Origin of the sequence: Succinivibrio dextrinosolvens DSM 3072 (genome assembly GCF_900167015.1) — a bacterium.
GTDB lineage: Bacteria > Pseudomonadota > Gammaproteobacteria > Enterobacterales > Succinivibrionaceae > Succinivibrio > Succinivibrio dextrinosolvens.
Window position 1 is genome coordinate 1 of sequence record NZ_FUXX01000010.1, and the last position, 57,671, is coordinate 57,671.

A 57,671-nucleotide genomic window follows, 5' to 3' on the forward strand; every position below is an offset into this window, starting at 1 on the left:
ATGCTCTTCCATAAAGGCATCTGTCCATTCAATAACGCCTTCAACTCCACCACCAATAATCTTACCTACGGTCTTATTCTGACCGGCAATACGTCTTGGCTGTTTAAGCTCCTTATCCCAGGCAATCTTATACGTGGATACATACTTGTACTTGCCCTGACCAACAACCATTAAAGGAGGAAGCTTAGGAATTTCAACAACAGCCATAATGTCACCTATATAAACACATATATTATATGTTTATATTATAATACAAAAATAAAGGAAAAGCTTATGTTTCTGCACTTTTCCTTAAAATTTAATTCCGTTATGTGTTTAAATTAACAAAGTTACGGTTAAGACAAAGAAGCTCAGATTTTATATCTGAGCTTTTTTTTAATTGAGTTTCATGTAGTTGTTCTTCTTGTATTCAATTGATTTATCAAGATACATTCTTGTTGTTTCACGTTTGAATGATTTACCGAAGAAACTAAAAGGATTCATTGTCTTTGAATAAAGTTTTTCAAATCTTTTTGCTATATTTGCTTCTAACAGATCCATGGCACTATTATATTGATCTGTACTGGTGAACATGGAGATCTGTTCTTCAAGAGTGAAAACCGGATGGGCTTTCAGATCATAAATACAGAAGTCCTCATAATACACTTTACCTGTATAGACTCTCAGGAATTCCTTATAACTTAATATCAGCTTGAATACATCTTCGATCTGTAGTCTTGCTGCTCGTTCGTACAAAGCAAGAAATTTTGAAAGAACCTCTGGGTTCTTCTCTGCATAGTCGTAATCAGAAACGAACACCACAGGGACGAATGCTGCAACATGTGCTGAATTGGATACAATCTGATATCCGTTTTTAAGAGCCTCATAGTTTTCTGGTGACCAGAGTACTACGCCATCTGCGTCTTTACTGTTTACCTTGCTAATAATATCTGGAGTTTGGGTATCAATTATATTTACATCATCTTCTGTAAGCCCAAAGATGTTCAACCAGTTAGCAAGTGTATAATCGCTTGATGTTCCCTTTCGCAGATAAAAGTTTTTTCCTCTAATGGAATCCGGATCTCCATAGATGTAAGGAAAATCTTTAGACCATCCTCTGGTTTTAAGTATGTCACTGTTATTTGGAACCAGGATATCAGTTGCATTGGATTCATCGTTTGCAATTCCGATAATCTTGATCGGGACATTCTCAGAACTTATAAAAGCAGGAACAGCGCCGATTGCAGTTATATCCCATGCAGAAGAATCATTGCGTTTTGCTTCCAGAACATCTGTACCGGATGAATTAATAATTGTTAGATCGATATCAAGACCCAGCTCTCGATCCCATCCCTGTAGTTTTGCATACCAAAGAAGAAAACCCTCATGCTCTAAAAGAGTTGTAACTTTTACATGTTCAAATTCTTCTGTGTATTCAGACTCAATAGCTTGGGCCTGAGTGTAAAGAATGCTAGATGTAATCCCTAACAGTAGGGTATAGAGGATCTTTTTAATCATTTTGATTTCCGGTATCTAATGATTTAGCTGGTCTTTGTTATAAGTTACAGCTGTATATATTTGAATTTTAGGATATAAATATATCAAACACTTCCTAATATATAGAATATGTTGATAACTTCAAGTAATTCCTAGAAAAACAAGTGAAATGATCAGAAAAAGGGATGTGTTTAGATAAAAAAAAAGTTCGCATTTGCGAACTATCTGATTGGTTGCGGGGGCAGGATTTGAACCTACGACCTTCGGGTTATGAGCCCGACGAGCTACCGAACTGCTCCACCCCGCGTCAACGATGTATATAATATTCATTTAGCTAATTATTGTCAAGCATTTTGTGACATAAATTAAATTTTTTTTATAGCATTAAATAAAATAACTTTATAAAACAATAAGATATAGTTTATTAAAATTTAAACTAAAACGTATTTTGGAGATTCTTATGATTAGAAGGAAAAAATGAATAGTAAAAAAAATTGTCGAGCTTCCTTCTCTGAGTATCTATTGTCTTATCTCTTAAAATGATCTGATCAACTTATAAGGACAATTAAGATGGATGAAAGATCATTTTGTGTAATGATTAAAAATCAATCTAATTAAATGTATAAAAAGATGAGCCTGATTTTTTTTGTTGATGAAGTTCACAGTTTTCTATATATTAAACAAAAAATCGGTTAAAAGGTGAAAATATTACAAGTTGTATAACAAATTACATGTTTTGCATGCTGATATACATAAATTAGTACACGTAAACCTTTATTGTATGCGCATTCTGAATTTTGAACGGTCAGGTTAATATTGTGTAATCCAAATATAAAAAAACCGACGTAACTAAAAGTACATCGGTTCTTTCTTGATAACAGATTTAATTACTAATCACGAACAGCTGAGAAAACTGAGTTGTCTCCGCCGAAAGGATTTGATACGTACTGTTCAGCATCCCAGTCGTTATCATACTTAACAGAATTGTCATCAAAAGTGTATTTGAATCTGTACTGATATGATGGCTTCTCACCTTCTGGAACAGTAATCATACCCTTGAAAGTGCCGTTCTTCTGTGGCTTCATAGCAACAGCCTGCCAGCCGTTATGCTCGCATAGAAGATCAATTTTAACAGCACCCTGAGCTGCAGCTTTCTTAATAGTGAAAGTAACGTTTACCTTTGCGTCTTTTGTAAATTTCTTAGAAACGCTCATCGATAATTTCCCCTTTAAAAATGTTAAGCACCGATCTTGTTAAGTAGCAAACGTTGATCCGGTACCCCACTAAGTTCGATTTCATTGTAATCCTAATTGGTACAAAAATAGTAATATTTTTAAACAGATAGAATATATACATATCAAATATGTGACGAACTGTGTAATTTTAAATATTGGATAAAATGAAAATTACTTACATTTTGTGGAGTTAACTTATTGATCTTATAGATAAAACTTTTCTTATTAGGACAATGAAAGTATTATATGGTGGTTAATATAACTAACATTTTAGTTTTAAAAATATATTTATAAAACAATATGTTATCTTGCAAGAAAAAATGTGTTTGTTTAAGTTTAGAGTTTTCTTGCACAAATTTGGTGAGTATTTAATGTGACTTTTTAGCATTATGCTCGTTTGTTGTTTTATTTTTGCCCGTCTTAATCGGATTTTTCTGTATCTCTTCAGATGGATGTCAATGTGCAAGAATATTCTGTTGTATTAGTTTCTTTGTATAGGCTCTTCTCATATAAAAACCTCTTGGTCTAGTTCTTATAATCTCTCCATTCGGACCTATACATTCTGTCAGAACTTTTCCATTGGCACCCTTTGGTCTCATCTGAATAATCTGTCCTATACGGGCAGTTATTCTTTCAACATTACCTGTTTTAACCATTTCGTAAAGTTCGTTGAAATCGTTTCTGAGAATATTAAGTTCTTCCATGGATGGAGTGTAGAAGAAATACCCCAGTACTATTCTGTCATTAAAATCCAGATCTCTTGATGCACGAACCAGAACGAAAAGAACCCTGGTTATCTTTGAGTAAAGAGGGGAACTCTCAAAAGTGTAGTGCCGAATGTCATTGAGGGGCGCATAGCATAGAAAAGTTGATTCCAGAGGGGATAGAGAATCATCTACTGGAATTGTTTTAAGCTCTACTCCAAGTTCTGGAAAATCCGGAATTGACTGGTTAGCTGCGCTGGCGCCAAGACATTTCTCAATCAGCTCTCCTGCAAAGCCCTTTCCGTGAAGTGTATCTATCGGCATTGGAACATTTGCTGATTCAGCTAGCTGAGTTAGTGATTTTCCGACGATGAAGTTTAATCTGTTAATCAGTTCCTCAAAATTTTCAGGAGGAAAAATCTGGTTGTTTTGCTGTTTTGACAGTCCCATTTTCTATTCCCAAAAATCGAGTGTTCAGAATAGTAATAAAAAAGAGTTTTTACGTGATCTACAAAGAGCTTTGTAATGCCCCTATCTGTTATAATATCACACAGTATAACTTTGCAGTTTGCAAATAGTTTAAAAGATAAAGATCAGGCGGTTTTTAGTGATTGATAAAGACGGATTTAGGCCAAATGTTGGCATAGTAATCTGCAACCGCTCAGGTCAGGTTTTATGGGCTCGACGTATCAGACAGAATTCCTGGCAGTTTCCTCAGGGAGGCGTGGATTCAGGTGAATCTCCAGAGAGTGCCATGTACAGAGAGCTCTATGAGGAGCTTGGCTTAACCAAAAACGATGTAACTCTATTGGCTAGTACAAAGTTCTGGCTTAAGTACAGACTCCCTAAAAGACTGGTCCGCTGGAATGAGAAACCTTTATGTATCGGACAGAAACAGAAGTGGTATTTGCTTTGTTTGAACAAGGATAAATCTGAACATATTGAATTTAACCGCAAAGGTCATCCTGAGTTTGATGACTGGCGTTGGGTAAGTTACTGGTATCCGGTCCGGCAGGTGGTTGCATTTAAAAGAGATGTGTATCGACAGGTGCTGAGTATATTCTCTCAGATAGCACTCTTCGGTCCGCACTTAGGAAATAATTATAAAAAGAATACCCGAACGAGGAGGGTAAGGTAGCTATGTCTGAAAATCAGAATTCAATATTGCTAGCCCTACGAAAAATAATTCAGGAGGTATCTTCCAAGAAATCCTTTGAGGATGCCATAAACACACTTGTAGATTTGATAAGAGATGCGACAAGCGCTGACTGCTGTTCTCTGTATCTGGTTACCCCAAGAAAGAATTATCTGAAACTTGCGGCAACAGAAGGTCTGCAGAAGGATTCCATTGGAAAAGCTTCACTGCAGATCGGAGAGGGTCTTGTAGGACTTGTTGCGCAGAAGCAGGAGCTTATAAATCTTGCTAACGCGCCAGAACATCCTAACTTCAAATATCTTCCAGATGTTGGAGAGGATGAGTATCAGTCATTTCTTGGTGTGCCTGTAATCAATCAGGGTGAGCTTTTAGGTGTTCTGGTTATTCAGTGCAAGGAAAACCGTGTATTCGGTGAACAGGAAGAGACCTTACTTATTACTCTTTCAGCTCAGATTGCTTCGATTATTTCCATTACAAGAACTCTAAAGGAAAACGAGGATTTCAGAGTATCCCGCTACAAAGGTAAGAGAGGTTCTGGTTCAATTGCCATTGCTCAGGCTGTGGTATGGAAACCACCTGTAACCTTTGACACTATTCAGACTATGTATTCTGATGAAAAGGATATTCAGTCAGAGCTGTTCCATCAGACAATCTTCCAGCTGCAGATGGAAATGGATAGAGCAAATCTCTATCTTCAGGAGAACTCACTCTCACAGGCATCTTCAGGTTATATGTCAGGTTATGGCAGCATGCTTGATGATCCTTCATTTGAGGATGAGGTTGATTCAGAAATTTTTGAAAATGGTTACGTTGCCGCTACTGCAATCAAGGTTGTAACCATGAGAAGAATCAAAGCTGCAGAAGACGATGGGCATAAGGAAAAGATTAGGGATATGCGGGATTTCGCCTCAATCCTGATCACAAGACTGGTACATCTGGCTCCAAAGGAGACAGAGCTGTCATCACCAGTAGTTCTGGTGGTTCAGAGTATGCCTGCTGCGCTGGTTGCCGAGATGACCCGCGACAAGATTGCCGGCTTTATCTGTATTGACAGCGGCACCTCATCTCATACTGCTATTCTGGCAAGGGATTTAGGTATCCCTGCGGTTATTGGCGTTAATATTGATATCAACGATCTTGACGGTAGAACCATTATTGTTGACGGTCAGAATGCTGAGGTTCTGATTGACCCATCATCAAGTGTGATTGATGAGTATATGCAGCTGGTTGCCGCATCAAAGAAGCAGAATGATATGTTTAATGCTGGCAAGTATGAAAAGGCAGTAACTCAGGACAGCAAGGAAATCTGCATTCAGCTTAACGCAGGTTTGAATCATGAGGATGACGACCTTCCTGCTCAGACTGACGGTATCGGTCTGTACAGAACGGAAATCTCCTTTATGCTGTGTGATTCTCTACCTTCAGAGGAACAGCAGGTTGGCTGGTACAGAAATCTTCTGTCAAAGTTCAAAGGTCTTCCTGTATGCATGAGAACTCTGGATGTCGGCGGAGATAAGGCTCTGTCCTATCTGCCAATCGAGGAGAACAATCCTGCCTTAGGATGGAGAGGTGTACGAGTCTGCATTGATCAGCCTAATATTCTGAAGACTCAGCTTCGAGCAATGCTTCTTGCCAACAAGGACTTTGGCAATCTTGAGATCATGATTCCAATGGTTTCAAGACTTGAGGAAGTTGTTATTGTAAAGAGAATTCTGAATGAGGCTTTTTATGAAATCGAGGAAGAAACAGGATCCAAGATCCCAAGACCTCGTTTTGGTGTGATGATTGAGGTTCCATGTGTGGCCTTTATGCTTGATGAGCTGGCCGCAGAGTGTGATTTCTTCTCAATCGGTTCAAACGATCTGATTTCATATCTGTTTGCTGCAGACAGAGCAAATCCAAAAGTATCAAAGCTTTTTGATGCATTTAATCCTGCTGCGGTAAGATACCTGAAGTATCTTATCGACAGAGCAACATCTCTGCAGAGACCTATTTCAGTCTGCGGTGAAATTGCAGGATCCCCAATCGGCTGTATGCTGCTGATGTCATTGGGCTATACCAAGCTTTCAATGAATTATTCACAGATTTCTATGGTTAAGTATATTGTTAAGAATATTAACCTTCAGGATCTGCAGGCTGTTGGCAAACAGGCAATGGCTTTGAATTCGAGTGTCAAAATCAAGCAGCTGTATATTGAGTACGCAAAGTCAAAGGGCCTGTACTCAATCATTGACACATTATCTTTAAGCAAGAATCGTTAATTTTTAGGAGCAACAGGTGCAGGTATATCTTGATTTATTAAAGAAAATCATGGAAGAGGGTACTGACCGTGAGGACAGAACCGGTACTGGTACAAGATCAATCTTTGGTACCCAGATGCGTTTTGACCTTTCAAAGGGCTTTCCTCTGGTAACTACCAAGAAGTGTCACTTAAAATCAATTATTCACGAGCTGTTATGGTTCATCTCAGGTTCAACCAATATCAAGTATCTTCAGGAGAACGGTGTTCGCATCTGGAATGAGTGGGCTGATGAGAACGGTGATTTAGGTCCTGTTTACGGCAAACAGTGGCGTGATTTTGAAACTCCAGACGGACGTCATATCGACCAGCTTTCAAATGCAATTGATATGATTAAACACAATCCAGAGTCCCGCAGAATTATTGTCTGTGCATGGAATCCTTCTGATGTTGACAGAATGGCTCTACCTCCTTGTCACACTCTGTATCAGTTCTATGTAGCAAACGGCAAGCTGAGCTGTCAGCTTTATCAGCGTTCTGCAGACATGTTCCTGGGTGTTCCTTTCAACATTGCCAGCTATTCACTTCTAACCATGATGATCGCCAAGGAATGCAACCTTGAGTACGGTGATTTCGTATGGTCCGGCGGTGATACTCATATCTACAAGAATCATTTTGAGCAGGTTCAGCTTCAGCTTACACGTACTCCAAGACCTCTTCCTCAGATGAACATTCTTCGTAAGGCTCCATCTATTTTTGATTACAAGTATGAAGATTTTGAGCTGGTAGGGTATGATCCACATCCTGCTATTAAGGGAGTTGTATCTGTCTAATGATTGAGGTTTCAGGAAAAGTTAAGTGGCAGTCAAGACGCGGTATGCGCGAGCTTGATCTGATGCTGCTGCCATTTGTAGATCAGGACTTACAGAACTGTGATGAGAAGTTCCTTGCAGATTATGTTGATCTGCTTGAGGCTTCTGATCTTGAACTTGTAAGATGGTTCAACGGTACCGAAATGGCTGATACACAGTCACGCCGAGATGTGATTGATTATATTAAGAAATGCCATGCAACTCGCATGGGTAAAGAGGGCGTTTAATGCAATTTTCCGAATTAGGATTACCAGATTTTCTAGTTGAAAACATTGAAAAATTAGGTTGGGAGACACCAACCCCTGTCCAGACTTTGGTTCTGCCAAAGGCACTGGAAGGCTTTGATATTTTAGGCGGAGCTCCTACCGGTACAGGTAAGTCAGCTGCTTTTTTACTGCCTATCATTGCCAGACTTTCTCTTGAAAAGAAGAGCGGAGTCAGAGCAATTATTCTGGAGCCTACAAGAGAACTTGCAATGCAGGTCGAAAGTGTCTGCTCTGAGCTTATCGGCGGATTTAATGATTTAAGCGCCGGCACCATTATCGGTGGCGGTTCAAGAGAAGTTCAAAGAGAGAACCCAAGCTCAATTATTGCTGCAACACCTGGTCGTCTCATTGAGTACATCGAGAAGGGCTGGATTGATACATCAACAGTTGAAATGTACGTAATTGATGAAGCTGACAGAATGCTGGACATGGGCTTTAGAGATGATGTAGCAAAAATCACCCGCGAGCTTTACAACAGATATCAGACTCTTCTGTTCTCTGCAACCTTGGAAGGTTCAGGTATTGATGAGTTTGCTTCTTCAGTTTTGAATGATCCAATCGAGGTTAGACTTGGTGTAGGTGGAGAGGAAGATGAGGTTCTTCCTGAATTTTTGCAGTCCCGCGCATATTATGCAGCAGGAGATCCTCAAAAAATTAGAATTCTGCACCATCTGTTGACTACTATTAAAGGGAAGTCAATTGTTTTTGTTAAGACCAAGGAACGTCTGCAGAGACTTGATGCCAGCCTTCGTCGTCTTGGATTCAAGTGCGCATCCATTCAGGGTGACCTGTCAATGAATGAAAGAAAGGCGGCCATTAAGAATTTTGCTTCAGGTGATAAGGACATTCTGATTGCAACTGATGTTGCTGCAAGAGGTCTTGATTTGCCTGATGTAACTCATGTCTATAACTTTGATATGCCAGCCAATGCTGCTATCTATGTTCATAGAGCGGGCAGAACTGCCAGAGCAGGTGAAAAGGGTGTAGTTACCACTCTGGTTATGGCAAACGAAATTGCTTTCTTAGAGAAGCTTGAACGCTATACCGGTAAGGATATTGAGAAGCGCGCCATTAAGAACATCTGCGCTCAGTTCCCTACAAGTAAGAGCACCGGTCATCATCAGTCCGAGAAGAAACGCTCAAGAGCATCAATCGGCGGTAATGGTGGCTTCGATAAGAAAAAGAAAGAAGAAGACAAGAAGACACATAAGAAAGTTAGACTGCGTGATAAGAAAAACAAGGGTAAGCCGGACTTTGCTGCAAAACGTGCAAAAAAGGCTGCCAGAGCTCGCAGTGAATAATAAATAACCATTCCTTTCATACAGATATAAGGACGAACTATGGCTGTTACCGTTTTGAGAAATGCTCAGCTGCATATAACCTCTGAAGAGTTTGTTGACGTAGATACCGTTGCGATTATGGATCATAGAATTGTTCCTATGAGTCCTGCTCTTCTTGAAGACGGTACAGCTGAAGAAATTGATGTTAAAGGCTGTCATGTCTGTCCTGGCTTTATTGACCTTCTGGTAAACGGATGTGCTGGTGTTTCATTTTCGCAGAATCCATCCATCGATACTCTTGAATCAATGAGAAGGTGGCAGACTTCTCATGGAACAACAACCTTTGTTCCAACCATGATTTCTGGTCCTCGTGAGAATCTGTCAAAGGCCATTGCTGCAGTTGCCGAATTCAAGGAAAAGCATCCTACAGTATGTCCAGGTCTGCACATGGAAGGTCCTTTCATTTCAAGTAATCATCCTGGATTCCAGCCATCAGGCTACATCAGACCATATACCCAGGCAGATTTTGATTTCTTTGTGGAAAACAGAGATACCCTGGCATATGTAACAATTGCTCCTGAGGTAGTAAGACCAAAGGGAATTGTTGAACTTCTAGCCAACAAAATCAAACTTTCTATCGGCCACAGTTCTGCTACCTACTATGAGGCAATGCAGGCATTCAAGGCTGGTATTACCAATGTAACCCATCTGTATAACGGTATGAAGTCTCCTGTTGGTAGAGAGCCTGGTCTTGTAGGTGCAGCTCTACAGAGTGAGAAGGTCTTTGCTTCAGTAATTGCAGATGGTAGACATGTTCATCCTGCACTGGTAAACCTTGCTCATAAGATTTTAGGCGACAGATTCTATATTGTTTCAGATGCTCAGTCAGTAGCCGGAATGTCTAAAGCTCCATCAAGCTTTGTTCTTGGCGGTACAGAAATCTTTGTGGATCATAAGCGCGGTCTTATTGATGCTAAAGGTTCCTTTGCCGGTACTACAATCTCAATGTTCGACGGTGTTAAATTCCTGGTCCAAAGCTGCGGCTTTTCTCTTGATGACGCTCTGCGTGCTGCAACCTATGCTCCTGCAAGAGCTCTGGGACTTAATGAATACGGTCGTATCGAAGGTGGCTTTATTGCTGATATGGTTGTATTTGACGATGAATTTAAGATTCAGTATGTTGTACAGAATGGCTACGTAAAGAATAGTTTAGAGTTGATTTAATTATATGGCTTCAAATATCTTAGACAGAATTGCAAACGAAACTGAACTGACAAAATCAGAACGTAAATTAGCCTCAATTATTCTGAAGAATCCTGCATCAGTTATTAACGAGAACATTGCTCAGCTGGCTAAAAGAGCCGGTGTTTCAGAGCCATCTGTATTCAGATTCTGCAAGCGCTTCGGTGCAGAGGGATTTCCTGCTTTTAAGCTGGTATTAAGTTCTCTTGTGTCTTCCCAGAACCTCAAAAAGATCGAGAGTGTAAAGCAGGGCGATACAGTAGGGGATATTGCTTCAAAGGTTATCGATGGCGCCAAGGTTAGCGTATCTGCAACCGAGAGAAATGTCGATGAGGCAATGTTGGCCCGCGTTATTGATGTGGTAAGTCAGTCTCATCGCATTGTGGTTATATCTCAGGGCTTATCCTCTTTTATAGCAGTTGATTTTGTAAACAGAATGCTTAATCTTGGTTTTGCATGTGAATCCTACACTGACAGAAACTCAATGCTGCTTGCCTTGTCAACATTGCGTCTTGGAGATGTAGTCATAGCTTTTTCTTCAACAGGCTGCAACAGGGATATCCTGGATATGGCAGATCTCATTAAGGCCAATAGCGCCTGCCTGATTGGCGTATGTCCTGATGATTCAAAACTATCTGAAAAAGCCGATTTGATTCTAAAGTCATCAGACAGTGTTGATATAACTAATGACTCTGTATTCAGCAATCGCCTGTCTCTACTTCTTTTATCACAGATGATCATAGGTGGTGTAATGCTGCGACGTGGTATTGCTATCTCTGATCTTAAAGATAAGGTTGTGTATGCCAGAAAGAAAGCTTATGCCTATGAGATTGCTCCTGATGATGATATTCCTCCTGTACAGGAAGATGAGGATGATGGCTCTATAAAGCCTGGAGCTCCTATTACAACATTGGATTGGCGATACTGATTAATAGTTTTTAATGCCGCTTTTTTTGTTATCTTCAGTTTAAAAAAAGCAAGAGACTCATCTCCAGCATATTGCCACCAATCTGCTGGAGGTATTTGTTAGTCTAAATATCCCATAAGGCATCATCGCGATTTAAAGCATCAATCTGCTTCATTTCTTCATCGTTTAACTGAAAATCCATTATTGAGATGTTTTCTTTTATATGTGCAGGATTCTTTGATCTAGGAATAGTGATGATTCCTCTTTGAAGATCCCATCTTAGAATAACCTGAGCTGAGCTTTTTCCATGAGCTTTAGCTATATCAGCAATTACAGGATCTCTCAAAAGCCCCTGTCTTCCAGCGCCTAAAGGAGACCAGGCCTCAACCTTTACACCTTCTTTCTCATATTCTGCAACTGTAGGATATTTTGAGTTGTAAGGATGTAACTCTACCTGGTTCAATACCGGTTTAATCTTTGCAATCTTAAGAATGCGCCTTAAAGCCTCCGGACTGTAATTGCTAAGACCAATAGATTTGAACTTGCCTTCCTGAACATATTCTTCCATGATTCTCCATGCCATCTCATCATTAGAAAATGGCCAGTGAATAAGAACCAAATCTATCTTTCCTCCAAGATTCTTTAAACTTCTGTCTAAAGAATCTCGTATATTTTTTTCACTGGATCCATTTGAAGGATTAAGTTTTGTAGTGATATAGAACTCTTCTCGTGGAATACCGCTATCTAATACAGCCTGATAGGTTTCACTCTCGTTTCTGTAGTACTGAGCCGTATCAATCAGCCTGTACCCTAATTTAATTGATTCTGTTACAGACTTATAGGCTTCCTGTCCGTTAAGCTCCCAGACTCCGCAGCCTAACTGGGGTATTCTGGAACCATCAGACAGGGTTAGATAAGGCATATCATTTTCAACGGAAGCTGCACTAACACTAGCTCCTAAAGAAATGCCAGCAAGTAAAGGGAAAAAATGTTTTAGTTTCATAGTTTCTCCTGAGACTTATGGGTGAAAAGTTTTGAAAGATATAACGCATTAATAATCCATACAATAGCCATTATTGCTCCGGTTGCAAATGATAGAATCATGCCTCCTAAAGCTTCAGCTCCCTGAGTTAGAAAGGCACTGAATACATCTCCGCCTCTATAGATTACAGTGTCAATGAAGTTCTTGGATTTATATTTCTCATCCAGACTTACAACGCTAAAAAGCATTTCCTTGCCAGGACGTACCAGCGCATATTCTCCTACTCTGCGAACAATCATTGCCAGAACAATGACCGAAAGAACCGGTATAAACATCAGTACCACAAAACAGACAAGAATCAGCACAGGAACAACCGCAATTAGAGGCTTTAGTCCAAATTTATCTGCCAAACGGCCTGTAATAAATAACTGCAGAATAATAGTGGCTGTATTTACTATAAGATCTATAACCGAGAAGACAAAAGTCTGTTCTGACTTATCTGCAAATGAATCTGCAATAATTCTAACCTGAGCAAAATATAGAAAGGTGTTGGCCGTTGATGCCAGAATTACAAAAGTGGCAATCATAAGCAGGTATCTGGATTTAAAGGTGCTTAAAAATCCTTCAAGTATACTTCCGTTGACTCTTCTTTTCAGATAGTCATTTACACTCTGTGCTGACTCATCCGTATCATACTGTTCTGACCTTATGGAAAAAAGAAAATATACAGCCAGCGATGCAAGGGCAAGAAAGGCTAGGGAAATCAGTATTAACGGAAAAATCCCCGTGTATTTAACCGCAGTTGCGGTGATCATAGGACCGATAATTGAACCTGCGCTTGATCCTGATGCTGCAATGGCAAAGAGTCGCCTGCTCTGAGATGGTTTCAGAATGTCATTTAAAACACTCCATCCTAGAGAAATCACAGCAAGATTGTAGACAGAAAGCCAGACATAAAATGTTCTTCCTGTAATTACAGGTGCAATTTCATGAGCCATCAGATAGGCAAATAATAGAAGATTAGCTCCGAAAAAAGAGAATACAACAGGAAGTATTATCTTTCTTGAAATTTTTCCCAGGACGTAAAAATAAGGGATCTGTACGGTAATAGAAACAGCAAAGGTTGCTGTGAATAACCACTGAAGACTATTTACACCGCTGGTAATACCCATGGTGTCTCGTACAGGACGCAGAACAGAGTAGGAACAGAAAATACAGAAAAAAAGCAGAAATGCTAACACAGCATAACTTCCTTCTTTTTTCTTAAGGTTCAGGACACGGTCAAGAATAGACTCTAAGTTCATAGTCAGTTTGCTTCCTGTCTGTTTTCAGTTTTGCAAAGTCTTTTAACTTAACAAGCTGTTTCCATTCTTTTATTATGCGAAGGAAACAGCTAAAGTTCTGTTACAGCGACATCTTTAAGATTTCTACAACATCCCTTTCTTCCAAAGTTGCCAGAGCACTAAGTTTTCCCTGACCGAAAAGACCATTGCAGCAGTTGTGAGCCATTACTTCAAATTTTGAGTCATCAATACCAAGGTCAGATAATCTGGATGGAAGTCTGAAGGTTTCAAAATAAAGTTTAGCCAGAGCATCTGCTGTTAGTTTTGCTCCTTCCTTAGCTTCAAGTCCTGACTTAACGTTCAGGCAGTTAACTCCAAGACGGTAGATAACAGGTGCAGTTTCATCATTTATAATATAGCGCAGATAGTTAGGAGTCAGAATTGCCAGTCCATGTCCGTGAGTAATATCATAGAATGCTGATAATTCATGCTCAATTGCATGAAGAATAGGGGACTGCATTACACCGCAGTACATGAAGTCATTTAGAGCCCATGAAGAAGCCCACATCAGATTTGCTCTTGCTTCATAATCTGAAGGATTCTCCAAAGCTATAGGAGTGTATTTTATAACTGTCCTTAGTACTTCTTCCTGAATATTTACAAGCATTTCCATCTGTTTCTGCTTAGAGAGATATGCTACATCAAAGATGTGAGACATGATGTCTGCACTGCCGGATGCGGTCTGATATTCATTTACCGAATAAGTAATCTTAGGATCCTCGAATGATACCTTTGGTCTGATATTTTCGTGTATCAGCCCACTCTTTATATTAAGCTCCATATTACTTAATACCGAGCCACAATCCATTTCAGAACCGGTTGCTGACAAAGTAAGTACAGTTACTATTGGCAATGTTTTTTCAATTGGATATTTGCCTTCTACAAGATCCCAGACATTATCTGTCTTAGAAAATACAGTTGCAGAAATTCCTTTTGAACAGTCAATTGTGGAACCGCCACCTACAGCAAGAATTGCACTTATATTATTCTCACGGCAGATCTTTACACCCTTGTTTACAGTGGTGTGGCGAGGATTAGGTTCTACTCCGCTAAGTTCAAAGGTTTCAATTCCACTGTTCTTTAAATTACTGATGATCTTGTCATAAAGTCCATTTTTCTTGATGGAACCGCCGCCGTATACCAGCAGAACCTTCTTTCCCAAATTGAGTAGTTCAGGAGCAAGATTCTCTAATTCTTCATCTCCAAAATATACCTTGGTTGTATTCTGAAATGTAAACTTCATAATTTCCTCTCATCAATTTGTTCTTAAACAGTAAAAATAATCTTCTAAATCGTTTTTAAGGCTGAAGTGGACCGTAATAGTAGGAGGCAGTAGCTCCGCCATCAGCTAAAAATGTTGAGCCTGTAATAAAAGCTCCTTCATCCCCCAAAAGCAGTTTTGCTATGGTTGCAATTTCATCTGCGGTTCCAGGTCTTCCTGCAGGACATTTTCTGAACATATTTTTATAAAAATCACCGCGAGGACCGTTGAACTCGTCTATAGCCAGTGGAGTTACGATAATTCCAGGTGCAATTGCGTTTATTCTTGCTCCTCTTTCTCCCCAGCGAACAGCCTCGTACATAACTCTTTTCTCATTGCAGCGTTTGGCAAGCTGATATGCATGAAGCGTATCTTTTATGTTTTCTTTTTTGAGAACATCTAATGATAAAAGTTCTGATGGAGCTGTTGTTGCAAGTTCCCGATCCTGCTGAGGAGTAAGCTGAGGCATTCTGAATCCTGACTGACTGGAAATTGTTACGCCTGAACCTCCTTTAGCAATCACCTTTCCAACTTCCTCTAAAAGAACTGCTGTACCATAGAGATCAACCTTAAGAATAGTTTCAACAGAAGCCTGAGAAGGAGAAACACCTGCTCCATTCACAAGGTATTTTATTTCTCCAAATTCAGATGCTTTTGCTATGAACTTTATAATTGAATCTTTACTTGAAAGATCCATTGTCACAGGTTCAACGTCAAAGCCTGCTTTATTCATAATGTCAGCAATTGCTTTGCAGTTATCTGGATTCTTATCTCCTAATACTATTTTTTTTCCAAAGCCGGTACGCCTTGCTATAGCCATACTTATCTGACCAGCTCCTGTTACAAGCATTACTTCCTGTGTCACATTTCACCTCTATTTTTCAAGTGATAACATAAACTTCTTAACTTCGGTTTCCGCAAATGAACGATCGTTCTGTACCTGACTACCCTTTAGAGCCAAACCTGGTAAGACCTTTGCTGTCTTGAATTTATCTTTTAGTATTAAATCAAAGCTTGCCAGTCCACTTCCCTCATGAGTTGCAAATGGAATCAACGTTTTTCCGTTTAAATCATTTTTTTCAAAGAAGGTATACATAATCATTGGATAGTCTCCCCACCATACAGGAGAGCCAATGTATACGGAGCTGTAGGAACTAAGATTTTCTATTTCACCAATGTACTCAGGACGAAGTCCCTTTTCCTTTTCATCTCGTGCCAGTTCTGTCAGTTCACGATAAGGAAGGTTGTAGTTATTTTTCTTAGGTTTTATTTCGAAGGTATCTGCATTGAGTTCTTTTGCAATTATTTTTGCCACAATTGCAGTATTTCCTTCTGTTATATTTCCGTTAAACTGGTTTCCTGATCTTGAAAAATAAACAACCAGTGTGTCAGAAGCTATTGCCTGAGATATGCAAAATAAAGAAAGTACTCCTGTAATAATTAGAGCCTGTAGATGTTTTAACATTGGTAACTCCTATTTTGGTTATACAAGATTTCTTTGTGCCCAGTCAGATACCGTTTCAAAAGAATCAGGAGCACTGCTTCCAAAAACAGCCAGTCCTTCACCGATTTCTGCTCCGTGACAAAGGTTCTTTAAGGTACGAACTGAACTGCCAAGACCGCTACCTTCATGTGTCATTACTGAAAAGACTTTCTTTCCTGTAAAATCGAGCTTCTCAAGCTGAGTCATGACGGCACATGGAAAGGTTCCCCACCAGCATGGACCTGCTATTACAATGTTTTTGTACTCTGAAATTGAATCTACGTATTCAGTAAGCTCTGGTCTTGAGTTGTTTTTCAGTTCCTCTTTTGCTTCCTCTGTACAGGTGGTGTAATCATCGCTGTACTTCTTTACTGTTTTTATCTCAAACAGATCTGCTCCAACCGCTTTTTTTATAAATTCGGCAACATATTCGGTGTTACCTTTCTTAAGGTTAACAATTGAACCGCGAGAATAATTCTGACCTTTTCTTGAGTAGTAAATAACGAGTGTCTTATCCATATATCACCTCTCTTTTAATAGAAAGAATAGATTTGTTTTCATGAACAATCAATTTGATATAAAGGCTTTATTGATAAGTATTAATTATCAATTTATACTTCATTAAAGGAGGAGCGAGTATGCTGTTACGTCAAATGAAATACTTTAAAGCTGTCGTGGATCATAAGAATTTTTATGATGCTGCCGAGGCATGTAATATTTCTCAGTCAGCAATTTCACAACAGATAAAAGCATTGGAAGATGAGTTGGGAGTTCTTCTTTTAAGACGGCATAACAGAACCTTCTCTCTGACAGAAGCAGGGGAATTGTTTTATCGAAAATCAACAATTATTCTGTCTGATGTAAACGTCCTTCTATCAGACATTAGACGACAGGTTCAGCATAAAGATGAAAGCCTCAGAATTGGTTATCCTGTAAATTTTGCAGATGAACAGATTATCAACAGTGTTTCAGTGTTTAAAAAAAGATATCCTGATGCAGTTCTTGAGCTTGAAAGCGGTAATCACGAAAGATTATACGAGCTATTAAAAACAGGAAAGGTCGATATTGCAATCAATGATCAGAGACGAGCTTTTTCGGATGATTACCTCAATATTGAACTTACAGCCTTTCCTCTAAGTGTCGAAATATCAATGTATCATCCTTATGCAACTTTAGATGTGGTAGAAATTGAGGATCTCAAGAATTTTCCGTGTATTCTCATTGCAGATAAATCTCAGGAAGATACCGAATTTACCTACTATCATGACATCATCGGTTTTGTAGGTGATTTTATATTTGCAAGAAATCTCAACGAAGCAAGACTTATGGTAACCTCTGGTAAAGGGATAATGCCGGTTGAGGGAAGAGTAACAGTTCCAAATATTTCTTCTACGGTAAAAAGGTTAAGCCTTCTGAAAAATGGACAGATTATCAACAGAAAATACTGTGCTTTTAGTAAAAAGTCTCCTACAGGATATAACGTCCTTGAGTTTATTGAGGAGCTGAAAAAACAGTTCCAAAATCAATAAATAAAGAATAGAGCGTATTACTGTTTTTTCTGCTATTTAACTCTTAAATTTGTTTTGCAGTTAAGAATGATAAATAGCAGAAAGCAAAGAGATATCAGAATCTCTGGCACCTAATCATCTCTGTGAACATCAAAATTGGCAAGTAACCATTCTCCAACTCCTGGATTATCGGGATTATGAATCCCTTTTTCCTGATTTAGAGTCTGTATCATTTTCATTTCATCTTCTGCAAGTGAAAAATCAAAGATCTCTAGATTCTCTTTAATCCTGTCGGTATGAGTAGATTTAGGCAGAATAATTACTCCCATCTGATTTTCAAAGCGTAAAACAATCTGGGCTACTGTTTTGTTGTATTTTGCAGCTAATTCTTTTATTACAGGATTATCGAGCAGAAGTTTGTTACCCTGATAAAGAGGAGCCCATGCTTCAAGAAGAACCTCGTGTTTACTCATTAGAGAACTAAGTTCTTTCTGTTGCATCATTGGATGATACTCAACCTGGTTTACAGCTGGAATTACACTAAAACAGTCTTTGAACTTATCCCAGATCTTAACCGTCATATTGCTTACGCCGATCGATTTTATCTTTCCTGCTTTCTGTGCTTCTTCCATTGCTCTCCAGGCTTCATCTACTTTTCCGTATGGCTGATGAATCAGATATAAATCGATATAGTCGAGGTTAAGCTTTTCAAGTGATTTATCAATTGCTTTTACTGCATCTGCATAGGCATAATCCTGTAGCCAGAGTTTACTGGTAACAAAGATTTCATCGCGCTTAATACCAGAATCATTTACCGCTTTGCCGACTTCTTTTTCATTGAAGTAGGCAACTGCAGTATCAATGTGTCTATATCCTAGATTCAGGGCTTCCTTTACCGCCTTGTATGTGGAACCGTCGGCCGGTATCTGGTAGGTTCCAAAACCAATTGCAGGTATCCTGTTACCGTCATTTAATGTAAATGTCTGCATAAAAACTCCCGTTTCTTTAATCATGAATTCTGTGGCTACCTATACTGATGGCGATATCTGGATTCATTTCATCGTATATTGTGCTTTTCTTTGTATCCAGCTTTTGGATGTTTAAGAGATCTTCCTCATCAAGCTTAAAGTCGAAAATATCAAAATTAGATATGATTCTTTCTTTATGTGATGATTTTGGGATCACAGGAATATTTCTCTGGATCAGCCAGCGTAGCATTATCTGAGCTGTGGTTTTATTATGTTTTCTGGCAATTTGTTCCAGGATCTCGTTTTTAAATACGTTGTTGTTGCCTTCAGCGAAAGGTGACCATGCTTCATGCACGATGTTATGTTTTACCATGAAATCATGTGCTTCCTGCTGCTGCAGCCATACATTGGTCTCAATCTGATTTACAGCTGGTTTTATTTCATTGTGAGTGAAGAGATCTGCCAGTCTTTCATTCCAGAAACTGGTAACTCCAATGGCTCTGATTCGACCTTCTTTATAGAGTCTTTCCATTGCTCTCCAGGAACCGTAGTAATCACCATAAGGCTTATGGATTAGGTACAAATCAAGAATATCCAGCTTCAGTTTCTTCATAGAGGTATCGAAAGCTCTTAGAGTGTTGTCATATCCATGATCCTGAACCCATAGTTTTGTGGTTATGAATAGCTCTGAGCGATTGATTCCGCTTTGAGAAATAGCTTCTCCTACAGCTTCCTCATTGAAGTAAGCTGCGGCGGTATCTATCAGGCGATATCCGGTTTCAAGAGCATCATTTACTGCCTGTACTGCATCCTTGTGCTCAGGAATCTGAAAAACACCAAACCCCAGCATCGGCATCTTTACGCCATTATTTAGATTGATATATTCCATAGAGTTTCCTTTTTATTTTTTCAAGTAAGTTGTCAGGGCAGGGGTTAAAAAATCTGAGATGTAACTTTTGATCCTGCCTGATCCGATTACTTTGCTATCCGACATGCACCAGATAGTCATCAGCCCGTAGAGATGTGCGTTTATCTGAACTGTAAAGTCTTCAATAGGGAAATATTCTGATAATTCACCATGTTTCACAGCATCTGCAAATACTGAATACAAAGCCTTATTGTCATACTGGTATTTTGTAAACTGTGGTTCTTCAGGCATTGGCAGAGGTTTTATGTTATTTCTTGTCCACTGCCTGCATGTTTCAATGCCGGCTCTTTCAATTGCCAGAAGAAAGTTTTCACAGTAATACTCAAGTCTTTCGATCAAAGTTTTATCTTTCATCTTGATAACTGTCTGCGCCAGAATATAGAAATCCAGTTTGTTGAGTTCTGAAATAACATCTTCTTTCTTTTTGAAGTATGTATAAAAGGAACCGGTACTTACCTTGGCTTCCTTTGTAATTTCGCTGATTGAGATTTCATCAAATCCTTTTTGGGACAGGAGCTTTTTTGCTGCATTAACAATTTTCTTTTTTGTTTCTAATGCATCCTGCTGGCGTTTTGTTAGCTTTTCACTCATGATGACTCCTTTTTTTGTATATTATAATATATATTGAATAAAATTCAATGAATATGATTCAATGAACCTTATTCATCATAATCATCAATTAAAAGTGAATCATCATAATGGTGTTTTTTTGTTTTATAACAAAAAGATATAACTGAATATAAAAAAATAGAATTGGCATTATAAAAAAAATATTCAGATAATAGAGTAAACAAAAAAAGCGTTGCTTTATATAAAAAGATTAGAAAGAAATTCTAATTAAAAAAATAGTAGTACCTAGAAAAGAGTATTAAAACATGCAAAAGTTCAATCAGTTATTTACAGCAGAAGCTGACCGAGGAGAGAAGTTTTCTAATGTTCTCTCCGATATCAATTCCATCAATTTCATTTCTTCTCAAATGTGCAGATGCAGTTGCATGTGTAAATGCAAGTGTTAATCAGTCAAGCTGAATAAATCAGTTCAATTTAAAAAATATTTTTCCTTAATCGTATATACAGATCAGTTATGGCTGGTCAGGGGGATTTTATGTCCTTTAAAATTGCAGTCGCAACATCAGATGGTATCAATATTGATACCGAATATTCAAAAGCTACAAAGTTTCTCATTCTTAATGTAGATGACGAAGGTAACTATCATAGTGAAGGGTATCTGCATAACTACAGTATTAGTATTGATGGCTGCGGTTCATGTGTAGGCTGCCACGGTGGATGTCAGGCAAATGAAACTGAATTTCTCTGGGAATGCAGCTATGTTCTTGCAACGTCGTTTTCTCATCGCATTACCAAGCTTCTCAACCGTATTTATATTGATACTCTTGAGGTTAATCTCCCTATAGAGAAAGCATTGCCTAAGGTTATAGCCTTTGAGAACAGAAGATCAAATTTTGGAAAAAATCTGAAAACTTCCGTATGGGTACCACCAAGAAATGCTACTGAAGAATATGTTCCTCAGAATGACTCTTCAGCTGATAACACCAATGCTGTTACTGAGAAAGAAAGTGTTCAGTTTTCACCTGCTGTTTCTAACAGGACAGGTCTGACCAGAGTTGCAGTTGCCAGTTCAGATGGAAAGGTAGTTAACAGACACTTTGGTCATGCCCAGGATTTTTATATTTATGAGCTACGTGACAATCTTGCCTACTTTCTTGAAAAGCGCTCTGTTCAAAGCTGCTGCAACGGTGGAGGCCACACTATTGACTCCTTTAATTCTGTAGCTTCTGTAATTTCTGACTGTAAAGCGGTAGTGGTCGCGAAAATCGGGCAGGGTGCTTCTTCATTTCTTGAAAACAAAGGTTTCGAGGTATTTGAGGCTCCTTACCTTATAAGCAGAGTCCTGGACAAGATAATCAAAGACAGATTGCTGGAGTCTGCCGCATGACCGCTAATTATCAGGAACTCTGCCTAAAACATCCATGCTACGCAAAGGGAAAGAAAGCTCAGACAGGAAGAATTCACCTGCCTGTAAGTCCGGGCTGTAATATCGGCTGCAGATTTTGCGACAGAAAATTCAATGATTATGAAAAGCGCCCAGGAGTGTGCAGCTCGATTTTAAAACCAGCAGAAGCTGTGGAAGTTGTCAGAAAATCTCTGGAGCTGTGTAAGGATATCACTGTTGTCGGAATTGCAGGTCCCGGTGATACCCTGGCTACTCCATATGCACTGGAGACTTTTCGCCTTATCAGAAAGGAATTTCCAAAGCTGTTTCTTTGCATGAGTACCAATGGATTACTACTAGAGGAGAAAGCAGAAGAAATCATAGAAACCGGGGTTGATTCGGTAACTGTAACGGTTAACGCGGTTGATCCTGTTATTGAAGCTTTGTTGAACAGCTTCGTTATCTACCACAGAAAAAGATATGAGGGAGTAGAGGGAGCAAGACTGTTAATTGAGAAACAGCTTAATGGCATAAGAAAGCTAGCTAAAGCAGATGTGACGGTCAAAATCAATACCGTTCTGGTTCCAGAGATAAATCTTTATCACATTGAAACTATAGCAAAAACCGTAAAGGAAGCCGGAGCGTCAATCTACAACATTATCCCGTTAATCCCTCAGTACGAGCTATCAATGTGCTCAGTGCCAAACTGTGCACAGATAGATTCATCAAGACGACTTGCGGAAAAGTATCTTGATGTTTTTAAACACTGTCAGCATTGTAGAGCTGATGCAATTGGCGTTCCTGGAGAAAAGGACTTCAGTTCCGAGATTTACAGCAGAAAGCTTAATCTTGCTGAAACCTTTTCCCATGGATAGATGATTCACTGTGTTTTAGCTTTTACCGGCACTAAAAATTAAACAACAACCAGAAAGGTTGATGGAGAACACAATGGCAAAAAAAATAAATCTTGAAATGAGCGCGGTAGAAAACCGTGAAATGAGACTGGGTACCATCATCGGATGGGATGGTCCTGCCTCAGAGCTTGTAAAAGATTCAAACTATATAGAACGATCACAACGTTTTGAAGGAATTAAAACATCTGGCTGCGCAGGCGGATGCGGTTCAAGAAAGGCTTGTAAACTCTGTGAGCTTAACTCTCCTTTGAATCAGCAGACAATGTGTGCAAACGCAATTGTTGAGTGTCAGATTGGAAATATCACCGACTGTATTCTGATTCAGCATGCTCCAATTGGCTGTTCTGGCGATAATCCATGGTTTAATCTGGCTTTTAACATGGGATTAGGTCGTCGTAATAAACCACCTCAGAATTTGAAAATCTACAGCACCAATCTGCTTGAGAGTGACATGGTTTTCGGCGCTTCTGACAAGTTAAGAAGAACCTGTCGTACGGTATTTGAGCGTGAGCATCCTAAGGCAATCTTTATCTCTATGGCCTGTGCTACAGCAATTATTGGTGAAGATATCGATTCTATCGCAGATGAAATGGAAAGTGAGCTTGGGATTCCTGTGGTTCCTCTTCACTGCGAAGGCTTCCGCTCAAAACACTGGAGTACTGGTTTTGATGTTTCCCAGCATGGTGTGGTTCGCCAGATTGTAAATAAGAATCCTGTTAAGCAGAAAGATCTTATCAATATCGTAGCCCTCTGGGGAACAGATTACTTCACTCCTCTCCTAAAACCATTAGGTCTCAGAGTCAATTACATGATTGATATGGCAAGCTTTGATGAACTGCGTCAGGCCAGTGAAGCAGTAGCTACTGCAACCTTCTGTAATACTCTTGGCTCTTATATGGCTACAGCCTTGGAGCAGGAATATGGTGTTCCTCAGATTGATGCTCCTCAGCCATACGGTTTTAAGGGAACAGATGAATGGTTAAGAGCAGTTGCTCATGTGGTAGGCAAGGATGACATTATCGAAGATTACATCAGCTCAGAGCACGAAAGGGTTCTTCCTAAGGTGAATGAACTTCGCGAAAAGTTCAAGGGAGTTAAAGGCTTTGTAATGACAGGTTCTGCCTATGCTCATGGTCTTATCACTGTGTTAAGGGAGCTTGGAATTGAAGTTGATGGCTCCATCGTCTTCCATCATGATCCGATCTACGATGGTGCCGGTGTTCATCAGAATACTCTGGAGGAACTTGTAAATACCTATGGTGACATTAAGAACTACACCGTAAGTAAAACTGAAGCTTATCAGCTATCTAATATCTTCAACCGAATCGAGAAACCTGATTTTGTAATCATTAGACATCAGGGCCTTGCACCTGAGGCGGCAAAACTAGGTATTCCTGCTCTTGCTATGGGTGATGAGCATATCCCTGTAGGTTATGACGGTCTGATTCGCACTGGTGAAATCATTCTTGACATTATGGCAAGAAAGAAATTCAACCGTGTGCTCTCAAAGCACATTAAGCTTCCTTATACCGACTGGTGGCTGTCTCAGAGTGATCCTTTCCTTTTATCTCATGATCCTAAGGCTCTGGATAAAGTTGTTCCGCTTGAGAATGATGTTGATTATGAAGATGAATTAGACGAGGCTGTTTAAAGTATGACATTAGAAACAAAGAATTCTGACGTAAAAAAGAAAGAAAAACACGATGAATCTATTGTGCATTCTCATTATGCATGTACTGTAGGCGCAGCCTATTCTGTGTCCGCTATTAAGGGAGCAGTTCCTATCGCTAACTGCGGTCCAGGCTGTATGTATAAGCAGTTCTTTTTCCTAAGTTTTGATAATGGCTTTCAGGGAACCGCAGGCGTAAGCGGAGGAAATATCCCTAGCGCCAATGTTGGAGAAAATGACATTGTCTTTGGAGGCTCAAAGAAGCTCGATGATCTGATAAAGGCTTCTATTGGTGTGGTCAAAGGTGATCTTTATGTGGTTCTGACCGGCTGTTCTGGCGAACTGGTGGGAGATGATGTTGGTTCTGTGGTAAGAAAATATCAGCAGAACGGCTATCCTGTCGTCTATGCGGATACCGGTGGTTTTAAAGGCTCAAATCTTGATGGTCATGAGCTGGTGGTAAATGCAATTATTGATCAGTATGTAGGCAGCTACAACGGACCAAAGGAGGCTGGTTTAATCAATCTATGGCTAGAGACCCCATACTTTAATCAGAACTGGAGAGGTGATTACCTTGAGATGGTGAGAATTCTCAGAGCCTCCGGCTTTAGGGTAAATGTCCTCTTTGGACCTGAAAGTGGCGGTGTCAAGGAGTGGAAGAACATTCCAAAAGCTGATTTCAATCTGCTTATCTCCGCCTGGAATGGCCTAAAGATAGTTAAACATCTGGAGAAGAAATACCACCAAAGATATCTGCATGTACCTATTCTTCCAATCGGGGAGGAGGCTACTACCGCCTTTATCCGACAGGTGGTTGAGTTTGCCGGAATTGATAATACCAAAGCAGAAAAATTCATCAGTGAGGAATCTCGAATTTACTATTACTTCCTGGAGCATTTCTCAAACTTCTTCTCGGAGTACTGGTATGGACTGCCTGCAAAATTTGCAACCGTCACCAACAGTACAGACAATCTTGCTCTAACCAAGTTTCTTTCAGATCAGATTGGTTTAATTCCTGTTAAACAGATTATTACTGACAATCCTCCTGATGAAGCAAGAGACAAAATCAGAACCATCTACAGCAATCTTGGAGAAGACATAAGTCTTGACGTGGAGTTTCATGAAGATGGTTACAAGGTAGAGGATTCTCTAAAGAAAACTGACTTTGGCAATGGCGTTCCGCTGATTCTTGCAAGCTCATGGGAAGCTGACGTAGCAAGAGAGCTTAAGGCTCTTTTAATAGAAGTAGGAACTCCTTCAACGGAGACTCTGATTATTAACCGCAGTTTTATCGGATATAGAGGCGCTCTTTCTCTAATCGAAAGAATCTACTCTCAGGCCGTAGGCGGCAAATAGTTTTGTTAGTAACACAGCATCAATCTATATAAGGAAATTAAAATGACACAAACCAGACAAATCGCAATCTATGGAAAAGGCGGTATCGGTAAATCAACAACCACCCAGAATTTAACCGCAGGCCTTGTGGAAAGAGGTAATAAGGTAATGGTAGTTGGATGTGATCCTAAAGCAGATTCAACCAGACTGCTTTTGGGAGGTCTTGCACAGAAAACTGTACTCGATACTCTGCGTGACATTGGTGAGGACATTGAACTTACAGATATTTTAAAGGAAGGCTACAAGGGCACCCGCTGCGTAGAATCCGGTGGACCTGAGCCTGGTGTAGGCTGTGCCGGTCGAGGCATTATTACTGCTATCAACCAGCTTGAAAGACTTGGTGCGTATACAGATGATCTGGATTACGTTTTCTATGATGTTCTGGGAGATGTGGTTTGCGGTGGATTTGCTATGCCAATCAGAGAAGGTAAGGCTAAGGAAATCTATATTGTAGCCTCAGGTGAAATGATGGCTTTATATGCTGCCAATAACATCTCAAAGGGTATCGCCAGATATGCCAAGAAAGGCGGCGTTCGACTTGGAGGTATCATCTGCAACAGCCGTAAGGTTGACCGTGAATACGATCTTGTTAATGCTTTCGCTACAGAACTTGGTACTCAGTTAATTCACTTTGTTCCAAGAGATAATGAGGTCCAGCGTGCAGAGATCAGACGTAAGACTGTTATTGAGCACGATCCTCAGGCAAATCAGGCTGATGTATACCGAGAACTGGCCAAAAAGATTGAAGAAAACGAGAACTTTGTAATTCCAAAGCCTTTAACTCAAGACAGACTTGAAGAAATCCTGCTTGAGTTCGGCCTGATGGATTTATAAAGCCGGCCTAATTCTATGAGCATGATTAGGCCCTTAACATTTAATCATGCTCAATGCTAATTATTAACATGCTTTAGAGCAAGGAATTGTATATGTATTTTATTGATAAGAGCATCTGTACTCAATGTGGAGAATGTGCTGCCTCATGTCCATTCGAATCTATTGTTGAGCAGGAGGATGGTTCTTTTGTAATTGATGCTCATATCTGCACCGAGTGTGGCGAATGTCAGCTGAACTGTCCTTTTGAGGCTATCTGTGAGAAGGATGAGAATAAGGAAAGTGCCTAGATGATTATTTATGCCGATAACGCTGCTACAACAAAACTTTCAGATAAGGCTTTAAAGGCAATGCTGCCTTTTTTTACGGACAATTATGCAAACCCGTCAAGTGCTCATTTTTTTGGGCAGAAAGCTCAAGATGCTTTAAGATGGGGGCGCTTTACCGTAGCAAAATGTCTTAATGCTGGAGCTAATGATAAGCTTATTTTTACTTCTGGCGGTAGTGAAGCGGATAATCAGGCATTAAATTCAATAGCACAGTCAGGTCTTAAGAATAACAAAAAACATATTATTTCATCAAAGTTTGAACATCATGCTGTTCTCTACACTTTAGAACAGTTAAAGAAATATGGTTTTGAAATAGAGCTCTTAGATATTCCCGAAGATGGAATAATAGAACCTTCTGCCGTTGAGTCTGCCATAAGGCCTGATACGGCTGGGGTGTCAATTATGCTTGCCAACAACGAGATTGGCACGGTTCAGCGTATAGACGAAATTGGATCTATATGCAGAAAGGCAGGTGTGCTTTTTCATACTGATGCAGTTCAGGCTGTAGGTCATATTCCGGTTGATGTTGATAACCTAAATGTGGATTATCTATCCTTCTCCTCTCATAAGTTTCATGGGCCTAAAGGGGTAGGTGGACTTTATGTCAGAGAGGGGGCTCCTATTTCTTCTGTTATAAATGGCGGCTCTCAGGAGTTTGGCTTCAGAGCTGGTACAGAGAATCTTCCCGGTATTATAGGTACGGCAGTTGCTTTAGAAGAGTCTTTGGAGAATCTTGATTATAAAATAGCTCAGACTACTGCTGTCAGGACCTATATTCAGAATGAAATCACAGCAATTCCATCGGTTAAACTGAATGGAGATCCTTTAAAAAGGTTACCAGGCAATCTGAATTTTTCTTTTGAGGGGGTTGATGGAGATTCTCTGCGGTATTTGCTTGAAGAGAAAGGGATCTGTGCGTCTGCTGGTTCCGCCTGCAACAGCTCATCATCTAAACCAAGTCATGTTTTAAAAGCTTTAGGTCTGTCGGATGCTCTTAGTAAAAGTGCTTTAAGACTTTCATTTGATGAAACTCTGAGTATCCAGGAGGCTGTGTATATTATCTCCTCGATTAAGGAGGTTCTAAGCGAGCTTTGGAATTAGCCTGTAAAATAACACTGGCTAATGGACCCAAAAAAAGACAGTCATACAGACTGTCTTTTCTAGGTATATAATTTTTTACCACTTAGGTTTCTGCAGTGCACTCTTGTACAGAGCTTCGTACTGAACACAACTGTCAGACCAGTTGAATCGAACCTTCATTGCGTTCTGCTTGATTCGTTTCATCTCAGCATTATTCTCAAGATACAGAATCAGTGTTCTTCTTAAGCAGGACAGCAACTCTTCAGAATTAGGATCCTTGAAGATAAAGCCTGTACCGTTCTCACGGTCAGTATCATAATCTACAACGGTATCCTGTAGACCACCTACCGCACGCACGATAGGAAGAGTACCGTATGCCAGTGAGTAAATCTGATTTAGACCGCAAGGCTCGAAGATTGATGGCATCAGGAAGAAATCTGCTGCAGCCTCAATCTGGTGAGCAAGCATATTGTCATAAACAGACTTGAAGACCATCTTACCAGGATGTCTGTTGGCGATTTCCTCCATCTGCTTCTGCAGAGCAGGATCACCAGTTCCTTCGATGACAACCTGCACCTTGTGCTGCAGGAATCTGTCAAGAATCGGAATAAGCAGACCGATACCTTTCTGATCAGTCAGACGGGCAACCATACCGTACATTGGGGTATCACCCATCTCAAAGCCGAGCTTACGCTGTAATAGATATTTACCTAAGATCTTCTGATCAAGGGTATTAACGTCATAACGTATTCTCAAAAGCTGGTCAGTTGCAGGATCCCAGTCAGAGTAGTCACAACCGTTGATGATACCTGACAGATCCATCTGTCTGTCAATAAAGTTCTGGGTCATACCGTGACCACCGATGTATGAGGTTAATTCCTTTGCATAACCAGGAGAAACGGTATTAATCTTATCAGCGTAGAATACACCACACTTTAAGAAGTTAATGAATGAACCCTGTGAAACCTTGTCATTGTAGATACCACTGATTTCTGGGAGATAAGAAATCTGAGATCTGTCAAATACGCCCTGGAATGCTCCATTGTGGATGGTAATCACTGAGCGTGATTTCTCAAAGAATGGATCATTAGCATATTTGATGCGTAACAGCATAGGTGCAAGACCGGTATGCCAGTCGTTACAGTGGAGAATATCAAACTGGAAACCGATAATTTTTGCTGTTTCAATTGCTGCGGCAGAGAAGAATGCATAGCGATAACCGTTGTCACCATAGGCTTCATTGTTGTCGCCATACATTGATGTTCTGTCGAAGTACTGTGGACAGTCGATCAGCAATACTTCAACCTTTGAGTTGAGAATAGCTTTTCTGACTTTGTAGGGAATATGTAACTTAACGTCTGAGTGAGACTTGTTAAGTACACCTTCAGCAATGATTGGTAAATCCTGCCAGCCTTTGATGATTGAATAGCAAGGAAGCACAATTTTAACATCGTGTCCTCTTGCCTGTAATTCCAAAGGAAGGGCCTTTGCCACATCAGCAAGGCCACCGGATTTAACAATATCTGCAACTTCAGATGATAATAATAATACTTTCACAGATATCCCCTATATGTCTATTTTTTATTGATCGGGATCACTAATATCCCAGTCTTAAACCTTTACCTACGACTATTATGCCATTATCTGAGATATTTATCTTGCCTTTTTTGTATTGTGCAGCAAGTTTTTTATCTTCTTCAATATCATAGCCTAGGGTAAAGCCTGGAGCGATTTCAACGTATCTGTCCAGAATTACGTTTCTTACCTTTGCGCCCTTACCGATGGTGTTATCTCCGATCATTACGCAGCCTTCAACATTTGCACCGTCATTGGCAGTACATCTGAAGCCTAATACTGATTTGTTGATTGTTGCACCGTTAATCTCGCATCCAGCTGAAATCAGGGACATTGAAACGTGTGACTCGTTATCATCGGTATCAACGAAGTTTGCTGGTGGTAGAGGTGGGTAGTAGGTGTGTAATGCCCACTTAGGATTGTGTAGATTAAACTTAGCGTAGTTGCCAAGAAGATCCATATGAGCTTCCCAGAAACTGTCAACGCTTCCTACGTCTCTCCAGTAAGCTGAATCAGCTTCGCCTGCGATCTTAGCTGAGCTGAAGTCGTATACGAATACCTTTCCTCGAGGGAACAGCTTAGGAATAATGTCCTTACCGAAGTCATGGCTTGATTTGCTGTCCTGCTGATCTTCAACAAGCTCGTTAATCAGAACGTCAGCCTTGAAGATGTAGTTACCCATAGATACTAGAGAATAACCAGGCTCTGAAGGGATCTCCTTTGGCTTAGCTGGTTTCTCCTGGAAACCAATCATGCATCCGTTTTCATCAACTTCGATAACACCGAATTTACCCGCGCAGTCTTCTGACTTCATCTTGATAGCTGCTACGGTTAATTCAGCCTGCTTGCTGTTGTGATAGTTCAGCATCTCTCTGACATCCATCTTGTAGATGTTGTCTGAACCGAATACGCAAACATGGTCAGGGAACTGATCACGAATAAAGGTCAGGTTCTGATAGATTGCATCTGCTGTACCCTGGTACCATTCCTTTGATACACGCATCTGTGCTGGAAGTGAGTCGATGAATGCGCCTGGGATACCACTTACCTGCCAGCCATTCTTAAGATGCATCATTAAAGACTGTGATTTGTACTGTGTAATAACAAAGATCTTAAGAATACCTGAGTTAACGAAATTGTTTAGAACGAAGTCGATCAGACGATAGCTTCCGCCAAATGGAACTGCTGGTTTTGATCTACTTTCGGTTAATGGCATTAAGCGAGTACCCTCACCGCCTGCCAGAATCATTGCTAATACTCCTGACATAGGAATTCCCCCATAAATAAATTTGTTCTTAAATTAAAATGATAGTTTCACTAGGGGTAGTATAAATTAAATTTGAAATAGATTTTTTTACGTGCTTCAAACTTGTGATTAACAAAGGGACTTTCAGTGATTTTGTATAATCTATTTAAAGACAAAATTTGCGCTGTGAGGCAATAATTTTTTGTAATTTTTAGGAGGTCAAATCTAATTTGTAAATTATTTTCAATTTGATGAAAAAATTATGATCTTGGTGAAATTTTTAGAAAAATGTTAATTTTTTTTATTAACAGTAATAGTTCTTAATAAGAAAAATCTCTTTGTAAATTCAAGGAAAATCCTCTCCTTCCGCATTAAATCTAGTTTAAAAGGGAAAATGTTAATTTTGTTCAAACAAAAGTTTGCATATTGAAAATATGTTAGATATAGAGAAGACAAATCTTAAATGGTATTTTTTTTGCATAGGTATTTTTCGTATATGTTTTGTTAAAACTACAGCGAATTTTGGAGAGGGGGATTTATATGAATTTTAGAAATATTCTATTAATTCCGTTAGTTATTTTCTGTACTGCCGGCATGGCTGAAGAGCCTTATGTTAATGATATGTCTGCAGGTACATCCATATCTGGTCCTACCGAGGAGCAGGAGGCAATGTTTTCTCCTTCTGCTGCATTTGAAGGATATGTGAATAATTACGTCAGCTCTGCAATGACCAGGGAGCTTGAAAAGAATGTTAGGACTTTAAACGGTCTCTCTGCACAGGTTGCAAGGCTTAAAAAGGATCTTGATTCCACCTCAAATGAACTTAATGCCAACGTGAAAAAACAGAGGGAAGATCTTCAGCGCTGCGTCAATATCTTGGCAGAATTCAAGAAGAATATCGATACCAATTATTTCTATATAAAAGGTATAAAAAAAGAACTTCTGAAAATGGGAGTAAGTATTGAGGACAGTCAGAAGAATATTTCTCAGACATCATCTGATCTCCAGAGCAAGATTGACAACAACCGCAGTGAATTCAACCTGTTAACCGAGCAGCTGGACGGTAAGGTTCAGAAGCGCCTTGATGATTCATCAGCATTTGAAAGCAGAGTTTATGGCTATGGAACCTTTGCCGTGATTCTTATTGTGCTGTGTATTGTAGGTGTTGTCGGTGCTATTGTCTGTTGTGCAGTTCTGCTCAGAAAACTTGTATCTCTTCAGGACAAATGCAGAAGACTGGAGGAGAATCTTTCATTTTCACATCAGAAGGTTTCAATTCCTATGTCTGCATTTAAGGAGAATCCTGCATCAGGCCCTGATCACAGTTTTATTCTGAAACTCTCATCAGATGTAGCCATTATGGAAACTAATCTAAGTGCTTTATCAGAGGGGCAGGATGGATACAGACAGCTTAAGGACTCACTTGAATCTCTGAAGAAAACTGCAAAGGATAGCGGTTATGAGTTTGTAGGTTATATTGGACAGGATTATCATCCAAATATGCCTTGTGACGCAGATTTCATACACGATGAATCATTAGAGCAGGGCAAATCTGTTATAAGTGCTATGATAAAAATGCAGGTTAACTATCACGGACAGATGATACAGAAACCTCATTTCGTAGTCAGACAGAATTTAGGATATTAGTTTTGGAAATTAAACTTGTTTTAGGTGATATCACCAGACTTACAGATGTTGATGCAATAGTAAATGCTGCCAACAACTCACTTTTAGGCGGAGGTGGTGTCGATGGAGCAATTCATCGGGCTGCAGGTCCAGAGCTTTTAGAGGAGTGCAGAACTCTTAACGGTTGTGCAACCGGAGAAGCTAAAACCACAAAAGCCTATAATCTTCCATGCAGATATGTGATCCATACCGTGGGACCTATCTGGCATGGAGGCTCTTCAAATGAAGCCTCTCTTCTTGCAGACTGCTATCGAAATTCTCTGATTGAAGCTCAGAAAAACGGTGCAAGACGAGTTGCCTTTCCTTCAATTTCAACAGGAGTTTACGGATATCCAGTTGATAAAGCCGCTGAAGTAGCGATTAAAACAGTGAAGGACGTACTCAGGAGTATGAGCTCATCTTTTGATCTTATTGAATGGTGTCTTTTTGATAATCGAACCTATAATGCATATGAGACTGTTCTAAAAGGTTAATCTTTGTTTTGGAGCAATTCAAAATTTTTTTGATCTGGATCAATTTTTCTGAGAAGATTAAGGTATCCTAGACAAAGATATGTTTTATGGTTCGAGGCAAACAATGGATAAGAATAAGATTGTATTTTTCGGTACCCACAGCTACGATAGACACGCCTTTTCAGATCTGAACGCAAGCAAAGGTTATGATTTTGAGCTTATTTACCACCGTTCATTCTTAAATGAAAAGAATGCAGATGAAATTCACGGTGCAAAAGCTGTATGTATTTTCGTAAATGATCGTGCAGACAGAACTGTTCTGACCAAGCTAAAGGAAAATGGCGTTGAGCTTCTTGCTTTACGCTGTGCCGGCTTTAACAATGTCGATCTTCAGGCAGCCAAGGATCTTGGCATTCGTGTAGTTCGTGTCCCAGCTTATTCTCCTCATGCAATTGCTGAGCATGTCGTTGCTCTGATTCTAACTCTTAACAGAAAAACTCACCGTGCATATACCAGAACCCGTGACGGTAACTTCGCTCTGCATGGTTTAATGGGCTTTGATTTATACGGCAAGACTGCAGGTGTTATCGGTACCGGTAAGATTGCTCGTGTTCTTATCGGAATTCTTAAGGGCTTTGGTCTTAATATTCTTGCTTACGATATCTTTGAGGATAAGGAATATGAAAAGGCTGCAGGCATCAAGTATGTCTCATTGGATGAACTGTATGCAAAATCAGATATTATTTCTCTGAACTGCCCATTAACTCCAGAGAACAAGTATCTGATCAACAAGGACTCAATTGCAAAGATGAAAGATGGTGTAATGCTGATTAACACCGGTCGTGGTCCACTTATCAATACTGAAGCTCTGGTTGAAGGTCTTAAGAACGGAAAGATTGGTGCAGCAGGTCTTGATGTTTACGAGGAGGAGAGCCAGTACTTCTTCCAGGATAAGTCTGATAACATCATTGCTGATGACAAGCTTGGCCGTCTTCTAAGTTTCAATAATGTTCTTCTGACTTCTCATCAGGCATTCTTTACCAAAGAGGCAATGCACAATATTGTGGATACCACTCTGTCAAATGCTAAAGCCTACTTTGAAGGTCAGGAACTTGTAAATGAGGTTAAGGCTAAATAAGCCTCTAATTTCGAAGAATTGAGAAATATTCCGGAGCTACTGTTTTGTACGACTCCGGAATTTTTTTATGCGTTCACAGCTTTGTAAACAGTGAAGGTGTTGCTTGAACTTATGATCTCAACACTTGAGAAATTCTGTTTCAGAATTTCACCATAGCCAAGATGAGAGTTTGCAACCAGATACAGAACACCGCCTTTATTCAGATGTTCGGATGCATTGATAATCATGTTGATGGTTGGAGCAGTAGTGGTTGAAATACCCACATGGAATGGAGGATTTACTGCAATCACATCATACTTATCAAGTCCGGTCAGCATATCTGCTGCAACAATCTTTACATCAGTAACACTGTTTAGACAGGTGTTCTCCAAGGTAAGATGCAGAGCTGATGCTGATACGTCTGAACTTGTAATATCCTTAAAGCCAAGCTTTGATAAAAAGATTCCTACTACACCGCAGCCGCAGCCAAGATCAAGAGCCTTACCCTGAGGTACAATCTTTGCGATACTGTTCAGAAGCAGTTCTGTTCCCTTATCTAGTTTGCCCTGAGAGAATACAGCTGTATCCTGATGCAGCTTCATAGAAATATCACCGATAGCTACATCAATATCCTTTGGCTGAGAATAGGTGTTAACAGGATTCTCATATATAGCCTTAAACAGGGTACACTTTCTGGCCAGATCAACCTTGATGGTGGAGCCCATTGGCTTTAGAAGTGAATCGGCACTCTTTGCTCCGCCATCATTAGATCCCGCTGTATAGATATAGCCGCCCTTATCAAGTTTTTCTTCAAGCAGATTTAAAAGCTTAACTGTCTGCTGTTTTGCCTTTGAAAGCAGTAATACTAGAGTATCTGCCTGAGGGATCTTTGGCATAGCTGACTCAATATCTGAGAAGATAAGATCAACGTGTTTGTAAGAGATAACCTGTGGAAAATCTGAACTCATGCTCTGTCCGATCATTGCAGCCATAGCTTTGCAGGCTACGTAGTTATCGCAGATAACAGTTGCATGAGTACTGTCCTTAACTAAAGACAGAATCATAGGATCAAAAACATCACCTGCAATAATCAGGTTTCTATTTTCAAAGATATCCTTATTTCTCTGTAGAAGTTCGAATACTGGTGAGTTTGCCATTAGACTTTATCTCTGTACTTTATAGCTTTTGCTAGTTCAACATACTTTTCAACAGGAATGTTCTCTGCACGAATAATAGGATCAAGGCCCATATCTATAATCTCGTTTTCAGTGAAGAATTTTGAAAGGGCATTTCTGATTGTCTTGCGTCTTGCAGAGAATGCTGTAGTAGTTACGTTGTTCAGATATGGTACAAGTGCTCTTTCCTCATCAGTAAGATCCTTAGGCTTAAGTCTTACAACTGCGGATGTAACCTTAGGAGCAGGTCTGAATGCTGAAGGAGGAACAATAAGCATAGGAATAACGTTGGCATGGAACTGTGTCATAACAGTCAGACGTCCATAATCCTTGCTGTTAGGTGCAGCAGCAAGACGCTCAACCACTTCCTTCTGCAGCATGAAGTGCATATCAATAATGCCTCTCTGGGAGAGCAGATGGAAAATGATAGGGGAGGTAATATTGTATGGAAGATTACCGAATACTCTCAGATTACCTGCACCTTCAATTTTTTCGAAGTCTACCTTTAGGGCATCGCCTTCGATGATGGTAAGACCTTTTAGGAAAGGATCATGCTTTAGAATTTCAACCAGATCTCTATCAAGCTCAATTGCTGTTAAGCTTTTTGCTCTCTCTAAAACCGGTCTTGTTAAAGCTGCATGACCAGGGCCGATTTCAACAAGCTTCTCTCCTTCTTTAGGATTGATAGCGTCTACAATCTGACCGATGATATGATCATTTACTAAAAAGTTTTGACCAAAGCGTTTTCTCGCTTTCATGTGTACTGGTGGTAGTGCCATATTTTTACCTGTATAAAAAACAAAATCAGCGCTGATGATACACCAACGCTGAGTGAATTATAACCTAGTTTAGGCTGTTTATTGTGAATAAACTTAATTCATATAAACAGAGCCCTGAGAAATCTTGCCGTCTTTATTCTGCACTGGCTGTGATGAAGTTGTGTTATCCATTTCAATTCCAGCACCAGCTCTAACCAGCTCAGGATCGATTACATGGATATAGGCACTTTCACGAAGTCCTCTTTCCCAATAGGCAACAGCTTCTGCGAACTCTCTTTCAAAGATGAGTGATGCTGCCTTATCCTTGTATGCATTCAGAGAGTCCTTATCAATCTTTACATCATCAAGATGAATGATGTGCCAGCCGTAGCTTGATTTTACAGGCTCGCTGTACTGACCAACACTAAGTGCGGCAATTCCTGCAGCAAAGCCTGGATCGAAGGCATCTAATGACTGATAGCCTAAATCGCCGCCCTGAACTGCTGAACCAGGATCTTCTGAGTATTTCTTTGCAGCCTCTGCGAAGGTCATCTTGCCAGCCTTAACATCATCCATGATTGAATTCAGTTTTGCGATGGCAGCCTCGTCTGAGAAGATAATAGATGTCTTAATCAGAATATGTGAAGCACGATAGGTCTTAACAGGAGTAATTGCATTCTTGGTAACATCGTAAAGTTTAAGTATGTGCATTCCCACTGCTGATCTGAATGGTCCTACAACATCACCTGGCTTAGCCTTTATTAAGGCAGGAAGAAATGGTAATGGAATAGCTGTCTCAGGAAGATATCCTAAATCCGCACTCTGAGAGTTAACAGCATACTGAGCTGCAACTTCATCTACATTAGCACCGCCCCTTAAATCCTTTAAGGCTTTCTGTGCATTTGCCTGAGCACGACGGTATTCCTGCTCTGTAGGATTTGATGACAGAGGAATTACTACCTGTCCAATGTGATACATTGGTTCAACACTTCCTCTTTCCTTCAGGGCTTTGGCATAGGTATTGATTTCACTGTCTGAAATATTGATTCTCTGTCTTACTGATGAACGTCTTACTTCATTGATAAGATAATCTTCCTTGAATTTCTGTCTTGCCTGAGCCTCAGAAATATTTCCGTATGAAGCCAGAATCTTCTCTGGAGTGGTGTTATTTCTAAGAGCTGTCTGCTTTAGAATAGAATCAAGCTGCATATCAGGAATATCTGCACCGTTGCCTGATGCCAGCTGAAGAATCAGAGAACGGGTAATCAAAGACTGCAGAGCCTGACGGCGTGCTGTAAGCTCATCAACCTGAGCTCCATGAGCCTTGTAGTTCTGCATCAGTTCACTGGTGTGACGGTCAAGGTCACTTTCAAGAATAATTCCTCCATTTACAACTGCGGCAGTTGAATCCAGTGCTATCTCTTCCTCTGCGTAGGAAAGAGCAGGTGCAACTGCTAGGGATGCACCGAACATTGCAATTAAAGAAAGCTTTGTAAATGTCTGTTTTATTCTCATAAATTTATTTGCGAATATAAATTCCCGGTTAGGAGAAAAGCAATTCGCCTCCTTTTTCTTATAATCTAGAATTCTGCACAATATTAACTATATTGCCTAAGAATTCATTCAATTTCCAGTCAATCTTCCTTTATCTGTTAAGGTTGTTAGGAATTACGTCTGGAAGGTAATGGGTATTGGTTCCTCTAACATCTGAAATCTTACGGATGTTAACTGTATAGAAGCCCTTAAACTCAATATTCAGACCGATAACTCTGTCATTTTCATGCCTGTTCTTGGCCCAGTTGTACTTGAGGTAGTCTTCGTATACCAGTGCAATTGAGTAGCAGCATTCATCGTATCTGATTCCAACCTTGGTATCAATATTGTAGTTCTGCTCAAGATCTCGATATGAGGCTCCGAATAAAGTCCAGTATGGAGACAGAGGCAGTGATGCTGTCAGACCAATCTGAGATAAGTCCTTGATTGTTCTGCCGTCCTCAACCAGATAGTTACCGTTCTTCAGATATCTGTATGATATGCCGGTCTTAAATCCGGTCATCTTATTGGTGTAGTGAATTCCGGCATTATATGCATAGAACTCTTTTACCTCAGGATCATACTGAGCCTGGGCATGGTAGTTAAATGACTTGTACTCGGCATCGAAATTAGCTTCGATTGGTGTTCTGTGTCTGGACTCATATAGTGAGTTATCGTAGTACTCATTCAGATGAACACGCTGTTTGTCCATGTTATAACCCTGAGCCAGAGAGAATCTCATGTTTTCACGATCATGTGAATCCAGAAGTCTGGTTGTAAAACCAGCAGTTATGGTATTGAGGTTTGCAATTCGGTCAATACCGGCATAACGCATTGGAGAGAACAGAGTGTAGTATTCATCGTAACGGCTGGTTGTGTCGTATAGAGGAATGTTTCTCTGGTCTCTGTATGGAATATACATGTACTTGACTTCAGGCTCTAAGGTCTGGGTATGATTCATATCAAGAACCTTTCTTTCAAGAGTGGTCTTAGCCTTTGCCTCTAAAAGGTAGGTACTTCTGGTAATTGAATCCTGTACATTTGCGTATCCAAGTCGCTGCTGATATGCAGTACTGAAATACTTTAGATCTGACTGATCGTAATGAGTCAGGAATCCTGTAGCACCAAAATCAACAGTGGTTCCGTATGAATCAAATGCGTTGTACTTCAGAGAAGGCTGCAGATGCATTCTGTTCATGTAAAGATTCTTGTTGTCTGAAGTGTATTTCTCAACGCTGAATCTTGTCAGTTCAGCCTCAGTTCTGTAGGTGAATCTGTTGTAGGTATCATAGCCTCGAAGTTTAATCTGAGGCAGCATTGCAAATGGTTTATAGGTGTTGAAGCTTGAGGTTGAGTACATATTCTGGTACTTTCTCAGCTCTACTGACACATCATATTTATCCTGATCGTAAACACCACGCAGAGACTGAACCAGACTTGAGTCGGTTACAGCCGCATCCTTCTGACTGATGTCGCTCAGATATGTATAGTCACCTTCTCTTACCTTTGAGTAGTCAAGAGTGAAAACCAGATCTCTCTCCAGGAATGTTACTCGGTCCTTAAGATTCAGGAACCATCTCTTACGGTCTGATGAGGTTGAATCAGAATTCTCTGTGTATGCGGTTCCATTGGTTGTGGTAACAACTCTTGTAAACTTCGGATCATTTGGAAGATATGTTCCTATAATGCTACCTGTGAAGTTTTCAAAAGGCATGTATCTGATTTCACCATCATATTTTGCTCCATGCTCAGGATCACGTCCCGGAGTTATGGTGGCATCATAGTTAGGCGCAAGATTCAGATAGATTGGCAGCTCATAGCCAAAACCATATCCTGATTTGTACTCAACACTTGCTGGCAGAAGACCAGTCTTTCTCTTGTTGGTTACAGGGAAGTTTGCATATGGGGTATAGAAAACAGGAACTTTGCCCACGAAGAAAACATCGTTCCATGCTGAACCGAAACTGTCTCCATCATCAACTTCAACAGAGGATGAATACATATGCCATGAGCGTTTGTCAGCGGGACATCCTGAAAGAGTTGCCTTCTTTAGGATCTTCTTTCCCTGAGCATTATCAAATACATATTCTTCAGCATCACCGTTGAGAACAGAACCGTTTAACTGATATGTTGTCTTGGTTCCTTTAACAGTTTTCTTATCCAGATCAAGTTCTACCGGTTCTTGTGTGGTGGTTGTATATTCACCTGAACTCATTGTGGTGTTACCTTCGGTGGTCAGAGTTTTTTTCTCTCCACTGTAGGTAGCTTTTTCAGACTGAATCTTTCTGTCACCCTGAACGATTTCAACTTTTCCTGAATAGGTAAGAATCTGCTTGTCTTTCTGTGCAATATCTCCTGATACCTTATCGGATGTAACAGTAATCGGAGTGGTATGTGGATCGAACTTCTGAGGAGCTTTATAGGCTGGTACACCATAAAAGCAGGTTGCAGCCATTCCGGTGATTGGAGACTTTGGTGCAGCTGTCCAAGGCTGATTCAGTTTTTTTATAAGTCTCATCGGGAATGTTGAACTGTCAGCATAATTGCGGTTAAGAATGTATTCTTCAGAGGCAGGAGAACTCATTGTCTCCATGGTCTTTGTAGAAAAATTTGCAGTCTGCTCGATTCTTGGTATATCAGTTGGTCCCAGCAGCTTGGTTTGTACGTCATAGTTTGCAGAGTTGGCAGTTTCTACGTAGCTTCCTTTAACCACACTTCCAGCCTGTTCCTGAGAAGTATTCTGTGAAGGCTGTGGAGCTGAATATGCTGGTGAGCACAGTGCCATACCTACAGCAATGGACAGTGTGGCAAGTGCAATCTTATCTTTCCTTGTTTTCAAGGTAAAATCCTGTTAGTTGTTGTTAGTCTCTATCCTGGCAGCTTCTGAATTCGACATTGTTGATGTCGCCGCCATCTTCATCCTGATCAAGTGAGGTGCCTTTGATGAATCTCTTGTTTGACACCCATGCTCCTAACTCGGTCATTCTGCATCTTTGAGAGCAGAATGGTCTGAAAGGATTGCTCTTGTCGTAAATGACCTCTTTATTGCAGGTCGGACATTTAACCTTTACAGGCTCATTATCATTCTGTACATCAGAGTTCAGTTCCTCTGGAGCTATATGTGCCTCCTCCAGAATTTCCTCAAATGTACCTTCAGGTAATAAATCTCTTAAACTCATTTTTCTTATTGTTGTAAATTGCCTTTGATGTAAGCGAGTTTGAATGGAATATCTCCAACTGGAGCTCCCTTCTCAAAAGGCAGGAATCTGATATTTACTCTTGACTGGAATCCGCTCACAACAGGGTAGGCCTGTACAGATGAATCATACTGGATGTTAATTAGATCACATGTATCAGCAGTTTCCTGCATGAATCCACTCTTGGCAATCTTATCTGTTGGATTTGCGCAAAGACGCCACAGGTAGAGAATTGTGAACACAGGGATCTTGATACAGTCAAGCTCATGAAGCCAGCTTTCAAGACGCGCTTTCTTTTCTTCGAAAGGCTGGTGAATCCAGAAATCAAACATTGGAGTATCGAAACAGTTAATACCGCCAGGTGTCAGGAATCTTGGTTTGATAAGCTCAATAATTGGATCATCCTTTAAAACAGTTCTCTGTCTGGTGAAAGAATCAAGAACTGATTTTGCTTCCTTAATCTTGTCTCTTAGTGATTCTACATACTCTGTATCACACTCAGGATCTTCAAGCCAGCTCTTAAGCTGACCGTCACATCTTTCCAGATCCTTTAGCAGATCAATTTTGATTGCACTGGAACCATCAACAAGATCAATGAAATCAACAATACATCGCAAAGCGAACATTACATGCTGGATTGAATCCAGATCTGTACAGGCTTCGGCGCTTTTAATTACACGTTCAAGCTTTAAATATGTTCTTGCTCTTGGACTTAAAGGAAAATCGTAACTAAACATGATCCATTGATTCTCTAGTTGTTTGTCTGGGATGACAGTTGTTTATATTCATTGTGTAATTTTAACACGACATTAAGCTTTTTATCTAAGGGAGAATCGTCAGATTCGATCAAATCATCAGCTTTTTTTACTCTATATTCTCTACTTACTTGATTTTCAATCATCGAGCGCGCAAGTTCGGCTGAAATATTGTCTCTGGCCATTACTCTTTTAAGCTGAAGATCGTCGTCAACGTCCACAACCAGAACTCTGTCCACAAGAAATTCCAGTTTATGTTCAAAGAGCAGAGGAATCATTGCTATTACATAATCTGCGTTCTGTCCCTTAAGCAGAATCTGTCGCTTCAGTTCCTTGTGAATGGCTGGTGCCATCAGACTGTTTAAAACCAGAAGCTTTTCTTTATCATTTGGATCAAAAACTATTTCTCTTAGCTTCCTGCGATTAAGTGAGCCATCTTCGTTAATAATATCTGCACCGAATTCTGATGCCAGAATCTTTAATAGAGGACTTCCAACATCAACAATATCTCTTGCTACCTTGTCTGCATCAACTACAGGAACTCCTAAAGATGCAAACAGTGATGCGATTGAAGACTTGCCGCAGGCAATTCCTCCTGTAAGTCCGACCACAAAAGGTTTTTTCTGATTCTCAGCTTCTGTCGTATCCATAAACAATGGCTCTGTCAAAATTTGTTTTAAGGCTTATCTTTTTTACCTAAATTATGTGTAAAATAGGTTCTGATTTTAAGTTTACTACTATCAATTTTAAATTGGGATTATCGTGAATTCTACTAAAAAAATGATGATAACCTCAGTTGCTGCAGTTTTTTTATTAAGTTCATGTTCTTCAAATAACGCACCTGTAGCATCTCTGGTTCCTGGCGGTTTTTCTATCAATGAAAAAGCTGTCTATCTAAGAGGGGAAATGAATGATTATGAGGTATCAGAATCATATCGTTTACGTAAGGATGATGAAGATACCTACTGCACAGTAGCAACACTACGTGCTGACTGGGCTCCATACAAGTTTAAGTTTGCAGATGCAGACTGGTCTGATGGTTCTAACTTCGGTTACAGAAATCCTCCAGGAATTCTGCACGAAGGTTCTGCTCCAGTTGAACTGTCTGCCAATTCAAAATTCGAAGAAATCAGCTTCTATCCAAAATCAGATGGTGTATACAGATTCTGCCTGATCAAGGACGACAATCGTTTCTTTGCAAGTGTACAGAAGACCTCTCATCGTTCACTTCTGTCAATGGCACAGCTGATGAAGCTTTCAAAGGCAAACTAATCTGAGAGTTTTTTCTTTATGGGAATTGATGAATCAGAACGTATTCTTATAGGCTTTAGTGATTATCTACTGCTGGAAAAGGGTATGTCTGATTCAACTATAAGATCATATCTTAGTGATGTGAGACTTTTCTTTTCTTATCTCACTGAAGCTAACTCCAGAATTATTCCTTTCTCTTCTGGTGATATTGAAAACTATCTTAAGCTTAAGGAAAACTGTGAACCCTCAACTGTAGCAAGATTTCTTGTTGCTCTGCGATGTCTTTGTATTTATCTTAAAACCGATAAGCAGATAGATGAAGATCCATGTGTTCACATTGCCAATCCAAAGCTTGTAAGACATATTCCATCTGTTTTATCTGAAGACTGCGTTGAAGCATTTCTTAATATCCCTGATCTCAGTTCTCATACAGGACTTAGAGACAAGGCAATGCTCGAAACTCTCTATGCCACAGGATTACGTGTCAGCGAGCTGGTCACTCTGAAGTTTGATAATGTTAATTTTTCCGATGGCTTTATCATTGTAAGAGGTAAAGGAGATAAGGAACGACTTGTTCCTCTTACTGAATCTGCTCTTTACTGGATTGACACCTATGTTTCAACCCTACGAAAGAATAAGGATGCCAAAGGCGTTAGTCCTTATATTTTTCTGTCAGGAAAAGGCGTTGCTCCTATGACCAGAAATGCTTTCTGGTACCGTATAAAATGCTACTGCAAAGAGCTGAACATTACTTCAAAGATTTCTCCTCATACCTTTAGACACGCTTTTGCAACTCATCTTTTAAACCATGATGCTGATCTAAGGTCTGTTCAGATGCTTCTTGGGCATTCAAGTCTTCTGACAACACAGATCTATACCCATGTTGCTACAGAACGTTTACATCAGGTTTATGATAAGGCTCATCCTCGTTCTGATAAAAATAATGTACAATAAAATCAAGACATAGTTTTTTGTTTTGATTTATGAAACTTACATATAGAAATCTTTTCACTGACAAAAATAAAATTGATTACTCCGTTGTAAAAAACGGCGGTAACCAGTATCTGTGTCTTCAGGGAAAGATTTCACTTCAGGGGCGAATCAAAAAGGCATTCCTCTGCGCAGAGTTATTTCACCCTTATCTTAAAGAGCATTTTCCTGAACCAATAAGCCTTAACCGCAGTGATGAGAATAATCTTGTGACAGCTCTGTTCTCTTATACAGAGTCAGGTTTCTTAACTGATTTTCTTTCGGTTGTACCTAAGGAATGGCAGTATGCTACAGGAAAGAAACTTGGGCGTATTCTAAAGGATATTCATTCTGTTCCTCTAACTGAGGCTCAGACCGAAAAAGCTGTAAGTCGCCATGAAGGTTTCATGGAGAATCTTGCAGAATACATCTCCGTACTGCCTCATTTCAAAAATGACAAATATGCTCTTGAGGCATTATCTCAACGCTTTGATAATTTCTCTGTCTTCAGAAAGGTGATGCGATATGGGTCTTTAAATCACAGTAAGGTTTTAATCACCCGTGATTCCTCTCTTATATTACTTCCATCCTATACCTATGGACCAGGAGATGCCTGCGAGGACTTTGCAATGCTGGAGTTTGAAACGGCAGGGCTTTACCCTCTGTTCTGTGCCGGTGTTGTAGATGGATATTTTTCCGGTGTAATTCCTTCTGTATTCTGGACTCGTTTTGCTCTCTACAGTGCGATGTATTCTTTATGGAAAAGTGGAAAGATTGCATCTAAAAGCAAGAGTATGTTTATAAAGATGCAACTGAATGTTGATCGTATTCGTGATGACTTTACTGATTTCCAGAAGCCAATTCCTAAATGGTATACAACTCCTGAGCTGAAGACTGTAAAAGCAAAGGCAAGAAAACTGTAGCTTGAATTGCAGCTCCAACCTTCACTTTTGTTCTCTACAGGCAGAATGTCATGTATGGAGGAATGCATATTATTTTATCTTTTATTGAAAGGTTTTGGGGCTGAATAATGTAGCATTCGCCAATCTGATTAAGCGAGAGTTCAGAAAGTACAAATTATCTGATTATGCGAAGGTTCAGAAAGTACAAATTATCTGATTATGCGAAGGTTTAGAAAATAAAAATTCTCTGATTATGCGAAGGTTATGAAAGCACGAATTATCTAATTATGCTAAGGTTTAAGATGATTGCAGAAATAATAAGGATGGACCAAAGCCCATCCTCAATAAATAATTTCAAAAGATAAGATTACTTGTTGTCTTTCTTCTCGTCAGCCTTCTTGATACCAACAAGCTTAACGTTGAATACAAGAACAGAATTTGGCTTGATGAACTGACCAACAGCATTCTCGCCGTAGCCAAGTGCTGAAGGAATGTATAGCTCATACTCTGAACCAACATTCATTAACTGTAAACCTTCAATCCAGCCTGGGATCATATTGTCCAGAGGGAAATCTACTGGCTTGGTCTGCTCATCGAATACGTTGCCGTCGATGGTTGAACCCTTGTAGGTTACGCTGATGATGTCACCCTTAACAGCCTTTGGACCTTCACCCTGCTTGATAACTTTGTACTGTAGACCTGATTTGGTGGTTACAACGCCTTCCTTCTTAGCATTAGAATCAAGGAATGCTTTGCCAGCCTTCAGATTATCTTCAGAAGCTTTCTTGGTCTCAACCTCGATCTTCTCCTGAATCTTCTTGTCTAAATCCTTAAGAATGTTTTCGATCTCTTCTCTCTTTAAAGATGAAACTGAATGTACTCCATCGGTGAAACCAGCGATAACAACATCAGAAGGAATCTCGCCGATAAGCTGTTCCTGATTCTTTTTCATCTGAGATACGTACTCACCTAAAGAAGCACCAATAGCGTATGCAGCTTTCTGCTCGAATGTGCTGTTTGAGGTTAATACATTTGAAGCCTGAGCCTGTGAATTTCCACCTAGCTGGTACTTGTGGTCGCATGCGCTTAGGGTAAGTACTGAAGCTGCTACAATTGTTGCTATAGCAGTTTTTGCAAATAACTTATTCAAGTTTTTCTCCATTATTGTTCTTTTAAAAATGTTCGAAAGGTTTTTCTCTATAATCAAGCATTTTACCATGTTTTAACAGTTCTAAAGAACCATTTTTGATGGTTCCTATTCGTTTTACTGGTACGTTAGAACTTTCAGACAGTTTTTGTAGTTTTTCTTCGTTTGTCTCGTTCATGGTAAACAGCAGTTCGTAATCCCCTCCGCCGTATAAACACAGATGATCCTGATAATCTTCTGGGAGATTGTATGTACTGAACTCAGAAGGTTTAGGCAAATCCTCAATATTTATGGTGGCTCCTACATTAGAGGCTTTTAAAATATGAGAAATATCTCCTACAAGTCCATCGGAAATATCGATTGCACATGAACAGATTCTGCTTAGCTCAGTTGAGAAACTGCACCTGTTTTCAATTAGCATTCCCTTTTTATAACAGTGATCAAAAATACTATCATATTCTTTGTTAAGGCTTAGCTTTTCCATAAGTTTACATATCTGTGAACTTCTGTATCCAAGATCAACAGCAAAGGCAGGGAGTCCTAATGTTCCTGTTACATAGATTCCATCGTTAACCCTTGCATTTGCTCTTTTCATGGCGCTGTTTTTTCTGACAAGACCATATGCACTTATGGATATTGAAAGCGGTCCTTTACTGGTGTTTCCTCCGATTAAAGGAAGATTCAGCTTTGATGAGAGTGAATAAAGACCTTTTGAGAATTCTTCTAAAAATTTTTCGTTAGCATCCGGCAGATTGATTGATAGGGTAAAGCAGTAAGGCTTAGCTCCCATTGCAGCCAGATCCGAAACATTTACCAGAAGAGATTTGTATCCTAAAAGGAAAGGGGATGTGTCTTTAAAAAAATGAATTCCTTCATTTTGAGTATCAGTTGTAATTGCAAGCTCATACTCTGAAGGAATATTGATTAGTGCGCAGTCGTCACCAATTCCGAGGGAAATTCCTTCACCTCTGTCATTTGAGGTGAAGTACTTTTTTATTAGTTCAAATTCACTAATAGCCACTTATCAGGCCTTAATTTACTTGATAGCCTTTACTACTTTATCTAGTACGCCATTAACAAATTTGTGACTGTCCTGCTCAGCGAATTCCTTTGCTAAAAGGATAGACTCGTTGATTACTACTCTGTAAGGAACTTCCTGACGGAACATAAGTTCAAAAGTTCCTACACGTAAAACAGCCTTATCAACCTGATCAAGCTCGTCTAAAGGACGGCTTAAATGAGGAGCGAATGTAGCGTCGATCTCATCAACGTTATTGATTACACCAGAAATCAGATCGTGAAGATACTCAAGATCAGCACCTCTGATTGGCTGGTCTTCTAAAAACTGCTTTTCGATTTCTGTTGCAGAATAACCAGTCAGCTGCCACTGATAGATAGCCTGTAAAGCAAAGTGTCTTGCTTTATGGCGCTGTGCAGGTGTAACTGAACCTTCTGTAGAATCCATCTTTAATTGTTACCTATAATTAGAACTGTTTAATAATGTTTACCATCTCAAGTGCAGATGAGGCTGCTTCTGAGCCCTTGTTACCTACATGAGATCCCGCTCTCTCTAATGCCTGTTCGAGGGTATCAACTGTTAGTACACCGTTGGCAACTGGTACTGAATGTCTTAATGATACCTGAGAAATGCCCTTTGAACACTCATTAGCTACAACCTCGAAATGATAGGTTGAACCACGAATAACACATCCTAGAGCAATAATTGCATCATACTTGGTTGATGCAGCAATCTTTTCGCATACAACTGGAATTTCAATTGCACCTGGAACACGGACAACTGTAATATTCTTCTCTGGAACTTCGCCCTCACGCTTTAAGGTATCTAAAGCACCTTCAAGCAGACGCTCGTTGATTAGGCTGTTGAAACGAGATACAACAATAGCGAATTTGCCATCTTGGCAAGGCTTCTTGCCTTCGATAATTTTGACAGACATATGATCTCCAATATATCAATGACTATCTTCCCGTTCTCAAGAGACTGAACTTGTCAGTATTCATGTATTGTCCGAGACAGATTGTCCTGTTCTTTGTCGAATTAGTTTTTTCAACGCAGAGAATTATATCATCTTTTTGTAAGATATCACGGTTACTATGTAATCATGATTTATCTCTTTGAAAAAAACTGTATTCTCTGCAAAGGGAGTTTCTGAATCAGAAACCGTTTCTTAATAGTGATTCCATGGTAATGCCTGATTTAACAGGCTTTTTTTCTTCACTGCTCTGAAGGAACAGTCTCTCAAGATATCTTGCTAGAACATCTACTTCGAGATTTACGTGAGAGCCTGGCTCAAAGTTTCCGAAGTTGATTGAATCCTGAGTATGAGGGATCAGGGTGAGACGGAAGGTATCACCTTCAATTTCATTTACGGTCAGAGAAACTCCGTCAACTGCGATTGAACCTTTGTGCGCAATGTATTTTAAAAGATCTGCTGGAGCCTTAATCCAGACATTGATTGCGTCATCTAAAGCTGCTTTTTTTACAACTTCGCCAACACCATCAACATGTCCCTGCATGATGTGTCCTCCCAGATGAGTGCTTGGAGTACAGGCAAGCTCCAGATTGATTTTCTGGCCTCGTGTATAGTGAGAAAAGCAGGTGTGTTCTACTGTTTCTGCTGAAACATCAGCATAATAGCAGTTACCAGATATCTTAGTTACGGTCAGACATACACCATTGTTTGCAATGGAATCTCCTAATCTGACTCTATCTTTTAAATTAAATTTATCTGCGGTTTCAACGACAATTTCGTAGCCATTTCCTCTTTTGGATAATGACTTTAAAGTGCCTACAGATTCTACAATTCCTGTAAACATGAGAATGCCTCGATACTAGTACTGAACAGAGGTGAAGTGAAGCAGAGCATCTGAGCCTAGTTTCTTGCATTTGTGCAGATAGAACTGTCTGCAGCTATCAAGATTTAAGGCATTTTCAATGCTAAATGCGCTCTGCCCGTCAGATCCTAACATTTTTCCTGATACAAATGCATAGATTTCATCGCAGAAATTCTGATTGATAAAAGCCGATGTAAGTTTTTCTCCTGCCTCAACCATGACACGACGGATTTTCAGTGTACCCAGATAACGCAGTACAGAATCTATATCGGTGTGTCCGTCTTTTAATGGCACAAGAAGGCGTGTTACATGCTCATTTATCTTTTCTTCTGCAAGATACTTATCTTTGCTGTCTGTTCCGTTTACCCACAGAACATTTCCTGAGGAGAAGATCTGATATTTATTCAGATCAAGAATTCCCTTGGTATCGAGAATTACTTTAAGTGGCTGACGAATGAATTCCTTATCGATTTTTGCCAGTTTCTTTCTGGAAAAATTCTCATAGCGGACATTCATCTGAGGATTGTCGGCGATAACGGTATTAACACCTGTAATAATGCAGTCTGACTTGGCTCTGATATCCTGAACCTTAGCACGGCATTTTTCATTGGTTATCCACTTGCTCTGTCCGTTGGATAGAGCTGTCTTTGCATCCAGTGACATTCCTACCTTAACACTTACGTAAGGATAATCACCAGTTATTGATTTGAAGAAAGCGCGGTTCAGAAATAGTGATTTTTTCTCCAGAACGTGTTCTACAACCTCGATTCCGGCGTTTCTCAGTATTTCAAAGCCCTTTCCGCAGACCTGTGGATTTGGATCTCCTGCTGCTACGACAACTCTTGCAACTTTCATTTCTACAAGCTTAAGAGCACATGGAGGAGTTCTTCCATAATGAGAGCATGGTTCTAAGGTAACGTATGCTGTTGCACCTTCAACATCATAGTTGGCATCCTTTAAAGCCATAATCTCAGCATGGGGCTGACCAGCCTTGTGATGGTAACCTTTTCCGATTACTTTACCATCTCTAACAATGACACATCCTACCGGTGGATTAGGGTAGGATGTATATAAACCGCATGATGCAAGCTTTAAAGCCTGCATCATGAATTTCTTATCAGTCTTTGATACTGAATTCAAAATGTGTTACCCGATTAGTCTTTGTATACAGGGAATTTAGCACATAAAGCCTTAACACGATCACGGCACTTTAGAATAACTTCATCGTTCTGATAGTTATCTAAAACGTCACACATGATAGATGCTAACTCTTTGATTTCAGCCTCTTTGAAGCCTCTTCTGGTACATGCAGGAGTACCCACACGGATACCTGAGGTAATGAATGGAGAACGAGGCTCACCTGGAACTGTGTTCTTGTTTACAGTGATGAATGCCTTGCCTAATGCAGCCTCTGCATCCTTACCGGTCATTTCACGACCAATGAAGTCCATTAGGAACAGGTGATTGTGGGTACCGCCAGATACAACCTTGTAGCCGCGCTTCATAACTTCTTCAGCTAACAGCTTAGCATTTGCTACAACCTGCTTCTGATAGTCAACATACCAAGGCTCCATTGCCTCCTTGAATACAATTGCCTTAGCAGCAATGATGTGCTCTAGAGGACCACCCTGAGTACCAGGGAAGATTGCAGAATTCAGTTTCTTGTAGATTGTCTCGTCGTGGCAGTTTGAAAGAATGAAGCCAGAACGTGGACCACCTAAAGACTTGTGGGTTGTTGAGGTAACAACGTGTGCGTGATCGATTGGGCTTGGGTATACACCAGCTGCAATCAGACCTGCAACGTGTGCCATATCTACTAACAGATATGCACCAACTTCATCAGCGATTTCACGCATCTTTGCCCAGTCAACGATTCCTGAGTAAGCTGAGAAACCTGCGATAATCATCTTTGGCTTGATTTCCTGAGCCTGCTTGCGAATTGCCTCGTAGTCTAACTCACCAGCCTCATTAACCTCATAGCCGTATGATTTGTAAACCTTACCTGAGAAATTAACAGAGCTACCGTGGGTTAAGTGACCACCTGATGAAAGTGACAGACCTAATACAACATCACCTGGCTGACATAATGCAGCATAAACAGCATTGTTTGCCTGTGAACCTGCGTGAGGCTGAACGTTTGCAAAGTCGCACTTGAATAGCTTGCATGCTCTATCAATTGCTAGCTTTTCAACGATATCAACGTATTCACAGCCACCGTAGTAACGCTTTCCTGGGTAACCTTCAGCGTACTTGTTTGTTAACTGTGAACCCTGTGCTTCCATAACACACTTAGAAGCATAGTTTTCTGATGCAATCAGCTCAATGTGATCTTCCTGACGCTGATTTTCGCCGCTTATTGCTGACCAAAGCTCTGGATCGTATTCTGCAATTGACTTAGCTTTGTTAATGAAGCTCATTGGATTTCCTCAGTATTGTTTAGTGTTGGTATGCAGATGTTAAAACATCTGCATAAAAAAGAATGCAATGGTATTTTATCATTTTTTTTGACGTGGCTATCACTTTATTTATTAATGATCACCTTTAGATCAGGATACTGTTTTATGACGATGGAGAAGGGGATTTTTTTGAAAAAGCCTCACGATATACAAGTGAGGCTTTGTGTGTCATTAGTTAGCAGTAGATACTGTTCCTGCAAATGTTTTGGATGTTCTGTGATGTGCTTTTTCTCTGCCTAGTGCATATACCGAAAATGATGCAAGCATGCACAGAATGATATCAATACTCCAGAGCAGATCATAACTCTGAGTCTTATCTACAATCAGACCAGCAACATTTGAACTTAAAAAGCTTCCAAGCTGATGGAAGATAAAGGCACATCCAAATAGAATTCCCAGCATTTTTATTCCGAAGCGGTTACGGATAATCTCAGAGGTTGGACTTACTGTTGCATCACAGGTTAAGCCGACGCATAAAGAGAACAGTATTACGCTTAGAACAGTTTTTGGCATCAGGAAAATAAAGGCAAGGGCTGCAACTGCTCTTAACATATACACGGTGCCAAGAACATTTTTAAGAGAAAATACTCTGTAGCAGAATCCACATAGGACAGCACCTATCATGGTTGAGATTCCGATAAGTGAATAGCTTAAGGTTGCTACATTGTCTGTTATTCCATATGAAATAAACTGTGAGTACAGATGTGTCTGAAGAATAGACATATGGAAGCCACAGGTAGCAAAACTCAGTAGCATGATAATAAAAGTTCTGTCATGGAGTGCGCTTAAAAATGAGCTTCTTTCTATTCCAATATCTATATCTTCAGCTGTAGAGATAACCTGCTTGCGGTTTGATAGCCACAGACTTACAGGAATGATAATCAGAGTAAGTCCGGATAAGGTCATCATGGTTGTCTGAATTCCAAAGTTTGAATTCAGTACATTCATGAATGGACAGAGAAACATGGAGCCGACGCCGGTTCCTGCATTAACGAATCCTGAAACTGCAGTAGCTCTTGCTAGTCCCAATGCAGGGGTTGCTACAGCCATCATCAGACCAAAACAGGTACCACCTGTTCCTGCGTGGAAAAGTATTCCTAAGAATACTGTCAGAGATGTTACACTGGTACAGAATGGTGTTGCAAACAGACCTGAGAACATTAAAAGACAGCTTAATGTCAGCATAAATCCATAAGATTTCTTTAATGCTAGATAGGCAAATAAAGGTTGAACCAGTCCATATACCAGCTGACCTAGAGCAAGTACAAAGCTTATCTGGCTATACGTCACGCCGCTGTTGAGCATGATTGGCTGCAGGAGAAGGGCAAGGTTTGAACGTATGCCTGAACTTACAGCATAGACAAGACAGGCACAGAAAGCGATCATACATACATATAGTAATCTTAGTTTTCTGATACTCATAACCACACCTCAATATTTATCTTTTATGAGGCTAGATTACAGTCTAATTACTTATTAGTAAATCAAAAATATCTTATTGATATATTAGAAAAACTAATAGATAAAAATAAAACGTATAATTACCAAAAAAATGCCGATTTTTAAAATCGGCATTAGTGTTTCTTTTCAAATAAACTCTGGTTTCTAAGGATTTTCTCTAACTGCGGATGAGTAAATCTGCTCAATCAGACTCAGAGCGCCTTTATATCCAACGTAAGAACGGTTGATCACCACCTCCTCTGTGGTAATGGTTCCAACTTCTAGCAGAACCGCTCCTTTTTCCTTTGCAACGTCTCTCTCCCATGAGGAGCCGATGATAAGAGGCGTTCCACTTCCAAAATCAGTATCTTTGATCTGCTGCTCTGCTATATATCCATCCTCTATAAACTGAACATCCACATCAACACCCTCTGTTATATTGTGATATATATCCTTGATGTTGTCCTTGTGTGCTTCAGGAGTATTATCTGTAATAATCTGCTTTACCGGAATAAGTCCCATCTGATCAGAGAGAAATCGTGTAAATGCCAGGTTGTAGGCAGAATCTGAAACTACAGCAAACTGGGAAGGAAATCCGAACCAGTACTCTGCAAAGAAATCTGCAAAATGATCAAGATAGTAGTAATACTTGTCAGCTTCCTTTTTGATGAATCGTTCGCTCTGAGTATTTGCTATTCCTGAAAATTCCACAACCTTTCTGACAAATCTGGTGGTTTCCTCTTCACCGATAGGTATAACCGGAATATGCAGGTAAGGCTGATCGAATTTCTCCTCTAACAGCTTTGCTGTACTTAGTCCAACCCATGGTGAGATTACAAGATTAAATGCTGCGTTTGGAATATTCAGCCAGTCTTTGCCCCCCTGACTTTCCGGTCCAAAAAGAATATTCACCTCAAAGCCGCTGTTCTGCAGGATGCGAACTATTTCCTCGTAGTCACCTCTCCAGAAAGTGTTGAAGTAAGGAATTTCAAAAAAGAGATTTACGAGATTTTTCTGCTTCTCTCCTTTGACGTAATTCTTTTCTACAAACTGTTCGATAATCGAGTTAACTACGACCTCGTGTCCATAGATATTGTTACCTTTAAAGCCTGGTATTTCAGCATTTACGATTGGTATTCCCTGTTTCTGATAACGGCTGACAACTGACTGCACATCATCACCAACAAGGGCAGGAGAACAGCCTGTCAGCACCACATAGAGATCACCATTCATGATCTTTACTGCTCCGCTTATGGCTTTATCAAGCTTTGCAGCTCCTCCAAAAACAATCTCCTTTTCACCAGAGTTAGTTCCAGGAATATCTCCTCCTCCAATTCCGACAGATCCCTGAAAACCATTACAGAATGACATTGTGAAATACTGCTGATCCACACATCCCGGTCCGCAGTTAATTATAGGTACAGCATTCTTGATAGCTGAAACTGTGTAGGCTGCACCAAGTGAGCAGGCATAATGTGGATGAGTGATTGATGTGTTCTTCTTTTTTTTCTTAGCTGTATTCATTTTGTTTTATCTCTGGTCTATTTCGATTAGTTCAGGATCTCTTGCGAGTATGAAAGGATCGTTCTGTGCCAGCCACCAGTCAGAGTAGGGCAGTTTTACATGTCTTTTCAGAACCTGATTGAATTTCTTTCGGGCAAGAATATCTAAAATTGCTTTGCCGGTTCTGATTATTCCATCGTATCCGACAGGAAAATGCTCATCTCCCATTGCAAAGGAAGGAATTCCCATACGGGCTGCATTAGGAGCCAGACCATTGTGACGGACAATGATGAAATCAGTATCAACATTTCTTAGAATTACCGGTAACTGGAAAGGCTGAGTCTTACTTACAGAGTAGTTTGGAATATCTCCATAGTTTTCTACCAGAGTCTTTAAGGTATCCTGGTTTTCTTTGCCTCCGTCATAAACAGGATCATGATGGAAAACAACTGATCCGTTAACCTCAATTCCGAGTTCTCTTAAAACCGAAATCAGGCCGTGAGCATAGGCGGAACCAGTAATAACAAAGCCTTTTACTCCTTTAAGCTTGGTCTTTAATGATTCAATTTCGTCGTGAACTCTCTCGTGTTCACTCTGTATGTATTTTTCTGTCTCCTCAACTTTGTCCACAACCCTTGCTATTGCTCTTAACCATTCGTCGGTTCCTTTAATGCCGTATGGCTGTGGGGCATCAATCTGCGGTACACCGAACTGCTGTTCAAGACCTGTGGCAAGATATGAGCCCAAAGTATGGCAGAATGTTGTTGTCGCTACAGCCTCTGATGTTTGTGCAAGCTCATCAAAACTTGCAATATCCATGATGTAGTTAACACGAAGTCCCAGTGGTTTGAGCATATCGGTAAAGTAGTCTGTACCCCATAGCGCAACAATATTGATAAGATCTTTCTGTTTTTTAGGATTCCTCTTGGTTATCTGCCTTAAAACACCGTGCTGGGCAATATCAAATCCAGTACTCCAGTGTTTTGATCGGAATCCTTCACAGTGAAGGGGAATTACAGGGATGCCAAGCTCCTCCTCCATCTCGTCCGCTACACTGGTGATATCTTCACCGATGATAGCGGTAGAACAGGACATAGACAGAAAGATTGCTTTTGGATGATATCTGTCAAAAGTTTCCTGAACCGTTTTTCGTAGCTTTTCACTTGCTCCAAAAACCATATCGTTTTCCATAAGGTTTGTGGTAACTATGTTGATATTACGTGGTTCGAGATTTCGTCTTGCCAGTCCATTACGCATGGCAAGATTAAATTCAGGATTTCTGGCAGTACAGCCAACCGGACTATGCTGAATCAGTACACAATCCCTAAGATTTCCTGCCTGACATGAGGCAATTGAATTTGCACACATACTCTGCTGATTGAAAGGCATCTCAAGTTCGCAGAGTCTGCATCCATTTTTTTTTCCGCAATCAAACTCTCTTTTGATTAGACTGCGTCCTTCGTAATTGGATTGCATCACCAGATCTGATGCTGTACCAGTCCAGGATGTAATGGATCCTAATCTCATTTCTCGATTTTCAACGGTATCGAGTGCTAAATTAATCTGTTTCATCGGTATCTATTCTTTCCATCTAAAAAAACGGTTTTCTATCTTGCGTAAAATGTAGGTAACAGTACTTACTACAATTCCTAAAACCACCAGTCCAACCATGATTCTGGTGAAGTTACCAAAACGCGCGTAGTACTGAATATAAAAGCCAAGACCGCTTCCTCCTCCAATCATCTCTGCCGAGGTGAGCATGATAAAGGACAGTGAAATTGCGATATTGCATCCGGAAAAGACCTGAGGTAGTGATGCCGGTAAAATGATCTTGAATAGGATCTGTGCTTTTTTTAGATTCAGAACCTTTGCCGAATTTATTATTTTGGAATCAACATTCAGAACTCCATTCATTGTTGAGGTCAGAATAGGCCAGAATGAAGTTATGAAAATAATAAAAATCGAACAAGCCTTAAATGAAGGCAGCAGAGCAAGAGTGTAGGGAATAAAAACTACTGGAGGAATAGAGCCCAAGAAGCTTGCTACACTTGAGAATGCTCTTCCTGTTCTTGCGTTAAAGGCAAGAAACAGCCCCAGAGGAATTGCAGCTGAAAGTGCCAGCGTAAAACCGATAACAATTATGGATAAAGAACAGCCTATATCCACAATCAGACGTAGATAGTCTCCCAAAAACTGCTTTACGATTACACCTGGGGCCTTAAAGATATCCTCAGGAAGAATATTCAGCTTTGCGGTTAACATAAGCCACACAAAAAGAGATGTACTGATTATCGCAAATGTGTCCATTATCAGAGTTCTCTGTTCATCTTTTCTTGCGAGGAACAAAACAATGAAAAATGAAACCTCCAGCAGCAGAATGAATCCTAATGCATAATCATTCTGTGCGGAGCGCTTTAAATGATCCTCAAGTCCAAATGCACTTAGAACAAAGAGGAGCACAAATAAGTTGTTCAGATTAAAAACAGCGGATTTTAAATTCATAATTATTTAGTTAGAGCGTTGATGGTACTGGTACAGTTCTTTATAAACAGCATCATTTTCGTTTTCTTTGACAAGTTCATTTAGTGCCTGCTCATATAGAGCTGCTGTATAGTTAGGCTTGATGTCAAATTCCTTTACAAAGCCAAGGTCAACAAGACTGTCATAGAAAACGTCCATTCGCTTCAGATCCGGATCCGGATTTGCAATTTCGTTATCGTATTTGTAGGTGTCTGCAAGTAGCAGATCTTCATCAACGTCTACATACTTGGCGATGTCCTTAATTGATTGACTTTCGTTTGTTTTATAGAATTTGTAAGCCTTGATTAGTGCTCTGATAAAGTGTTTGTATGTTTCAGGCTCTGCCTTAAGTTTGTCTGTAAGTATTGCCTGACGACAGCAGACATGATTGTCAAATCCTTCAACATCTCCACTGTTTGCAAGAATTGTATAGCCTTCGTTTTCTGCCAGAATTCTGTAAGGTGCATAAAGTACTGCCGCATCGATTTCATCATTTTTTAATGAGGCATATACATCAGAGCCGTCGTTGAACATTACGAATTCAGTATCTTTATCCAAACCGAGTTTTTTCAGCGCTTCTCTGATTACAATGTGTCCAGATCCAATGCCTTCCACACCAATCTTCTTGCCTGCCAGTAGTTTGATAGACCATTCTTCCTTTGGTATTCCTTTTACAATCCTGTCCTTTACAATAATTCCATGACCGGTTTTCATTGCACCTGCGAACAGGGAAATCTTGTGGCCTTCAGACATATAACTTACAAGTTCACTTGATCCATAGGCGCCAACATCGATTTTTCCTGATTCCATTGCGGCAAGTTCACTGTTGTTTTCATTAAACAGAACCAGCTCGGCATTAATTCCTTCCTCTTCAAAAAATCCTTCTTCCTTAGCAAGAAAATACAGCAGATGTCCTGGAGATGGCAGGTAGCCTATTCTTACGGTTGTAAGTTCTGAAGAGTGATTCTGATGCTCTTGATGTGCTGCGTGTTCATCCGTTTTTTTATCGTCCCCACAACCTTGAACTGCCGACAGAAGTAAAGCTAAAGATATAACCTTTAATGTGTTCTTAAATTTCATTTTTTTTTCCTTATGTTGTTTAAATCATCCCGCT

The 57,671-nt window shown here is 40.0% G+C and carries 56 protein-coding genes and 1 tRNA gene (1 of these 57 running past the window's edge); 21 read left to right on the forward strand and 36 right to left on the reverse strand.

Annotated elements, in window-relative coordinates; all coding sequences use genetic code 11:
* The 5 genes from B5D46_RS04120 to B5D46_RS04140 all read right to left on the reverse strand — a co-directional run.
* Positions 1-207, reverse strand: a 207-nt coding sequence (locus tag B5D46_RS04120; protein WP_200805013.1) for a hypothetical protein, incomplete at its 3' end; no start/stop codon positions are given.
* A 168-nt stretch (positions 208-375) separates the two neighbouring features.
* Entirely contained in the window at positions 376-1,497 is a 1,122-nt protein-coding gene (locus tag B5D46_RS04125; protein ID WP_078928362.1) for an ABC transporter substrate-binding protein, read from the reverse strand.
* 209 nt (positions 1,498-1,706) lie between these two features.
* Positions 1,707-1,783: transfer RNA gene (locus B5D46_RS04130), tRNA-Met, on the reverse strand.
* A 583-nt stretch (positions 1,784-2,366) separates the two neighbouring features.
* Positions 2,367-2,690: an early set domain-containing protein gene (locus B5D46_RS04135; RefSeq protein ID WP_031491126.1), complete on the reverse strand. Its 324-nt coding sequence runs from the start codon at positions 2,688-2,690 to the stop codon at positions 2,367-2,369.
* Between the two features lie 476 nt (positions 2,691-3,166).
* Positions 3,167-3,865 (reverse strand): DNA mismatch repair protein MutH, encoded by a 699-nt coding sequence (locus B5D46_RS04140; RefSeq protein WP_078928363.1) that lies wholly within the window; start codon positions 3,863-3,865, stop codon positions 3,167-3,169.
* A 157-nt stretch (positions 3,866-4,022) separates the two neighbouring features.
* Here B5D46_RS04140 and rppH point away from each other — a divergent pair, with 157 nt between their 5' ends.
* From rppH to B5D46_RS04175, 7 genes are read left to right on the forward strand one after another with little or no spacing between them, the layout of a single operon-like run.
* Positions 4,023-4,553 (forward strand): RNA pyrophosphohydrolase, encoded by a 531-nt coding sequence (rppH, locus tag B5D46_RS04145; RefSeq protein ID WP_078928364.1) that lies wholly within the window; start codon positions 4,023-4,025, stop codon positions 4,551-4,553.
* 2 nt (positions 4,554-4,555) lie between these two features.
* Positions 4,556-6,832 carry a phosphoenolpyruvate--protein phosphotransferase gene (gene ptsP, locus B5D46_RS04150; protein WP_078928365.1) on the forward strand — a complete coding sequence of 759 codons (2,277 nt, stop codon included), beginning with the start codon at positions 4,556-4,558 and terminating at the stop codon, positions 6,830-6,832.
* Positions 6,833-6,848: 16 nt separating this feature from the next.
* Positions 6,849-7,643 (forward strand): thymidylate synthase, encoded by a 795-nt coding sequence (locus B5D46_RS04155; protein ID WP_031491122.1) that lies wholly within the window; start codon positions 6,849-6,851, stop codon positions 7,641-7,643.
* On the forward strand, positions 7,643-7,909 hold the full coding sequence (locus B5D46_RS04160) for an FAD assembly factor SdhE (protein ID WP_037972158.1): 267 nt from the start codon (positions 7,643-7,645) through the stop codon (positions 7,907-7,909). Before B5D46_RS04155 ends, B5D46_RS04160 begins: the two co-directional genes overlap by 1 nt.
* A complete protein-coding gene (locus B5D46_RS04165; protein ID WP_078928366.1) occupies positions 7,909-9,249 on the forward strand; it encodes a DEAD/DEAH box helicase in 1,341 nt (446 codons plus the stop codon). The genes B5D46_RS04160 and B5D46_RS04165 overlap by 1 nt, the downstream gene beginning before the upstream one ends.
* Before the next feature lie 39 nt (positions 9,250-9,288).
* Complete coding sequence (nagA, locus tag B5D46_RS04170; RefSeq protein ID WP_078928367.1) at positions 9,289-10,452, forward strand: N-acetylglucosamine-6-phosphate deacetylase; 1,164 nt, start codon at positions 9,289-9,291, stop codon at positions 10,450-10,452.
* 4 nt (positions 10,453-10,456) lie between these two features.
* Positions 10,457-11,398 carry a MurR/RpiR family transcriptional regulator gene (locus B5D46_RS04175; RefSeq protein ID WP_078928368.1) on the forward strand — a complete coding sequence of 314 codons (942 nt, stop codon included), beginning with the start codon at positions 10,457-10,459 and terminating at the stop codon, positions 11,396-11,398.
* A gap of 103 nt (positions 11,399-11,501) precedes the next feature.
* On the opposite strand, the gene B5D46_RS04180 is transcribed toward B5D46_RS04175, so the two are convergent.
* The 6 genes from B5D46_RS04180 to B5D46_RS04205 all read right to left on the reverse strand — a co-directional run bounded on the left by B5D46_RS04180 (position 11,502) and on the right by B5D46_RS04205 (position 16,965).
* A complete protein-coding gene (locus B5D46_RS04180) occupies positions 11,502-12,380 on the reverse strand; it encodes an aldo/keto reductase (protein ID WP_078928369.1) in 879 nt (292 codons plus the stop codon).
* Positions 12,377-13,663 (reverse strand): NTP/NDP exchange transporter, encoded by a 1,287-nt coding sequence (locus B5D46_RS04185; RefSeq protein ID WP_078928370.1) that lies wholly within the window; start codon positions 13,661-13,663, stop codon positions 12,377-12,379. Before B5D46_RS04185 ends, B5D46_RS04180 begins: the two co-directional genes overlap by 4 nt.
* 100 nt (positions 13,664-13,763) lie before the next feature.
* Positions 13,764-14,945 (reverse strand): iron-containing alcohol dehydrogenase, encoded by a 1,182-nt coding sequence (locus tag B5D46_RS04190; protein ID WP_200805014.1) that lies wholly within the window; start codon positions 14,943-14,945, stop codon positions 13,764-13,766.
* Between the two features lie 55 nt (positions 14,946-15,000).
* The gene (locus tag B5D46_RS04195) at positions 15,001-15,828 is read right to left on the reverse strand and encodes an SDR family oxidoreductase (RefSeq protein WP_078928372.1); all 828 of its coding nucleotides are present in this window, start codon (positions 15,826-15,828) and stop codon (positions 15,001-15,003) included.
* Between the two features lie 9 nt (positions 15,829-15,837).
* Entirely contained in the window at positions 15,838-16,428 is a 591-nt protein-coding gene (locus B5D46_RS04200; protein ID WP_078928373.1) for a flavodoxin, read from the reverse strand.
* A gap of 18 nt (positions 16,429-16,446) precedes the next feature.
* Complete coding sequence (locus B5D46_RS04205) at positions 16,447-16,965, reverse strand: flavodoxin (protein ID WP_078928374.1); 519 nt, start codon at positions 16,963-16,965, stop codon at positions 16,447-16,449.
* A gap of 119 nt (positions 16,966-17,084) precedes the next feature.
* On the opposite strand from B5D46_RS04205, the gene B5D46_RS04210 reads away from it, so the two are divergent.
* The gene (locus B5D46_RS04210) at positions 17,085-17,975 is read left to right on the forward strand and encodes a LysR family transcriptional regulator (protein ID WP_078928375.1); all 891 of its coding nucleotides are present in this window, start codon (positions 17,085-17,087) and stop codon (positions 17,973-17,975) included.
* 110 nt (positions 17,976-18,085) lie between these two features.
* Here the strand turns inward: B5D46_RS04210 and B5D46_RS04215 are convergent, their stop codons facing one another.
* From B5D46_RS04215 to B5D46_RS04225, 3 genes are read right to left on the reverse strand one after another with little or no spacing between them, the layout of a single operon-like run.
* The gene (locus B5D46_RS04215; RefSeq protein ID WP_078928415.1) at positions 18,086-18,943 is read right to left on the reverse strand and encodes an aldo/keto reductase; all 858 of its coding nucleotides are present in this window, start codon (positions 18,941-18,943) and stop codon (positions 18,086-18,088) included.
* 16 nt (positions 18,944-18,959) lie between these two features.
* Positions 18,960-19,811, reverse strand: coding sequence for an aldo/keto reductase (locus B5D46_RS04220; RefSeq protein ID WP_078928376.1), 852 nt, complete (start codon positions 19,809-19,811; stop codon positions 18,960-18,962).
* A gap of 12 nt (positions 19,812-19,823) precedes the next feature.
* Positions 19,824-20,441, reverse strand: a complete 618-nt coding sequence (locus B5D46_RS04225) for a TetR/AcrR family transcriptional regulator (protein ID WP_078928377.1) — start codon at positions 20,439-20,441, stop codon at positions 19,824-19,826.
* Between the two features lie 514 nt (positions 20,442-20,955).
* Between B5D46_RS04225 and B5D46_RS04230 the strand changes: the two genes are divergently transcribed.
* The 7 genes from B5D46_RS04230 to B5D46_RS04260 all read left to right on the forward strand — a co-directional run bounded on the left by B5D46_RS04230 (position 20,956) and on the right by B5D46_RS04260 (position 28,043).
* Positions 20,956-21,807 carry a NifB/NifX family molybdenum-iron cluster-binding protein gene (locus B5D46_RS04230; RefSeq protein WP_159443018.1) on the forward strand — a complete coding sequence of 284 codons (852 nt, stop codon included), beginning with the start codon at positions 20,956-20,958 and terminating at the stop codon, positions 21,805-21,807.
* Positions 21,804-22,679, forward strand: coding sequence for a radical SAM protein (locus tag B5D46_RS04235; RefSeq protein WP_078928379.1), 876 nt, complete (start codon positions 21,804-21,806; stop codon positions 22,677-22,679). Before B5D46_RS04230 ends, B5D46_RS04235 begins: the two co-directional genes overlap by 4 nt.
* 73 nt (positions 22,680-22,752) lie before the next feature.
* A complete protein-coding gene (locus B5D46_RS04240) occupies positions 22,753-24,369 on the forward strand; it encodes a nitrogenase component 1 (RefSeq protein WP_078928380.1) in 1,617 nt (538 codons plus the stop codon).
* 3 nt (positions 24,370-24,372) lie between these two features.
* Positions 24,373-25,743 carry a nitrogenase component 1 gene (locus B5D46_RS04245; protein WP_078928381.1) on the forward strand — a complete coding sequence of 457 codons (1,371 nt, stop codon included), beginning with the start codon at positions 24,373-24,375 and terminating at the stop codon, positions 25,741-25,743.
* Positions 25,744-25,785: 42 nt separating this feature from the next.
* Positions 25,786-26,616, forward strand: coding sequence for a nitrogenase iron protein (gene nifH / locus B5D46_RS04250; protein WP_078928382.1), 831 nt, complete (start codon positions 25,786-25,788; stop codon positions 26,614-26,616).
* Between the two features lie 92 nt (positions 26,617-26,708).
* Entirely contained in the window at positions 26,709-26,903 is a 195-nt protein-coding gene (locus B5D46_RS04255) for an ATP-binding protein (RefSeq protein ID WP_078928383.1), read from the forward strand.
* Positions 26,904-28,043 (forward strand): cysteine desulfurase family protein, encoded by a 1,140-nt coding sequence (locus tag B5D46_RS04260; protein WP_078928384.1) that lies wholly within the window; start codon positions 26,904-26,906, stop codon positions 28,041-28,043.
* A 75-nt stretch (positions 28,044-28,118) separates the two neighbouring features.
* Here B5D46_RS04260 and glgA read toward each other — a convergent pair whose 3' ends face one another.
* On the reverse strand, positions 28,119-29,579 hold the full coding sequence (glgA, locus tag B5D46_RS04265; RefSeq protein ID WP_412556291.1) for a glycogen synthase GlgA: 1,461 nt from the start codon (positions 29,577-29,579) through the stop codon (positions 28,119-28,121).
* Between the two features lie 40 nt (positions 29,580-29,619).
* Positions 29,620-30,864 (reverse strand): glucose-1-phosphate adenylyltransferase, encoded by a 1,245-nt coding sequence (glgC, locus tag B5D46_RS04270; protein WP_078928386.1) that lies wholly within the window; start codon positions 30,862-30,864, stop codon positions 29,620-29,622.
* A 519-nt stretch (positions 30,865-31,383) separates the two neighbouring features.
* On the opposite strand from glgC, the gene B5D46_RS04275 reads away from it, so the two are divergent.
* The 3 genes from B5D46_RS04275 to B5D46_RS04285 all read left to right on the forward strand — a co-directional run bounded on the left by B5D46_RS04275 (position 31,384) and on the right by B5D46_RS04285 (position 34,119).
* Entirely contained in the window at positions 31,384-32,490 is a 1,107-nt protein-coding gene (locus B5D46_RS04275; protein WP_078928387.1) for a hypothetical protein, read from the forward strand.
* 2 nt (positions 32,491-32,492) lie between these two features.
* Positions 32,493-33,002 (forward strand): O-acetyl-ADP-ribose deacetylase, encoded by a 510-nt coding sequence (locus B5D46_RS04280; protein WP_078928388.1) that lies wholly within the window; start codon positions 32,493-32,495, stop codon positions 33,000-33,002.
* A 103-nt stretch (positions 33,003-33,105) separates the two neighbouring features.
* A complete protein-coding gene (locus B5D46_RS04285; protein ID WP_078928389.1) occupies positions 33,106-34,119 on the forward strand; it encodes a 2-hydroxyacid dehydrogenase in 1,014 nt (337 codons plus the stop codon).
* 65 nt (positions 34,120-34,184) lie between these two features.
* On the opposite strand, the gene B5D46_RS04290 is transcribed toward B5D46_RS04285, so the two are convergent.
* The 7 genes from B5D46_RS04290 to coaE form a co-directional block, all read right to left on the reverse strand.
* Complete coding sequence (locus B5D46_RS04290) at positions 34,185-35,255, reverse strand: class I SAM-dependent methyltransferase (protein WP_078928390.1); 1,071 nt, start codon at positions 35,253-35,255, stop codon at positions 34,185-34,187.
* Positions 35,255-36,052 carry a 16S rRNA (adenine(1518)-N(6)/adenine(1519)-N(6))-dimethyltransferase RsmA gene (gene rsmA / locus B5D46_RS04295; RefSeq protein ID WP_031491095.1) on the reverse strand — a complete coding sequence of 266 codons (798 nt, stop codon included), beginning with the start codon at positions 36,050-36,052 and terminating at the stop codon, positions 35,255-35,257. The genes B5D46_RS04290 and rsmA overlap by 1 nt, the downstream gene beginning before the upstream one ends.
* A 93-nt stretch (positions 36,053-36,145) precedes the next feature.
* On the reverse strand, positions 36,146-37,546 hold the full coding sequence (locus tag B5D46_RS04300; RefSeq protein WP_078928391.1) for a peptidylprolyl isomerase: 1,401 nt from the start codon (positions 37,544-37,546) through the stop codon (positions 36,146-36,148).
* A gap of 130 nt (positions 37,547-37,676) precedes the next feature.
* Positions 37,677-40,403 (reverse strand): LPS-assembly protein LptD, encoded by a 2,727-nt coding sequence (locus tag B5D46_RS04305; protein WP_078928392.1) that lies wholly within the window; start codon positions 40,401-40,403, stop codon positions 37,677-37,679.
* Positions 40,404-40,425: 22 nt separating this feature from the next.
* Positions 40,426-40,743: a DNA gyrase inhibitor YacG gene (locus B5D46_RS04310; RefSeq protein ID WP_078928393.1), complete on the reverse strand. Its 318-nt coding sequence runs from the start codon at positions 40,741-40,743 to the stop codon at positions 40,426-40,428.
* A 5-nt stretch (positions 40,744-40,748) separates the two neighbouring features.
* A complete protein-coding gene (zapD, locus tag B5D46_RS04315; RefSeq protein WP_078928394.1) occupies positions 40,749-41,498 on the reverse strand; it encodes a cell division protein ZapD in 750 nt (249 codons plus the stop codon).
* A gap of 14 nt (positions 41,499-41,512) precedes the next feature.
* Positions 41,513-42,166, reverse strand: coding sequence for a dephospho-CoA kinase (coaE, locus tag B5D46_RS04320; RefSeq protein ID WP_078928395.1), 654 nt, complete (start codon positions 42,164-42,166; stop codon positions 41,513-41,515).
* A 112-nt stretch (positions 42,167-42,278) separates the two neighbouring features.
* On the opposite strand from coaE, the gene B5D46_RS04325 reads away from it, so the two are divergent.
* Genes B5D46_RS04325 through B5D46_RS04335 form a run of 3 tightly spaced genes read left to right on the forward strand, consistent with a single transcriptional unit; the run spans position 42,279 to position 44,659 of the window.
* Positions 42,279-42,788 (forward strand): early set domain-containing protein, encoded by a 510-nt coding sequence (locus tag B5D46_RS04325; protein WP_143675601.1) that lies wholly within the window; start codon positions 42,279-42,281, stop codon positions 42,786-42,788.
* 18 nt (positions 42,789-42,806) lie between these two features.
* Positions 42,807-43,721 (forward strand): site-specific tyrosine recombinase XerD, encoded by a 915-nt coding sequence (gene xerD, locus B5D46_RS04330; RefSeq protein ID WP_078928396.1) that lies wholly within the window; start codon positions 42,807-42,809, stop codon positions 43,719-43,721.
* Positions 43,722-43,750: 29 nt separating this feature from the next.
* Entirely contained in the window at positions 43,751-44,659 is a 909-nt protein-coding gene (locus tag B5D46_RS04335) for a hypothetical protein (protein ID WP_078928397.1), read from the forward strand.
* Between the two features lie 346 nt (positions 44,660-45,005).
* On the opposite strand, the gene B5D46_RS04340 is transcribed toward B5D46_RS04335, so the two are convergent.
* The 13 genes from B5D46_RS04340 to B5D46_RS04400 form a co-directional block, all read right to left on the reverse strand.
* The gene (locus B5D46_RS04340) at positions 45,006-45,788 is read right to left on the reverse strand and encodes an FKBP-type peptidyl-prolyl cis-trans isomerase (RefSeq protein ID WP_031491082.1); all 783 of its coding nucleotides are present in this window, start codon (positions 45,786-45,788) and stop codon (positions 45,006-45,008) included.
* A 22-nt stretch (positions 45,789-45,810) separates the two neighbouring features.
* Complete coding sequence (gene thiL, locus B5D46_RS04345) at positions 45,811-46,806, reverse strand: thiamine-phosphate kinase (protein WP_078928399.1); 996 nt, start codon at positions 46,804-46,806, stop codon at positions 45,811-45,813.
* A gap of 15 nt (positions 46,807-46,821) precedes the next feature.
* Positions 46,822-47,250, reverse strand: coding sequence for a transcription antitermination factor NusB (nusB, locus tag B5D46_RS04350; protein ID WP_031491080.1), 429 nt, complete (start codon positions 47,248-47,250; stop codon positions 46,822-46,824).
* A gap of 19 nt (positions 47,251-47,269) precedes the next feature.
* The gene (ribH, locus tag B5D46_RS04355) at positions 47,270-47,740 is read right to left on the reverse strand and encodes a 6,7-dimethyl-8-ribityllumazine synthase (protein ID WP_031491079.1); all 471 of its coding nucleotides are present in this window, start codon (positions 47,738-47,740) and stop codon (positions 47,270-47,272) included.
* Between the two features lie 217 nt (positions 47,741-47,957).
* Positions 47,958-48,620 (reverse strand): riboflavin synthase, encoded by a 663-nt coding sequence (locus B5D46_RS04360; RefSeq protein WP_078928400.1) that lies wholly within the window; start codon positions 48,618-48,620, stop codon positions 47,958-47,960.
* 15 nt (positions 48,621-48,635) lie between these two features.
* Positions 48,636-49,778: a bifunctional diaminohydroxyphosphoribosylaminopyrimidine deaminase/5-amino-6-(5-phosphoribosylamino)uracil reductase RibD gene (ribD, locus tag B5D46_RS04365; RefSeq protein ID WP_078928401.1), complete on the reverse strand. Its 1,143-nt coding sequence runs from the start codon at positions 49,776-49,778 to the stop codon at positions 48,636-48,638.
* A 14-nt stretch (positions 49,779-49,792) separates the two neighbouring features.
* Positions 49,793-51,055 (reverse strand): serine hydroxymethyltransferase, encoded by a 1,263-nt coding sequence (gene glyA / locus B5D46_RS04370; protein WP_031491076.1) that lies wholly within the window; start codon positions 51,053-51,055, stop codon positions 49,793-49,795.
* Positions 51,056-51,265: 210 nt separating this feature from the next.
* Positions 51,266-52,516, reverse strand: a complete 1,251-nt coding sequence (locus B5D46_RS04375; protein WP_078928402.1) for an MFS transporter — start codon at positions 52,514-52,516, stop codon at positions 51,266-51,268.
* A 183-nt stretch (positions 52,517-52,699) separates the two neighbouring features.
* Positions 52,700-54,058, reverse strand: coding sequence for a nitrogenase component 1 (locus B5D46_RS04380; RefSeq protein ID WP_078928403.1), 1,359 nt, complete (start codon positions 54,056-54,058; stop codon positions 52,700-52,702).
* A 6-nt stretch (positions 54,059-54,064) separates the two neighbouring features.
* Positions 54,065-55,609, reverse strand: coding sequence for a nitrogenase component 1 (locus tag B5D46_RS04385; RefSeq protein WP_078928404.1), 1,545 nt, complete (start codon positions 55,607-55,609; stop codon positions 54,065-54,067).
* Positions 55,610-55,615: 6 nt separating this feature from the next.
* Positions 55,616-56,539, reverse strand: coding sequence for an ABC transporter permease (locus B5D46_RS04390; protein ID WP_078928405.1), 924 nt, complete (start codon positions 56,537-56,539; stop codon positions 55,616-55,618).
* Positions 56,540-56,545: 6 nt separating this feature from the next.
* Positions 56,546-57,637, reverse strand: a complete 1,092-nt coding sequence (locus B5D46_RS04395; RefSeq protein WP_078928406.1) for an ABC transporter substrate-binding protein — start codon at positions 57,635-57,637, stop codon at positions 56,546-56,548.
* A gap of 24 nt (positions 57,638-57,661) precedes the next feature.
* A protein-coding gene (locus tag B5D46_RS04400) for an ABC transporter ATP-binding protein (RefSeq protein ID WP_078928407.1) crosses the window boundary here: on the reverse strand, positions 57,662-57,671 show its end. It continues 797 nt past the right edge of the window; 10 of the gene's 807 nt are visible here — the last part of the coding sequence; the start codon falls outside the window, past its right edge — the gene reads right to left on this strand; it ends in the stop codon at positions 57,662-57,664.

Excerpts from the sequence above, each read along its gene's own strand:
- B5D46_RS04200 (WP_078928373.1), bottom strand. The coding sequence starts at position 16,428 with ATGTTAAAACATCTACAGGCTCTAATTATTACAGGAGTACTTTCTTTA.
- ptsP (WP_078928365.1), top strand. The coding sequence starts at position 4,556 with ATGTCTGAAAATCAGAATTCAATATTGCTAGCCCTACGAAAAATAATT.
- B5D46_RS04215 (WP_078928415.1), bottom strand. The coding sequence starts at position 18,943 with ATGCAGACATTTACATTAAATGACGGTAACAGGATACCTGCAATTGGT.
- B5D46_RS04310 (WP_078928393.1), bottom strand. The coding sequence starts at position 40,743 with ATGAGTTTAAGAGATTTATTACCTGAAGGTACATTTGAGGAAATTCTG.
- glyA (WP_031491076.1), bottom strand. The coding sequence starts at position 51,055 with ATGAGCTTCATTAACAAAGCTAAGTCAATTGCAGAATACGATCCAGAG.
- B5D46_RS04380 (WP_078928403.1), bottom strand. The coding sequence starts at position 54,058 with ATGAATACAGCTAAGAAAAAAAAGAAGAACACATCAATCACTCATCCA.
- B5D46_RS04255 (WP_078928383.1), top strand. The coding sequence starts at position 26,709 with ATGTATTTTATTGATAAGAGCATCTGTACTCAATGTGGAGAATGTGCT.
- B5D46_RS04395 (WP_078928406.1), bottom strand. The coding sequence starts at position 57,637 with ATGAAATTTAAGAACACATTAAAGGTTATATCTTTAGCTTTACTTCTG.
- nusB (WP_031491080.1), bottom strand. The coding sequence starts at position 47,250 with ATGGATTCTACAGAAGGTTCAGTTACACCTGCACAGCGCCATAAAGCA.
- glgC (WP_078928386.1), bottom strand. The coding sequence starts at position 30,864 with ATGTCAGGAGTATTAGCAATGATTCTGGCAGGCGGTGAGGGTACTCGC.
- B5D46_RS04180 (WP_078928369.1), bottom strand. The coding sequence starts at position 12,380 with ATGAAACTAAAACATTTTTTCCCTTTACTTGCTGGCATTTCTTTAGGA.
- B5D46_RS04165 (WP_078928366.1), top strand. The coding sequence starts at position 7,909 with ATGCAATTTTCCGAATTAGGATTACCAGATTTTCTAGTTGAAAACATT.
- B5D46_RS04185 (WP_078928370.1), bottom strand. The coding sequence starts at position 13,663 with ATGAACTTAGAGTCTATTCTTGACCGTGTCCTGAACCTTAAGAAAAAA.
- B5D46_RS04160 (WP_037972158.1), top strand. The coding sequence starts at position 7,643 with ATGATTGAGGTTTCAGGAAAAGTTAAGTGGCAGTCAAGACGCGGTATG.
- xerD (WP_078928396.1), top strand. The coding sequence starts at position 42,807 with ATGGGAATTGATGAATCAGAACGTATTCTTATAGGCTTTAGTGATTAT.
- B5D46_RS04375 (WP_078928402.1), bottom strand. The coding sequence starts at position 52,516 with ATGAGTATCAGAAAACTAAGATTACTATATGTATGTATGATCGCTTTC.
- rsmA (WP_031491095.1), bottom strand. The coding sequence starts at position 36,052 with ATGGCACTACCACCAGTACACATGAAAGCGAGAAAACGCTTTGGTCAA.
- B5D46_RS04290 (WP_078928390.1), bottom strand. The coding sequence starts at position 35,255 with ATGGCAAACTCACCAGTATTCGAACTTCTACAGAGAAATAAGGATATC.
- B5D46_RS04190 (WP_200805014.1), bottom strand. The coding sequence starts at position 14,945 with ATGAAGTTTACATTTCAGAATACAACCAAGGTATATTTTGGAGATGAA.
- B5D46_RS04390 (WP_078928405.1), bottom strand. The coding sequence starts at position 56,539 with ATGAATTTAAAATCCGCTGTTTTTAATCTGAACAACTTATTTGTGCTC.
- B5D46_RS04360 (WP_078928400.1), bottom strand. The coding sequence starts at position 48,620 with ATGTTTACAGGAATTGTAGAATCTGTAGGCACTTTAAAGTCATTATCC.
- B5D46_RS04225 (WP_078928377.1), bottom strand. The coding sequence starts at position 20,441 with ATGAGTGAAAAGCTAACAAAACGCCAGCAGGATGCATTAGAAACAAAA.
- B5D46_RS04220 (WP_078928376.1), bottom strand. The coding sequence starts at position 19,811 with ATGGAATATATCAATCTAAATAATGGCGTAAAGATGCCGATGCTGGGG.
- B5D46_RS04135 (WP_031491126.1), bottom strand. The coding sequence starts at position 2,690 with ATGAGCGTTTCTAAGAAATTTACAAAAGACGCAAAGGTAAACGTTACT.
- B5D46_RS04125 (WP_078928362.1), bottom strand. The coding sequence starts at position 1,497 with ATGATTAAAAAGATCCTCTATACCCTACTGTTAGGGATTACATCTAGC.
- zapD (WP_078928394.1), bottom strand. The coding sequence starts at position 41,498 with ATGTTTAGTTACGATTTTCCTTTAAGTCCAAGAGCAAGAACATATTTA.
- B5D46_RS04335 (WP_078928397.1), top strand. The coding sequence starts at position 43,751 with ATGAAACTTACATATAGAAATCTTTTCACTGACAAAAATAAAATTGAT.
- B5D46_RS04385 (WP_078928404.1), bottom strand. The coding sequence starts at position 55,609 with ATGAAACAGATTAATTTAGCACTCGATACCGTTGAAAATCGAGAAATG.
- B5D46_RS04275 (WP_078928387.1), top strand. The coding sequence starts at position 31,384 with ATGAATTTTAGAAATATTCTATTAATTCCGTTAGTTATTTTCTGTACT.
- B5D46_RS04285 (WP_078928389.1), top strand. The coding sequence starts at position 33,106 with ATGGATAAGAATAAGATTGTATTTTTCGGTACCCACAGCTACGATAGA.
- coaE (WP_078928395.1), bottom strand. The coding sequence starts at position 42,166 with ATGGATACGACAGAAGCTGAGAATCAGAAAAAACCTTTTGTGGTCGGA.
- B5D46_RS04300 (WP_078928391.1), bottom strand. The coding sequence starts at position 37,546 with ATGAGAATAAAACAGACATTTACAAAGCTTTCTTTAATTGCAATGTTC.
- B5D46_RS04205 (WP_078928374.1), bottom strand. The coding sequence starts at position 16,965 with ATGGATAAGACACTCGTTATTTACTACTCAAGAAAAGGTCAGAATTAT.
- B5D46_RS04175 (WP_078928368.1), top strand. The coding sequence starts at position 10,457 with ATGGCTTCAAATATCTTAGACAGAATTGCAAACGAAACTGAACTGACA.
- B5D46_RS04245 (WP_078928381.1), top strand. The coding sequence starts at position 24,373 with ATGACATTAGAAACAAAGAATTCTGACGTAAAAAAGAAAGAAAAACAC.
- ribH (WP_031491079.1), bottom strand. The coding sequence starts at position 47,740 with ATGTCTGTCAAAATTATCGAAGGCAAGAAGCCTTGCCAAGATGGCAAA.
- nifH (WP_078928382.1), top strand. The coding sequence starts at position 25,786 with ATGACACAAACCAGACAAATCGCAATCTATGGAAAAGGCGGTATCGGT.
- B5D46_RS04140 (WP_078928363.1), bottom strand. The coding sequence starts at position 3,865 with ATGGGACTGTCAAAACAGCAAAACAACCAGATTTTTCCTCCTGAAAAT.
- B5D46_RS04235 (WP_078928379.1), top strand. The coding sequence starts at position 21,804 with ATGACCGCTAATTATCAGGAACTCTGCCTAAAACATCCATGCTACGCA.
- B5D46_RS04240 (WP_078928380.1), top strand. The coding sequence starts at position 22,753 with ATGGCAAAAAAAATAAATCTTGAAATGAGCGCGGTAGAAAACCGTGAA.
- nagA (WP_078928367.1), top strand. The coding sequence starts at position 9,289 with ATGGCTGTTACCGTTTTGAGAAATGCTCAGCTGCATATAACCTCTGAA.
- B5D46_RS04260 (WP_078928384.1), top strand. The coding sequence starts at position 26,904 with ATGATTATTTATGCCGATAACGCTGCTACAACAAAACTTTCAGATAAG.
- B5D46_RS04230 (WP_159443018.1), top strand. The coding sequence starts at position 20,956 with ATGTCCTTTAAAATTGCAGTCGCAACATCAGATGGTATCAATATTGAT.
- B5D46_RS04210 (WP_078928375.1), top strand. The coding sequence starts at position 17,085 with ATGCTGTTACGTCAAATGAAATACTTTAAAGCTGTCGTGGATCATAAG.